This window comes from Streptomyces sp. NPDC005805, assembly GCF_040630445.1.
Taxonomy (GTDB): domain Bacteria; phylum Actinomycetota; class Actinomycetes; order Streptomycetales; family Streptomycetaceae; genus Streptomyces.
This window is the reverse complement of sequence record NZ_JBEXXN010000001.1, coordinates 283,641-340,643: the sequence shown is the minus strand read 5'-3', so window position 1 is coordinate 340,643 and position 57,003 is coordinate 283,641. Positions and strand designations below refer to the sequence as shown.

Sequence of the window (57,003 nt, the reverse complement as noted above, 5' to 3'; positions counted from 1 at the left end):
GACGCTCCCGGCGGTCTTGATGTTGCGGGAGGCGATCGGCTCGTTGTCCGCCGTCATGTACTCCGCGAGCATCCGACCCAGGCGCCGGTTGTCGAGCGGCTTGCCGTGCAGGTCCGCCCACGGAGCGTCGTCCAGAGCGTTCAGCCGGTCCAGGATCGCGACCGTGGGAAGCCGGTCGATGCCGACCATGACGTGGTCGCGCAAGTCGGTCAGCAGCCTGACTCCGAGGCTGCCTTTGTCGTTGACCTTGGACGCGGTTACCAGGGCGACGCAGGCTTCGCGCGCCCGGTCGGGCCAGTCCCCACCGGCGGCGTCCGCGATCGCGAGCAGCGGTTCCCACACGTCCGCCGGCCGGTCGGTGACCCCGTCGGGCATGTCGGGCCACGCTCCCACGACGGACGCGCGAGCCTGCTCTGCCCAGGTGGCGAGCCGGTCACGGAGCTTGTGCCCCTCGGCCTCGTGGACGCGGGCCCGGAAGGGTTCCACCTTCTCGTTGCGGGCCCGTCGGCGCATGCGGATGACGACAGCCCGGCTCATGATCGTGTCGGGCAGGGAGCCGAGACCGGCAACCGCGACCGCGCAGTACGAGGGGAACGCCTGCACGGTCTGCTGCCCGCCGTCCCCGATGCACCGGTAGGTGACCCCGGTGCGGCGGTGGCCGGCGTTGAGGAAGCCGCGCAGTTCCTCGTTGTCTCCCGCTTTGGGCCCGAAGACCGTGTCGATCTCGTCGAACAGGATGGTGGGCTTGCCGTTGCCTGCCGACACGGAGCGGAACAGGGCGGCGGCGGACGCGTTGACGGCGGTCATGGGCTGCGGGACGAGCGTTTCCACGATCTCCAGTGCCCGCGTCTTCCCGGACCCCGGTTCGGGGGACAGGAAGGCGATACGGGGGGTGGAGTCGAAGCAGTCGAGCAGGTGAGCGTGCGCGTCCCACAGTGTCACGGCGACGAACGCGGCCTCGTGGGGGAAGACGTTGAAGCGGCGGTGGAAGGCTTCCACCTCGTTGAGCAGCGTGGCGCCGTCGATGGCGGTCATGCGGCGTGCCTCCCTTCACACGGCGGGACTGGCGCCCCGGTGCAGGCGGAGCGGTGGGCGTCGTACTCGGTGACCAGTGCGGCGACGGCGGCCGGGCCGGTGGCGGTGCCGGTCAGCCCGCAGGCGCAGGCGTAGGCGGCACTGGGCAAGGCGCCGTGGCGAGTCGACCAGCGGGCGCCGTCGTAGTGGTGCCGGTAGACCGGCGGGGCGAAGATCCGGATACCGGGCGCGTCCGGGGTCGGGTCGCCCCCGGGCCGGACCTGGGACCGGTTCGAGAGAAGAGCAGTTACGACGCCCTTGCGGGCGGCGCCTGTCGGCTCGCCCACGCCCGTCGTGTCCACAGGCTGTGGAGCGGCTTTCGGACCGTTGGTGGTCGGGGTTGGGCAATCCAGGGCGGGGGGAGTGGGGGTCGTCATGCCGCCTCCCTCGGGGTGGCATGGGCGATGACCCAATCCAGTGCGCTACGGATGGTCGTGCGGCACTCGGCCGGCGGCAGGCCGGTAGCCTCCCCCGCCCCCTGGATTGCCTGCTCCGCCACATCGCGCGGGAGGTCGCCCCACGCGACGAACCGTGCGACCTTGCAGGCGCTCTTGTGCAGGGTGCTGTTGCGCCCGCCGTCGGTCGCGGCGGCGATGACCGCGCATTCGCGTTCCAGCGCCACCCGCGCGGCGCGTGTGCCGTCATGGACCCGCACGGGCACCGGGGCGGGCCGGTCCGGCTGCGTGAGCAGCTCGGCGAGCCAGCCCGGCAGTTCCGCGACAGGCGCGTCACAGGCGATCTCGTATGTGCCGTCCGAGGTGGTGCTGCCGGGGGCGACGACGTAGCCACCCCAGGCGCGGGTGTCGATGTGCGGTCCGAGACGGTCAACGCTGCACTTCAACCGTGCCCCGGTGGGGGCGGTGAAGTAGAGGTGTTCACCGCGCGCGGTCCGCACCCGGTAGGTGTCGGGGAGCACCTGTCCGGCGCGCTCGCAGAGCGCTTGCAACGAAGTGGCGCCGTCAGGCGCTCCTTTCGGCTCTTCCGCCTTGACCGGGTCCAGGTCAATGACGAGCAACCCCGCCGGGCCCGTCGCGATCCCCACGTTGTAGGGCCGGTGGGCCCACGCGGCGTGGATCAGGTCCGGGTCGGTGGTCGCTCGCTCTTCGGGGGTGCGGTGCCCGCCCGTGCACCGGCCGGTGCGGGGGCAGGCCCGTTCGGCGTGTCCAGCCGGGCGCTTACTGCCGGGGTGCAGGGGGATGACGGGCCAGCCGCGTTCGGCCGCCGTGAGCGCGGACGCGAGCAGCGGCAGACACGCCAGATCCACCGTGGCGACGCTGGTCATGCCGCCACCCCCAACGCGGGCCTGGCCGTGGTGGCACCGAGCAGCCAGCCGTAGGCGTGGTGGGCTTGGCGGGGCACGACGCCGTTGCCGAGGATCTTCAGTTGTTCCTTGCGGGGGATGCCGGGCACGGCGGTGACCCAGCCGGCGGGCAGGCCCATCATCCACTCGGTGAACAGCGGGGACAGGCGCCGGTTTCCGCGCATGCCCGGTTCGGTCGGGCACGGTGCCGGCCTGCCGGTGATGCGCTCCCAGCGGCGGATCGCGGGCCCGAAGTCGGTGCCGTCGCTCGCCACCCACCGTTCGTCGAGCGGCACGGGCCCGGTGCTGGTGTCAATGCCGGCGAGCAGGTTCACGGCCACCTCGTTGAGCGGCCGGGCGTTGCGGTCGAGCAGGTTCGACGCGCCGGACTTCCAGTCGCGGGCCGCCGGTGTGGGCAGCAGGCTCACGACTCCCGGGGCGCAGGGAGCTTGGTCACCGCTGTGCGGAGGTTCATTCCGCCCTTGCGCTTCGGCGAGGTTCCGGGGCCGCCAGTGCCGTCCGAGCTGGTGGGGGTCGGCATCAGCGGGATGGGCAAGGGCGAACCAGCGGTCGCGTTCGTGCGGGGCGCCGGTTTCGGGGTCACCAGCGCGTACGCATGTCCACCGGAGGTCATACCGGATCGCGGCCAGGTCCGCGGCGACGACGTCCAGCCCCCGCGAGCGGAGCGCCGCCACGTTTTCCAGGAAGACGAGGCGCGGTCGAAGGACGCCCACAGCCTCAGCGACGTTTTTCCAGACCCGCGACCACTGCCCATTGATCCCGTCCCTTCGTCCAGCGTTCGAGGTGTTGCGGCAGGGGAAACCGGCGCCGATCACGTCCGGCCGGAACACGTCCCGGACCTGGTCCCAGTCGACGTCGCGGATATCCCCGAGATTGGGCACCCCGGGGTGCCGGTGGGCGAACACGGTCGCGGCGTGCGGGTCGTTCTCGGCGAACGCGGCGACCTGGCCGCCGATGCGGGCACGGATCGCGGCCTCCAAGCCGCCGTAGCCGGCGCACAGGGCGACGATCGTCGGCGGCGCACCGGGCACTCGCCGGATGGTGGTGGGTTGCGTCATGCTGGGAGACCTCCACAGGTCCGTTGGATGGCAGGTGGAAGGCGGCGGCCCCGGTTCTTGGCGGAAGGGGGCCGCCTCCGTCGTTGTGCGGGTGGTCAGGCGGCGGCGGACTCGTCGCCGCGCGTGACGGTCAGGAAGCCGTCCGAGGTGCGGACGACGGTGCCGCTCGTGGTCAGCGCCTTGATGGCCTTGGACACGGCGCCCTTGGACAGGCCCGTGAGCGTCACCAGGTCCTTCTGTCGGACCGGTTCGTCGGCGGTCTCGATGGCCTTGAGTACGCGGGCGGCGGCGCCGTCCGTTGCGGGTGCCGCCTCGGGCGCGGTGTCCTTGACGAGGGTGAGCGTCGGGACGCCCGCGGCTTCCACCGTGGGAGCCGTGCTGCGGGACCACGGGGTGCGGTCGGGCAGGGCGATGACCACGGACTTGTCCATGTAGCGGACCTTGACGGGGTCGGGCTTGCGCTTGCCGTCCCGGATCAGCGCCACACCGGGCACGGGCAGCTCGTCGGCGTTCCATCCCTTGGCCTGTGCGTCCTCGCCGAGGACGACGCGGGCTTCGGCGGGGGTGCGCACGGCGAGGCAGATGGAGACGCCGATCTGTGGGGCGATCTGCTTGGGGATGCCGTCGTTGATGGTGGGCTTCTGCGTCATCCACCACAGGTCGATGCACGCCGCCCGCCCCATCCGGGCGATGGACTCCAGCGCGGGCAGCGCGGACCGCTTGACCGTGCGCGTCTTCCCCTCGCCGGTCTCGACCTCGTAGGGGACGCCGTCGGCGGCGGTCATGACTTCGGCGCCCTCGTCGACCACGACCGTGATGCGGGGCCGGTCGGCGGTGGGGGTCCAGGTGTCCTGTCCCTTGGGCAGGATGGAGAGCCGGTCCAGCATCTCCGTCTCCAGCTCGTCGGTCACGTCGATGACCTCGTGCGGGGTGGAGGCGACGCGGGCCCGGTGGTCCCACAACCGGCCTTCCACGCGCTTGAGGTCGATGATGACGAGCGCGTTCGTCGCGCCCTCGGACGCGTCGTAGAGCAGCGGCCGGGACGCCACCGACTTGCCCGCACCGGAGCGGCCGGCGATGAGCAGCCGTTCCCCGAGCGGCACGGTCACCTGCTCGCCGGTCACGGTGTCGATGCCGAGCGAGCGCCGCTCGGGCGTCCAGGTCAGGTCGTCGCCGTCGGCCGCGCTGCGGGTGCGCAGGATCAGTTCGGCCCAGCCGCCCTGCTTGCCCGCCTTGACCTGCATGCGCAGGCTCGTGCGGGCCCCGAGCAGCGCGCGGATGTGGTCCTCGGCCGTGCGGAGTTTGATTGCGGTCCATGTGCCGTCGAGCCGGACGGCGCACACGATCCCGGCCTCGGTCAGCCGGGGTCGGCCGGTCAGTGTCCCGGCGAGGCCGCGCTGTTCGGCGTGCTCTTTCCAGTGCTGCGGCTGAAGCCGCTTGAGCAGCGCCGACTCTTCAGCGGTGGGCTTGAGTCCGGTCGTGTCGCGCTCGCGCACCGCGATCCACACGGACAGGGCGGTGACGGCGGCGACCACGGCGACGGCCGACCACACCCACACGCGGGCGGAGACCTGCGGCAGCCACACGTAACCGGCCGTGCCGAGGGCGGCGGTGGTCTTGGTGGCGAACAGCCACATCGGGTCCGGGACGCGCCGCTTGGCCGTGCGCAGCTCGCGCTCGGCCCGGTGGCGCAGGGAGGTGACGCCCTCGGGGTCGACGGCGCGGGCGGTGGCCAGCGCACGGCGGGCGTCCCGGACGAGCGGCTTGCGCTCGGCCCGCAGGGCGGAACGGCGTTCGGCTTCCTTGCGCCACCGGTCGGCGGTCCAGCGGGCGGCAGTGGCGGCGTACTGGCGATGTGTACGCCAGACTTGAGACTGACTCACGAGTCCTCATTTCCGGGGTTGGTGGGTTGGTGGTGACGGGCCCTGCGACGGCCCGTCACCACACGCGCGTGTTACGCGGAGTGAGCAGGTTTCCGGTTTCCTGGTTTTCGAGGCGGCCCCTACGCGTGTGCGCGCGAGGACGGAAACTTCCGTCACCCTGCGTCGCTACGGGGCCCGTGGCGGCCGAACAGCCTTCCGGGGGTCAAACCCCACCCGGAAGGCCCCTCGAACGCCCTACGAGCCGCCTACGGCCTCGGGCTGCTTCAGCGGCTCCTTCGGCCGCGTCGGCCGGTGCTCTTGCCGCCGTCCGCGACGGAGCGGACGACGGTGACGACGGACCAACCGAGCACGAGCGCGATGAACGCGAGGATCGCCAGGTTCGCGGCGATGGCGGTCAGGGCGCCGACGAGCAAGGGGCCGAAGTAGACGCCGGCCGCGACCGCACCGGCACCGACACCGGAGCCGAGCGCGACGCGCTGCACCGTGCGGTCCGGCGGCGCCTGGTGGACGTGCACCACCTGCGGTCCGGTGGGCTGCTGTGCGGGAAGGGCGGTGGGGTCGGCGTAGACGTGGCTGCCGTCGGGGAGCTGCACGACGGTCAACGGGCGGTGTGCGGGGAGCTGTTCCATGACGCACCCTCCGGGGCGTTGTCGGGGAAAGCGCAGGTCGTGCAGGTGCCGAGCGACGGCGGGATGACGTATCCCGCGTCGCGGCGGCACTCGGGGCAGGTGCGGCGGGCGGCGTTGGCCTTGGCCAGAGCCGCCCACCGGGCCGGGGTCATCGGCCGCACCGGCTTCGCACGGTCGACGCGGTACAGGTAGGCCACCAGCGGCCCCCGCCGGCGGCGCGGCCGTTCGAGCTGCGCGGCCACCTCCTGACCACCGGGCCGAAGCCCGGCAGCGCGGAGCTGGCGGCGAGTGGCGTAGCCCTCGGGAGCGAGACGCCACCGGTAGACGGGCAGGGCACCCATCACTGACCCGCAATCGCGAGATCAGCGCGGCGGTCCGCGCCGGGGTCGCGGTGCTCGGCGTAGCGGTGGGAGACCCACCCGACCGACCAACCGCACAGCTCCGCAGCCGCCCGCACCGACATGTCCGACGCGAACGCGGCGGCCACGATCCGGCGCGCCTCATCCTCCGGAAGCTTCCCGTCGGCCGGCCCCCGGTTCAGCAGCGCGGCGCGTTCACGGGCCGCACGCTCCTCGCGCTCACGGCGTTCACGCTCCGCCTGCTCGGCCCGCTCGCGCCGCTCGACCTCAGCCCGCTCCCGGGCCTGCTGTTCACGCGCGAGCCGCTCCTGTTCACGCTGTTCACGCTCGCGTTCACGGCGTTCACGCTCGGCCCGCTCGGCAGCCTCCGCACGCTCCCGCGCGGCACGCTCCTCACGGCGCTGCCGCTCCTCCCGCTCAGCCTGCTCACGGGCGAGCGAGGCTTCGTGCTCACGCTGTTCACGGGCGAGCATGGCGGCGTGCTCACGTTCCTCCCGGGCCTCGGCACGGGCCTGTGCGGCACGCTCGCGGGCCGCCTGTTCGCGCCGCTCCCGCTCGGCCCGCTCCTGCTCCTCCTGCGCCGCTACGGCGGCGGCGATGGCGCGCCGGTAGGCAAGGCTGGTCTCTGCGGTGACCATCAGCAGGAGCGGCGCCACGGAGTGGACGGCCACGCCGACCAGGTCTTTCTTCAGCGCGGAGTCGGCGGTGTTGAGGGCGAGCGTCATGAGCCCGGTCATCCACCGCAGCACGACGGGCCAGCGTCCGCCCTGCCCGCCGAGGCGGGCCAGCACGTCATCGAGCTTGACCACGATGACCACGGCGGCGTCCACCACGAGCGGCAGGATTGGCGCCGTCCAGTCCCACGCCTCGGCCGTGTGCTTCGCCATGAGCGGCGTCACGGTCAGGATGGAATAGAGCATCGCCCCGCACACGATCAGCCACGTGCCGCCGGACAGAGCGCGCTCCGCTGAACGGGTCTGAACACTGTTCACGCCGCCTCCTCGATCGGCTTCGGGGCGGGCATGTACGCGCGGCGGAACCCGTTGCCGGCGGCGTCGTAGATGAACGCCTCACACCGCCACATGGACGCGGACGGCGGGCGTTCACCGGCGGGCACCCACACCGCATCCGGGTCGGCTCCGTGGGTGGCGGTGTCGGCGTAGGCGTCCTCGCGGGAGGCGTAGATGGTGTGGGGCTCGCCGTAGTGCAGCAGCACCGTCAGCGTCTCGCCCTCACGCGGCCCACGGCTCAGGTCCTCGCGCAGCCGGCGGATTTCGATGTCCTTGCGCAGCAGCTCCTGCTGCGCGGCGGACAGCTCCGCCAACGCCCCGGACAGCAGGGCGCCCACCTCGGTCGTGGCGGCCTCGGCTCGCTCCGCGCGGTCCGTGACCGCGTACAGCTCCCGCACGTGCCGGCCGAACGCCTCGTTCGCGGCCCCGTTGGTCTGCTGGGCCTGCTCGTTCGCGGTGCGGGCCTCGTCCTCAAGCCGCGCGAGACGGGCCCGGGTGACGATGCGGATCACGCGGCACCCCCGGGCAGGCTCGCGCTGGCCGAGCGGTTGGCCAGCTCCCGGCGGGCGGCCAGCACGCGGCGGCGGGCCCGGCGGATGCGGCGGGCGTCCAGCTCGTTCGGCATATGGTCGAGGGCGATGATCTGCGCGTCGACCAGGTCGACGCCCGCGAGGATCACGGGCATCTCCTGCTCGATCGCGTCCAGCTCCGCATCCGTCGGCTCCATGAAGTCGGCGAACGCGGTAACAGCGTCCTGAACAGTGACGATGTGGTTCATGGGTCGTGGTCTCCCTAGACGGTGAAACGGCCCGAACAGCGCCCCCGGTGTTCCAGCACCGGGGGCGCGCGCCGTTGCGGTGATCAGCCGCGCGAGCCGCGCGGCACGGCCACGTAAAGCGGCCGGAGTGCCCCGGGCGAGATTCGATCTCGCGCCCTCGCGGCTGAATGCCGGGGCAACGTGCATGTCTCCTTCAGGGGTGCCGCGCCCGTACCAGGTAGCGCGGCATGACCCCGTTGTAGGCGTATGGAGACGTGACCTTTCGGTCTAAGCCCTCCCGAATGACCAGGGTCGGGTGCGCCCTCGGCCCGCTCTGTCCCGGGCCCCTTGACCCCGAATGAGCCCTGGATCAGGGCGCATTGAGGTCCGGCACCCGCTTGCCGGGCGAACCGACCGGCGGGCACATCCCTAAGGTTCCCTAGGGTTCCCTGCGGTGTCAAGCGGTAGGCTAGGGAACCTCAGGGAAGTGACGAAAAGGAGCAAGCGACATGGCAGGCCAGGCCGACAATCGGGCCCCGTACGCGAAGATTGCCGCCCACTACATGGAGCTGATTTCGTCCGGCGAGCTACAGCCGGGGACGCTCCTGCCGAGCATCAAGAACCTGTCGGAAGAGTGGAAGGTCAGCACCGCGACAGCCGAAAAGGCGCTTCGCAAGCTCCGCAATGAGGGGCTTGTGCGCGGCATCCACGGCATCGGCACCGAAGTGCTGGACCGACCGGCCCCGATGTCTTCGGGTGCCCAACGACAGGACCGGGGGCGCCGTACCGGGTCGAGCTGGGGGGCGGGCGAACGATCCGACTCGCACCAAGCCGCCGTGGTGCCGGCGCCCGCCGAAGTGGCACAGGCACTGGACATCGAGCCCGGCTCGGACGTTGTCCGGCGTAGCCGGGTGTACAGGGACCGGCACGGCATTGTGGCTCACAGCACCTCTTGGATCCCCGCCCGGTACGGCAAGCTGATCCCGCAGCTAGCAGCGAGCGAGCGCCTGACGGGGGGCACCTCGCTTCAGCTCATCGCCCAGGCGACCGGCCACCCGATCAGCCACCGCATCGACACGGCGTCCGCCCGCACACTGACGCCGGAGTACGCACGGCTCTTGGAGCTGGACCCTGACAACCCGCCTGCGGAGCCGGTGGTCGTGATGACCGCGAAGTTCGTCGACAGCGAGGGCAACATCGTGGAGTACGGCGTCGACCTCGGAGGGCCGGGCCGTACATGGCGCACAGAATCGGAGGTCACCCCGTGACAGTCGCGGACGACACGCTCGTGAGCGTGCTCGAAGACCGACTAGATGCACTGCTTGCGGCCCGCCGGACTGGCACAATCACGCCGGAAGCCGAAGCAGAGGTGGCCACCATCTCCCGAGCCATGACGAGACCGATGTCCCCACGCCCCCCGTTCTGCGTCCTGATGGCCGGGCTCCCCGGGTCAGGCAAGACCACGCTGTCCCGCACCCTCACGGATCGCGGATTCGTACGGCTGTGCCCGGATGAGGAGATGTACCGCCGGCACGGTGTCTACGGGGTCGACTTCCCCCGGGGCACCTTCCCCACCCTTGAACGGCCGGTCTTGGAAGACGTGGCGGTCGAACTGCGGGAACACCTCATGGCCGGACACGATATCGTCGTCGACCACGGCTTTTGGACTCCCGAAGATCGGGCCAAATGGCAGGCGATCGCCACCGACGCCGGGGCCGTCCCCGTCCTCGTCTACCTTGCCGCCAGCCATGAGGAACTGTGGGCGAGGATCAGCAAGCGCAACGAATTCCACGCTGACGATCCGAACTCGATCTACTTCGCGGAGAGCGACCTCCAGCGATACCGCCGCCGGTTCATACCGCCCACCGCAGATGAGCCGCACGTGTTGTACGAGGGTGACCCCACCGCCGTGATCGCGTCCGTGGAAGGGTCCGACCGCTGACCCTTTCAGAGGTAGACGCGCAGGTCAGCCGTGCCGCCCTCCGTCTCAGTTTCCGTCTCATTCAACCCCGTTCGACACCGTCCGGAGCCGTTCACACGACGCGCGAGGAACCGGGAACGAACGGGCCTGAACGACCTTGAACAACCCCCTGACCAGCACGAACAGACCTCGAAAGCGAGTGTGGGGAAACTCACCGAGGGTTCAAATCCCTCCGCTACCGCTCTTGTCGCAGGGCCCCGGTGCATCGCACCGGGGCCCTGCGCGTTGGCCCGGCGCGTCGACCCGCGACCGGCCCCGGCAACTGCCCCGGTCCTGGCCGGAAACGGCCGCAACGGGCTCGGCTAGACTCCGCGACGCACGGACCGGGGCAGGGGCAGCAGGGGAGACAGCGGACGATGGCTCAAGCGAAGAAGATCGCCCTCTACATAGTCACCGTCTTCGTCCTGTACACGATCATCACCTCCCCCGACAAGGCCGCCGAGCTGGTCCAGGTAGGGTTCGAGGGCATTTCGGACGCCGCTCAGGGCGTCGGACAGTTCATGACGGAACTCGTCAACTAGCCCTCCGCCCAGCCCGCCCCGGGAGCGCCGCATGATCCGCCATCTGGTCCTGTTCAAGCTGAACGACGACGTCTCGCGGGACGAGCCCCGGGTCCTCGCCGGCGAGCGGGCGTTCCGGGAACTCGACGGCCTCGTGCCCGAGCTGGAGTTCTGGGAGTGCGCCTGGAACATCACCGACCGGCCGATCGCCTACGACTTCGCCATCAACTCGGCCGTGGCCGACGCCGACGCGCTGAAGCGCTACATCGAGCACCCGGCCCACCAGGCGGCGGCCGCGCAGTGGCGCGAGTTCGCCACTTGGGTGATCGCCGACTACGAGTTCTGAGCCCCGGCGCCCCGCGACCCCCCACCGGATCCGGCGGGGGGTCGTCGCGTTCCCCGTCGCGTTCCCGCCGCCCGGCCGGTCCCGCGCCCCTTCCGGACCGGGCACCACACGTCAACACCGTGCGTCAACACGGCGTTATCGGGTGCTTGCACACAGTGGACATGTCTTGTGATGCTATGACCGCTTTCGACGGATGAGTTGACTGAATCGACCCTGAATCGACCGCAAAGGGGTGGCGTGAACGTGCCTGCCAGTACTGCGCCTCAAGTGCCGCCCCAGAACGAGCGGACGGACGAGGCCCCCGCCCCCGGCGGTCCCCCGGCAGGCGCCGCAGCCACCACCGCCACCGTCCCCACCCGGCAGCAGAGCCGGGGCGCCGACACCCGGGCGCTGACCCAGGTGCTCTTCGCCCGGCTGAAGACGCTGGAGCCCGGCACCCCGGAGCACAGCCGGGTGCGCGCCGCCCTCATCGAGGCCAACCTCCCCCTCGTCCGGTACGCGGCCGCCCGCTTCCGCAGCCGCAACGAGCCCATGGAGGACGTGGTCCAGGTCGGCACCATCGGTCTGATCAACGCGATCGACCGCTTCGACCCGGACCGGGGCGTGCAGTTCCCCACCTTCGCGATGCCGACCGTCGTCGGCGAGATCAAGCGCTACTTCCGGGACAACGTGCGCACCGTGCACGTCCCGCGCCGGCTGCACGAGCTGTGGGTGCAGGTCAACGGCGCCACCGAGGACCTGACGACGGCTCACGGGCGTTCGCCGACCACGGCCGAGATCGCGGAGCGGCTGAAGATCGGCGAGGACGAGGTCCTCGCCTGCATCGAAGCCGGCCGCTCGTACCACGCCACCTCGCTGGAGGCGGCGCAGGAAGGCGACGGCATGCCCGGCCTGCTCGACCGGCTCGGCTACGAGGACCCGGCCCTCGCCGGCGTCGAACACCGCGACCTGGTGCGGCATCTGCTCGTCCAGCTGCCCGAGCGCGAGCAGCGGATCCTGATGCTGCGCTACTACAGCAACTTGACGCAGTCTCAGATCAGTCAGGAGCTCGGCGTCTCGCAGATGCATGTGTCAAGACTTCTGGCGCGCAGTTTCGCGCGACTGCGATCCGCAAACAGGATCGAAGCGTAAGCAGAACGGGTACACCACTTCTGGGTGAACCGGGGGGCGTCCAGGGGCCTCATAACCCCCTGTTTCCTGGGCATTTCCACCCGCTGGTTGTCGACATGTCTCTACAGCGTGTTGCCGACATGTGACATTCTGCCGGAAGCGCGTTTGCCGCGGCCCCACCGCCGGTATTCAGGTGGAGGCTGCGTTCCTCAGTCGGTCGCGGCCACCGCGACCGTCCGCGACCTCAAGGGGGTGGCATGTCCGCAGAACAGGGCAGCTCGAAGGTGCTCACGCGTGCGCCGGGCGTTCCCGCGCCGGCCACCGCACCCGAGTCCCCGGCGCCCGGCGCCCCGGAAGCCATCGACACCCGCACCCTCTCCCGTTCCCTGTTCCTGCGGCTGCGCGCGCTGGACGCCGAGGGCGCGGCCGACGACAGCCCGGAGCGCACCTATGTGCGCGACACCCTCATCGAGTTGAACCTCCCCCTCGTGCGGTACGCGGCGGCCCGCTTCCGCAGCCGCAACGAGCCGATGGAGGACATCGTCCAGGTCGGCACGATCGGTCTGATCAAGGCGATCGACCGCTTCGACTGCGAACGGGGCGTGGAGTTCCCGACGTTCGCGATGCCGACGGTCGTGGGCGAGATCAAGCGCTTCTTCCGGGACACCTCGTGGTCGGTGCGGGTGCCGCGCCGGCTCCAGGAGCTGCGGCTCGCCCTCACCAAGGCCAGCGACGAGCTCTCGCAGAAGCTGGACCGCTCGCCGACCGTCCCCGAACTGGCCGCCGTACTGGGGGTGTCGGAGGAGGACGTGGTCGACGGCCTCGCGGTGGGCAACGCCTACACGGCCTCGTCCCTGGACTCCCCGTCCCCCGAGGACGACGGCGGCGAGGGCTCCCTGGCCGACCGGCTGGGGTACGAGGACAGCGCCCTGGAGGGCGTGGAGTACCGCGAGTCGCTGAAGCCGCTGCTGGCCAAACTCCCGCCCAGGGAGCGGCAGATCATCATGCTGCGCTTCTTCGCGAACATGACGCAGTCCCAGATCGGCGAGGAGGTGGGCATCTCCCAGATGCATGTCTCGCGTCTGCTGACGCGCACCCTCGCCCAGCTCCGCGAGGGGCTGATCGCGGACTGACGTCCGCCTGAGGCGCGCACGCCGGGCGGCGGGCACGGACACCTGGTCCGCGCCCGCCGCCCGGCGGCATGTCAGCCGAGGGCCAGCCAGGCCACCGCGCCGAGGATCACCACGGCGGCGATCACGCCGACGATCAGGCCCGTGCGGGAGCCGGAGGACGCGGGGCCGGCCGCCGGAGTGGCGGCGCGGCCCTGCGGGGCGCCCTCGTCGACGAACGCGCGGAACATCTGCGTGCTGCCCGCGGGGTCGTAGTTGCCCTCGGGGCCCTGGCCTTGGGGAGCATGGGGGTTGTGTGCCATGGGGCAGGACCCTAGCGAACGGCGCCCCGCCGCCCAACCCCGGGCACGGGCCCGCCCGGGGCGGACCGGGCACAGCGGCCCGGGGCCGTACGCTCCGTGCCCGTCCGCACTCATGACGTCGGCATGACTGCGCATAGGCAAAGCCTTTTGCCTTCCTTTACCCGTTCCAGGCCGTTTTAGTTTGCCTGCGGCAACCAACTGCTTCTATCGTTGCCCTAAGCAACAAGCTATGGGAGGGGCGCGCCGTGGCCGAGCGGAGTCAGTACGAGGAACTGGCCCGGCAGATCAGCGCCGTCGGAGCCGTCAAGCGCAGCCTCGCGCGACTCCTGCCCGCCGAGTGCCCGCCCGGATCGGCCGCCGTCCTCTCCCTGGTCGGCCGGTACGGCGAGATGCGGCTCGGCCGCCTCGCCGAGCTGCTCGCCGTCGACATGTCGGTGACCAGCCGGCATGTGGCCCACGTCGTGGACCGCGGCTGGCTGGAGCGGCGGCCCGACCCGGACGACCGGCGCTCCCGCATCCTCCGGCTCACCCCCGCGGGCGAGGCCCTCCTCGACGACCTCGGCCGTCGCAGCGCGGACCTGTTCGCCCACCACCTCGGGGACTGGTCCGACGAGGAGGTCGGACAGCTCAACGCGCTGCTGGCCCGGCTGAGGGAGTCGCTCGGGGGCTGCCGTGCCCACGCCACCCACCTACCCGCACCACCCGCACCACCCGCACAGACCACGTACACGTAAAGGAAGCCCATGGCTACGACCACACCGTCCGGTGTGCGGGCCGGCCACGCCAGGCACGCGGGAGCCCCCGCTCCCGAGGCCGGCGCGCCGATGACCCACCGGCAGATCATGGAGGCGCTGTCCGGGCTGCTGCTCGGCATGTTCGTCGCGATCCTCTCCTCGACGATCGTGTCCAACGCCCTGCCCGAGATCATCGGCGACCTCGGCGGCGGACAGAGCGCCTACACCTGGGTGGTGACGGCCTCGCTGCTGGCGATGACCGCGACCACTCCCCTGTGGGGCAAGCTCGCGGACCTCTTCTCCAAGAAGCTGCTGGTCCAGATAGCCCTGCTGATCTATGTCCTGGGGTCGGTCGTCGCCGGTCTCTCGCAGAGCTCCGGCATGCTCATCGCCTGCCGGGTCGTCCAGGGCATCGGCGTCGGCGGGCTCTCCGCCCTCGCGCAGATCGTGATGGCCGCGATGATCTCCCCGCGGGAGCGGGGCCGTTACAGCGGCTACCTCGGCGCCACCTTCGCGGTCGCGACCGTCGGCGGTCCGCTGCTCGGCGGTGTCATCACCGACACCAGCTGGCTCGGCTGGCGCTGGTGCTTCTACGTGGGCGTGCCGTTCGCCGTCATCGCCCTGATCGTGCTCCAGAAGACCCTGAAGCTGCCGGTGGTGAAGCGGCAGGTCAAGGTCGACTGGTCGGGCGCCCTCCTGATCAGCGCCGCCGTCTCGCTGCTGCTGGTCTGGGTGACCTTCGCGGGCGACAAGTACGACTGGCTGTCCTGGCAGACCGGGACGATGGTCGGCGGCTCGGTGCTGCTCGGCCTGCTCTTCGTCCTCGTCGAGTCCCGGGCGAGCGACCCGATCATCCCGCTGCGGCTGTTCCGCAACCGGACCATCACCCTCGCCTCGCTCGCCTCCCTCTTCGTCGGCGTCGCGATGTTCGCCGGGACCGTCTTCTTCAGCCAGTACTTCCAGCTGGCGCGCGGTGAGTCGCCGACCATGTCCGGCGTGCTGACCATCCCGATGATCGCGGGCCTCTTCGTGTCCTCGACCGTCTCGGGCCAGGTCATCACGCGTACCGGGCGCTGGAAGGCGTGGCTGGTCAGCGGTGGTGTGCTCGTCACGGCGGGGCTGGGGCTGCTCGGGACCATCCGCTACGACACGGCGTACTGGCACGTGGCCGTCTACATGGCGGTCATGGGGCTCGGCATCGGCATGATGATGCAGAACCTGGTGCTCTGCACGCAGAACCAGGTCCCGCCGCAGGACCTCGGCGCGGCCAGCTCCGTCGTCACCTTCTTCCGCTCCCTGGGCGGCGCGATGGGCGTCTCGGCGCTCGGCGCGATCCTGGGCACCAAGGTCACCGACTACGTCAAGGACGGGCTCAGCAAGCTGGGCCCGGACGCGGCGGCCCTCGGGCACGGCGGCACCGGCGGCGGGGGCATCCCCGACCTGGACGCCCTGCCGGAGCCGGTCCGCCTGGTGATGGAGAACGCGTACGGGCACGGGATCGGCGACGTGTTCCTGTACTCGGCGCCGTTCGCGCTGGTGGCGCTGGTGCTGACGCTGTTCGTCAAGGAGGTCGCGCTGAAGACGCACGACGCGGGTGCGGGTGCCGGTGCCGGTGCCGGTGCCGGTGCCGGTGCCGGTGCCGGTGCGGGTGACGGTGACGGTGACGGGACCGGTGGCGGCTCGGGTTCCGGTTCGGACTCGGACTCGGTTTCCGCTGCCGCTGCCGCTTCCGGGGTGGACCGGGTGGAGGTTCCGGGTGCCGGCAACTCCGGGGCGGGACGCGGGCGGCCTTCCGGGCCACCGCCGAACTGCGGCGCGAGGGCTTCGCGATGACGTACAACCAGGTGGTGCGGGCGGGGATCGACGCGATCGGCACCACGCTGCGGGTGGAGCTGGGCATCCGGGCCGTCCAGGGGGCGGCTGCCGTGGCCGGGCGCGGCGCGCGGGGTCCCGGGCCGGGCGGCCCGGGAGGCGTAGGGTGCCGCCCATGGCACGCAGCATCGCCACCAACACCACGGTGGAACGGGACCAGTTGCTCGACTTCGTACGGCCCCGGCACCGGGCGCTCCTGATCACCCGGCGGTCCGACGGCTCCCCGCAGGCGTCCCCGCTGACCTGCGGGGTCGACGGCTCGGGGCGGATCGTGATCTCGACGTACCCGGAGCGCGCGAAGACACGGAACGCCAAGCGGGACGAGCGGGTCGGCGTGGTCGTCCTCTCGGACGACTGGAACGGCCCGTGGGTGCAGATCGACGGCACGGCCGAGGTGATCGACGCGCCGGAGTCGGTGGAGCCGCTCGTCGAGTACTTCCGTGTCATCTCGGGCGAGCACCCGGACTGGGACGAGTACCGGGCGGCCATGGCCGAGCAGGGGAAGTCGATCATCCGGATCACCCCGGTGCGGTGGGGTCCCATCGCCACCGGCGGCTTCCCGGCCCGGCTCGCCCAGGACTGAACCTCGCGGGGGGAGCGGGGCGGCTCAGCCCCGGGAGCGTCAGCTCCGGACCGAGCGGCCCGGTGCCGCTCAGCCCCGGGCGCGCGCCACCATCGCCTCGATCCCCGCCACCAGCAGATCCAGCGCGAAGCCGAAGTCCCGCTCCCGCATCTCCTCCACCGTCTGGCCCGCGCGCGCCTCCATGATCTCCGTGGCGTACCCGAAGGACTCGGCGAAGTCGGGCCGTTCGCCGATGCTGCCCATCGCCCGCCGGAAGTAGGCGTCCTGGCTGAGCCCGGCCGCCTGGCAGCGCTGCACGAAGTGGCCCTCGATCGTGCCGAAGCCGTAGACGAACTGGAAGACCGCGGAGACCCCGCCCATCTGCCCCTGGAGGGGCAGACCCGTGCTGCGCATGACGTCCTGCACGGCGTGCGAGAAGGCCATCGAGTGCGGCCCGATGTTGAGGTACGTGCCGATGAGCCCCGAGACCCAGGGGTGCCGCACCAGCAGCCCGCGGTAGGCGGTGGCCAGGGCGCGCAGCCGCTCCCGCCAGTCGGGGGCGGGGTCGGCCATGACCTCGTCCACGGGCAGCGGGAAGGTGCCGAAGACCGAGTCCAGGGCGAGTTCCAGCAGGTCGTCCTTGGTGTCGACGTACCAGTACAGGGACATCGCGGTGACGTTCAGCTCGGTCGCCAGCTTGCGCATGGAGAACCGGGCCGCGCCCTCCGCGTCCAGCAGCCGTACCGCCGCCTCGATGATCTTCTCGCGGTCGAGGCCGTCGGGCTGGCCGGACCTGCGCCCGCGCTCCGCCTTGTCGTCGAGCCACACGCTGGTCTTGACGGGGCCCGACGCACGGTCGGCGGATCGTGCCATCCCGCATCCTCCTCGTTGCTCACGGTCCTGCGGGGGTCCTTCGGGTAACTGCCGGGGCGGGGCCGGTGTGGTGGGGCGGGCCCGTCCGGGCCGATGCTATTCCGCCGGGGGCGCCGGCGGCGTAGTGGCGGCCGCCTTCGCCGGCGGGCCGGCCTGGGTGGCGACGGCGGCCGGGTCGGCGCGGCCGGCCCGGTGCAGCAGAACGGCCGCCAGCAGGCCGCCCGCGAGGACGGCCGCCGCGCCCACGAGCTGGCTGGTCGCCAGGCCGTCGGCGAAGGCGTCCGCGATCCGGGCCCGTTCACCCGGCCCGTCGGCCGCCGCGAGGGCGGCGGGCAGCGAGGCGGCACCCACGACGGCCGGGGCCAGGGCGGCGAACCGGGAGTTGAGGACCGCGCCGAGGACCGCGACGCCGAGACCGTTGCCGAACTCGGCCAGGGTGCCGTTGATCCCGGCGCCCACGCCCGCCTTCTCCGGCGGGATCGCGCTCATGATCGCGTTCGCCATCGCGGGCATCGACAGGGCCACGCCCGCGCCCATCACCACGAGCCCGGCGAACATGCCCGCGTAGCCGTCCCGGCCGAGGACCGCGATGGCGGTGAGACCGGCGGCGACCAGGGTCATGCCGGTGGCGATGGCGAGCGGGGTGCCGGCCTTCGTCACAAACCGCGCCCCGAGACCGGTGAGGTTGATCGCGACGACGGTGAGGGCCAGCGGGGCCGTGCGCAGACCGGCGTCCAGGGGCGCGTAGCCCAGCACGAACTGGAGGTGCTGGGTCAGCAGGAAGAGCGACCCGGCCATGCCGAAGGCCACCAGGATCACGCCCGCCACCGCGCCGACGAAGCGCTGGTTGCGGAAGAAGTGCATGTCCAGCATCGGGTACGGGACGCGCAGCTCCCAGAGGACGAAGAGCCCGAGGACCAGGACCCCGAGCGCGGCGGAGCCGAGCACCCGCCCGGACGTCCAGCCGTGCTCCGGGCCGGAGATGATCGCGAAGACGGCGGAGGTCATACCGATCGTGGAGAGCAGCGCGCCCAGCAGGTCGGGACGCTCGCCCTGGGGGTTCCTGGTCTCGGGGACCAGCGCCACGACGGCGAAGAGGCCGAGCGCCACCACGGGGATGTTGATCAGGAAGATCGCGCCCCACCAGAAGTGCTCCAGCATGAACCCGCCGAGCAGCGGACCGGAGGCGAAGCCGAGGGAGTTGACGGTCGACCAGATGCCGATCGCCTTGACCCGCTCGGTGTCGTCGAAGATCAGCACCACCACGGCGAGGGTCGTGGTCATCAGCAGCGCGCCGCCGACGCCCATCCCGGCGCGGGCGGCGATCAACTGGCCGGAGGTCTGCGCCAGTCCGGCCGCGAGCGAGCCGATGCCGAACAGCGCGAGGCCGGCGACCAGCATCTTCTTGCGCCCGTAGCGGTCGGCCGCGTTGCCCGCGGTGAGCAGCAGGCCCGACTGGACGAGCGCATAGGCGTTGATCATCCACTGGATGTCGGCGGTGGAGGCGTCGAGCTCCCGGGTGAGGGAGGGGATGGCGACGGACAGGACGGTGTTGTCCAGCAGCACGACGAGCTGGGCGAGGCAGATGACGCCGAGGATCAGCCAGCGCTGGGAGTGACCGGTGGGGGAGATGCGGTTCTCGGCGGGCGTCGCCGTCATCGGCGGGCTCCTTGTACGGTGTAGAAGAAATGTCTTCTACACCGCACAAGGGCTCTCTTACGCTGTACAGCTCGGCGTTCAGGAGGCGGGGCGGGTGAGGTCGTAGAAGGTGGTGCCGTCGATGGTGACCTCGGTGAACGTCTCCTGGACCCAGGCGGAGATCCGGGCGGAGGTGCCGCCGCCGCCCGGGCCCTGGGTACCGCCACCCGTGCCGCCGCCAGCGATGAACCAGTGGATCTCGCCGTCGGCGACGTACTGCTTGAACCGGGCGAGGGTGGGAGAAGGGTCGCTGCCGTTGAAGCCGCCGATCGCCATCACGGGCCGCTCGGTGGCCAGTTGGTAGCCGGCCGCGTTCTGGGAGCCGACCGCGGCCGCGACCCAGGTGAAGTCGTCGGCGTCCTCGGAGAGGCGGGCCGCGGTGCTGTCGGAGACGTCCGCGCCGTTGAGCAGGCCGCCGATGCCGCCGCCCTGGCCGCCCTGTCCCCCGCCGGGGCCGCCGCGTTCGCCGGTGGGGGCGGTGGCGGGCGGGGCCTGGCGCTGGCCCTGGCTCCGGCCGGTTCCGGTTCCGTCGCCGCCGGGAGGTGCGCCGGGGGGCTGCCCCTGGCCGCCCTGGCCCGGGGGTCGCACCCCGCCGTCGTGGCCACCCATGACCCCGGGGCCGCCGCCCGGCCCGCCGCGCCCGCCGGACACCGCCGGGCCCGCCGTCACGATGGAGCCCGAGTGCCCCTCGCCCAACGTCGTGAGGGTGTACGCGGCCGGGCCCGCCAGCGAGGCCGCGAGCCCCAGCCCGGCCGCCGCGAGCGCCACCGGACGCCCCGCCCGCCCCGCGAGCAGCAGCCCCAGCGCGGCCACCAGCCCGCCCGCCAGGACGGCGAGGCGCAGCCAGGGCAGATAGTCCGCGCCGCGCCCGAGGAGGACGTACGCCCACCAGGCCGTCAGCGCGACCGTCCCCGCGAGGACCACCGACCAGAGCGTCCGCCCCCGCTCCTCCCAGAGCATCGTCGCGCCCATACCGGTGAGGGCGGCGATGCAGGGCGCGAGCGCCACCGTGTAGTACTCGTGGAAGATCCCCGCCATGAAGCTGAAGATCCCGGCCGTGACCAGCAGGGAGCCGCCCCACACCAGGAACGCGGCCCGGGCCGTGTCCGTGCGCGCCGCCCGCCGGGTGAGCACCAGCCCCACCGCCAGCAGGACCAGCGCGGCGGGCAGCAGCCAGGCGATCTGGCCGCCGATGCTCCCGGCGAAGAGCCGGTCGAGGCCGGTCTCGCCCCAGCCGCCGCCCTGTCCGCCTCCGCCACCGGGACCGCCGCCTCCAGGGCCGCCGCCGACGCTGCCGGTCTCCTCGCCGTTGATCCGGCCGAGCCCGTTGTAGCCGAAGGTCAGCTCCAGGAAGCTGTTGTTCTGTGAGCCGCCGATGTACGGCCGGGACGCGGCCGGCCACAGCTCCACGACCGCCACCCACCAGCCGCCCGTGACCACCAGGGCCAGCCCGGCGAGAGCCAGTTGGCCGATCCGGCGCGGCAGCCGGGCCGGGGCGCACACCGCGTACACCAGCGCGAGCGGCGGCAGGATCAGGAACGCCTGAAGGGTCTTGGTGAGGAAGGCCAGACCGATCGCGGCGCCCGCCGCCACCAGCCACCCCGTCCGCGCCCGCTCCAGCGCCCGGAGCACGCAGTACACGGCGGTGGTCGTCAGCAGGGCGAGCAGCGCGTCCGGGTTGTTGAACCGGAACATCAGCGCGGCGACCGGCGTCAGCGCGAGCACCGCGCCCGCGAGCAGACCGGCGGCCGGGGAGAAGCGTCGGCGCACCGCCGCGTAGAGCACACCGACCGTGGCGACGCCCATCAGCACCTCGGGCACCAGGATCTGCCAGGAGCCGAGGCCGAAGAGCCGCACGGACAGGGCCATCGGCCAGAGCGCGGCCGGGGGCTTGTCGACGGTGATGGAGTTCGCCGCGTCGGAGGAACCGAAGAAGAACGCCTGCCAGCTCTCGCTGCCCGCCTGGACGGCCGCGGAGTAGAAGGAGTTGGCGTAGCCGGAGGCGTCGAGGTTCCAGAGGTAGAGGGCGGCGGTCGCGGCGAGGAGCGCGAGCAGGGCGGGGCGCGCCCAGCGGGGGTCCTCGGGGCGGCCGCGTGTCAGCCGGGCGAGACGGGTGGGGCGCCCGGGGCGGGCGTGGTGCGTCACCGGGTCGGGCCCCGGCGCGGTGGGGTCGGCGGTCGCGCTCATCGGGCGCTCCTCTCGGTGACCCGGGCGGGCCGGTCGTACGCGCCGGGCGTGGCCGGGTCCGGGGGCGTGGTGGCCGGGTCCGGTGCGGCGGCCCGGTCCTGGACGGCGGTCCGGTTCTGGGTGGCGGCCCCGAAGACCCAGCCGCGCAGCAGCAGGAAGCGCACCACCGTCGCCGCCAGGTTCGCCGCGACCAGGACCGCGAGTTCGGTGCCGTGCGACGGGCGGCCGCCGCTCGCCGCGTCCAGCGCCGCGAGCGAACCGCTGGTCAGGGCGAGCCCCACCCCGAACACCACCAGCCCCTGGGCCTGGTGGCGCACGACGCGGCGCCGGCCGCGCACCCCGAAGGTGAGCCTCCGGTTCGCCGCCGTATTGGCGAGCGCCGAGAGCAGCAGCGCGGCCGCGTTCGCCGTCTGCGCCCCCGTACCGGCCCGGAAGGCCGAGTACAGCAGCAGATACAGCAGCGTCGAGAAGGCGCCGACCACGCAGAATCCGAGCACCTGCCGGGCCAGCCCCCGCGGCACGCCCGGCAGGGCCCGGTCGCGCGGATCGTCGCCGAACGGGCGGGCCAGCCGGTCCAGCGGCAGCGCCCCGGCCGCGAGCGCGCGGCCCACCCGCCAGACCCCCTTGAGGTCCTCCACCGCGGTGCGCACCAGGTGGACGCTGGACTCCGGGTCGTCGATCCAGTCGACGGGCACCTCGTGGATCCGCAGCCCGGCCCGTTCCGCGAGCACCAGCAGCTCGGTGTCGAAGAACCAGCCGGTGTCCTCGACCAGCGGCAGCAGCCGCGCGGCCACATCGGCGCGGATCGCCTTGAACCCGCACTGCGCGTCGGAGAACCGGGCGGCGAGGGAGCCGCGCAGGATCAGGTTGTACGCCCGCGAGACGAACTCCCGCTTCGGGCCCCGGACCACGCGCGAGGAGCGGGCCAGCCGGGACCCGATCGCCAGGTCCGAGTGGCCCGAGATCAGCGGCGCGACCAGCGGCAGCAGCGCGTTGAGGTCGGTGGACAGGTCCACGTCCATATAGGCGAGCACGGGCGCGTCGGACGCGGACCACACCGCGCGCAGCGCCCGCCCGCGCCCCTTCTCCGCCAGCCGCACCACCCGCACCCCGGGCACGGTCGCCCGCAGGCGGGCCGCGACCTCCGGGGTGCGGTCGGTGCTGGCGTTGTCGGCGACGGTGATCCGGAAGCCGTACGGGAAGGTCCGCGCGAGGTGCTCGTGGAGGCGTCGCACACAGGGTTCGAGGTCGGTCTCCTCGTTGAACACCGGGACCACGACGTCGAGTACAGGGGGACCGGCGGCACCCGCGCGCAGATGCTCACGGGCCGGAAGGGCCCCCAGGGGGATGTCGGTTCGCATACGGGAGACCCTCGGGCGGGCGGCTGTCACGACCGTGTGCCGAGGCTGTGGCGGGGCTGTGAGCCGGGGCCGCCGCGTCCCCGGCGGCGGCCACCGGGCCCGCCCTGACCGGGCCTTGACCGACCGGGTCCGCCGCGGGCAGCGTGACCGTGAAGACCGTGCGCCCCGGCACCGAGTCGACCGCCACCCGCCCGCCGTGCGCGTCCACCACCGCCCGCACGATCGCCAGGCCGAGCCCCGTGCTGCCCGCCTTCCGCGAGCGCGAGGCGTCGCCGCGGGCGAAGCGCTCGAAGACATGCGGCAGCAGCTCGGCCGGGATGCCCGGCCCGTCGTCCTCGACCTCCAGCACCACCCGGCCGACGGTCCCCGCGCCCGGGTCCGGGTCCGGCCCGGTGCGGACCCGGGCCGTGACCGTCGTGCCGGGCGGGGTGTGCGTCCGGGCGTTGGCCAGCAGGTTGACCAGCACCTGGTGCAGCCGTTCCGGGTCCCCGTGCACCGTCGCCGGTGCCACCGGCAGATCGAGCCGCCAGCGGTGGTCCGGCCCGGCCGCCCGCGCGTCGGACACCGCGTCCACCACCAGCGACGGCAACTCGGTCGCCCGCGCCGCGACCGGACGCCCGGCGTCCAGGCGGGCGAGCAGCAGCAGATCCTCCACCAGGCCCGTCATCCGCGTCGCCTCGGCCTCGATCCGGCCCAGCGCGTGCCGGGCGACCGGGTCGGTGGCGTCCCGGTCGGCTCCCCGCCGCGTCAGCTCCGCGTACCCCCGGATCGAGGCCAGCGGCGTGCGCAGCTCATGGCCGGCGTCCGCGACGAACCGGCGGACCCGCGTCTCGCTCTCCTGACGTGCGGCCAGCGCCGAACCGACGTGCCCCAGCAGCGTGTTGAGGGCCGCGCCGACCTGACCGACCTCGGTGCGGGGGTCCGCCTCCGCGTCCGGCACCCGTTCGTGCAGCGCCACCTCCCCGCTGTGCAGCGGCAGTTCGGAGACCCGGCGGGCCGTCGCCGCGACCCGGCGCAGCGGGCGCAGCGCCACCCCCACCGTCGACGCGCCCGCGATCCCGGCAGCCAGCAGGCCCGCCCCGGTGACGCACACCTCGACCAGGACCAGGGTCCCGAGCGCGTCCCGGACATCGCTCGTGGGGACGCCGACGAGGTACACGCCGCGCGCGCCGTCCGCGTACTCCACCCGGTGGTCGCCGCGGCCCGGGAGGTCGACGGTGTGCGGGCGGCCGTCGCGCGGGACGGAGGCGAGGGCCGCGCGCTGGGCCGCGGTCAGCCGGGTCTCGGTCGGGGCCGGGCCGGAGGGCTCTTCCTGGGTGCTGGCCACCGCCTCGCCGACCCGGCCGTCCTCGTCCACCACCGCGCCCACCGTGCCGACGGGCGCGCCGCCGCCCGTGACGAAGCCCAGCGGGCCGCCGCGCAGCCCGCCGCCCGGGGGCGGCTCCTGGCCCGCAGGCCCGGGCGGCCCGGCGGCCCGCGCCGCGACCGCGCCGAGCTGGTCGTCGAGCTGCCCGTAGAGATACGTGCGGAAGGCGATCGTGGTCACCGCGCCGATCACCGTGCCCACGACGGCGATCAGCAGCACCGCGGAGACCACCAGCCGGGTGCGCAGCGACCACGGCCGACGCCCGCGCCGCGGCCGGAGACCGGCCCCGGAGCGCCCTGCCGCCTGCCCGGTCACCGGCTTCACCGACCCCCCTGTCCCCGGTCGGCCCGCCTGCCCGGAGCGCCTACTCACCGGGGCGGATCAGGTACCCGGCGCCGCGCCGGGTGTGGATCATCGGGGAGCGGCCCGCGTCGATCTTCCGCCGCAGATAGGAGATGTAGAGCTCGACGACGTTGGCCTGGCCCCCGAAGTCGTAGCTCCACACCCGGTCCAGGATCTGCGCCTTGCTGAGCACCCGGCGCGGGTTGCGCATGAGGTAGCGCAGCAGCTCGAACTCGGTCGCCGTGAGATGGATGGAGTCCCCGCCGCGGGTCACCTCGTGGCTGTCCTCGTCCAGCGTGAGATCGCCGACCACCAGCAGCGACTCGCTGCGCACGGCCGCGGCCCGGGACCGCCGGATGAGCCCGCGCAGCCGGGCCACGACCTCCTCCAGGGAGAAGGGCTTGGTCACATAGTCGTCCCCGCCGGCCGTCAGCCCCGCGATCCGGTCCTCGACCGCGTCCCGCGCGGTGAGGAAGAGCACCGGCACGTCCGGCAGGTCGCGGCGCAGCCGGGCGAGGACGGTGAGGCCGTCCATGTCGGGCAGCATCACATCGAGCACCACCGCGTCGGGCCGGAACTCGCGCGCCGAGCGCACCGCGCCCGCGCCGTCGTCGGCGCTGCGCACCTCCCACCCCTCGTAGCGCAGGGCCATCGACAGCAGTTCGCCGATCGGCGCCTCGTCGTCGACCACGAGCACCCGGACGGGGCTGCCGTCGGGCCTGAGCAGTTCGGTGCGCCCCTGGGGCGAGGTGACGGTCATACCGTCACGCTCGCGGGCGGTCCTGAGAGGGGTCTTGTCCGAACCTGTGAATTCCCTGAGAAAGCAAGGCCGGTACGGGGGGCCCGCCCGTCAGCTCGCCGCGCCCAGCAGCCTCGCCCCGTTGGCGTGGCACACCGCCCGCAGCCAGTCGTCCCCCAGCTCCAGCCGCTCCAGCGCCATGAGCTGGTGCAGGTACGGATAGGGGATGTTGGGGAAGTCCGTGCCCAGCACCACCCGGTCGCCGAGGTCCGCCAGCCGCCCGCGCTCCTCCTTCGGGAAGGGCGCCATCGCCTCGCTGAAGTCCGTGAACGCCATGGTCGTGTCCAGGTGCACGCCCGCGTACCGCTCCGCGAGGCCGAGGAAGTCGGCGTACTCGGGCATGCCCATGTGCGCGACGACCAGCCGCAGCCGGGGGTGGCGGGCCAGCAGCCGGGCGATCGGCTCCGGACCGGTGTGCCGCCCCGGCGCGGGTCCCGAGCCGCAGTGGATCACCACGGGTGTGCCGGCCTCGGCGAGCAGCCCCCACGCCGGGTCGAGCAGCGGGTCCAGGGGGTCGTAACCACCCACCTGGAGATGGGACTTGAACACGCGCGCCCCGCCCTCGACCGCCTCGCGCACATACCCGGCCACGCCCTCCTCGGGGAACAGGGTCGCCGTGCGGGCGCAGTCGGGGGTGCGGGCGGCGAACTCCTCGGCCCACCCGTTGAGCCAGACGGCCATCCCCGGCTTGTGCGGATAGAGCATCGAGGTGAACGTCCGGACCCCGAACTCCCTCAGCAGCGCGACCCGTTCGTCCTCCTCGTGCCGGTAGGTGATCGGCCACTCCATACCGGTCATCGGGCCGACGGCGTCGAAGTACGCCCACACCTTGCGCAGGACGCGCTCGGGCATGAAGTGGGTGTGGACGTCGACGAGCCCGGGGAGCCCGAGCCGCGTCCAGAACTCCCTCACCCGGGGCGCCTCTTCGGCGCCGGGCGCGCCGCCAGCGCCGTGCGCCTCCGGCTCAGTCCCACCCGACATCCGCGTCCTTCCCGTTCTGTGTCGCCTGCGCTGCCTGCCCTGTCCGCACCAGCTGCTCCTCCCCGGCCCGCCGCCGATCACGCCCCTGATCCTGACCCGGGGCGACGGTCAGAACAACCCGCCCTGCTCCCCGGGTACGGGCCGCTCGACTTCCGTGACGGGAACCCCGACACCCGCCTCCTCTCCCGGTCCGGCCGCCGCGAGGGCCCAGCCGGTCATCAGCCGGGTGTCCAGGACCACGATCCGCTCGCCCGTCCGCTCACCCGCCCCGCGCCCGGGCGTCCGCAGATGCAGGTCCGGCCCGGCCACGGCGACCAGGTGCCCGGCGACGACGCCCCCGTCCACCAGCTCGCGCACCACGGCGTCCGGCGCGGGCAGCCCGCCCAGCCCGAACAGCTCCGCGTGGTCCACGACCCGGCACTCCAGCGGCTCCAGCGCCTCCGCCCAGCCGCCGAGGGCGAGGGCCCGACCGTGCAGCCGGACCACCTCCCCAACCCGCTCACCGACGAACGGCAGCGCGGAACGCAGCACCCGCTTGCGCGCGTAGGGGATGCGGTCGGGGACACCGAGGGCCGCCCGCAGCAGTTCCTCCGTCCGGCGGGCGGCCATCAACGGGCCCCGGCCCAGCCACGCGTACGCCACGGCGCCCTGCTCACGCAGCCGGGCCCCGCCGCGCTCCTCGGCGGTGATGCCGACCTTGACCGTGCCGGGCCCGAACCAGGCCAGGTAGACCCGGTACGTCCGGGGGTCGTCGGGCACCCCGTCGGCGGCCACGGAGAACGCCCGGTCGAGCCGGGCGCACTCGCCACACCGCGCCTGCGTCGCCCGCGCCGGCACGACGGCCCGCACCGGACACGCGTGCCCCCGCGCCCCGACGCACCGCCGCTCCCCCTCGGCCCGGAACCCGATCTCCCGCCCCACGGCCAGCGAACTCGTCCGCCCGCCCTCCCACCGCAACACCGCGGGCCCCGCCGCCCCGGGCCACCCGACCCCACCGCACCGCCACACCACGGCGCCCACCTCCTCCACCGCCCCCATCCTGCCCCGCCCCCGGCACCCTCCCGAGAGCCCTGGCCGGCCGGACCCGGAGCGCAACGCAAGAGGCCCCCGGAGTCATCTCCGGGGGCCTCTCAGCTGTGTGCACTCGGCAGGATTCGAACCTGCAACCTTCTGATCCGTAGTCAGATGCTCTATCCGTTAAGCTACGAGTGCTTGTGCTTCTCGGGCTTTTCTGCCCGGTCGGCGTTGCGGGAACAACATTACATGACCTGCGCCGTCAGGCGAAATCCATTAGGCGCACCCCGACTGACCTGCACAAACACCCGAACGGTCCAGTTCTGCGCGACCCCGCCCCGCCCCCGACCCGACGCCGGAACGACCGAAGCCCCGGCCGTGGGGCCGGGGCTTCAGCAGGTGGGGCGGAGGCGGAGGGATTTGAACCCTCGATGGGCTTTAAGGCCCAAACCGCATTAGCAGTGCGGCGCCATAGACCGGACTAGGCGACGCCTCCAGCACACCCGCGCGAGCGGGTGGTGCGTGCAGATGATGACACAGCCGTGCGGCCTGCCACCAATCGCCCGTCCACGGTACTAGGCCGCCGGGTCGGAGAGCAAAGGCGTTGCGGTTGCGCAACGCCGGGGCGTGCGCAGCGTTAGAGATGCCGGGGCCCCCGGCCCCCGTCGGTCCCGTGATCTCCCAGGAGCTCCTGATGCTGCGCCGCCTCGTCCTCACCGCCGTCGTCTCCGCCGCCGCCCTGGGCGCGGCCGTGCCCACCGCCGGGGCGGTCTCGGACCCCCTGCCCCTGCCGCCGCTGCCCTCCCTCGGCCTGCCGGACCTCACCGGGCCGGCCCCCGAGGCCCCCGGCGCGCCCGGCACCCCGGCCGAGGAGGCACCCGACCGGCTCACCGTCGTCGTCTCGCAGACCGGGAACACCCGGACGGACGGCAGGTACGAGCTGGAGTGCGACCCGGCTGGCGGCACCCACCCCGCCGCCCGGTCCGCCTGCGACCGGCTGGACCGGCTCGCCGAGGAGGGCCGGGACCCGTTCGCGCCCGTCCCCGAGGGCCAGATGTGCACCCAGCAGTTCGGCGGGTCCGCGACCGCCCGCGTCACCGGCACCTGGCAGGGCCGGGCGGTCGACGCCGCGTTCGACCGGTCGAACGGCTGCGAGATCGACCGCTGGCGCGCCCTGGAGCCCGTGCTGCCCAGCACCAGGTGAGCCGAGCACCAGGTGAGGAGTACCGGTGGTACACCTTCGGCACACAACCTTGGTGAGAGCTCCCCCTCATCCACCGTCCGGCCGCGCCCCCTGCGCTTAGACTCCCTCAGTGACAGGTGGTGGCCCGAGGGGCAAGATGGGTCCGGCTGTCCGTAATACGCAGTAGGTCAGGGAGGAACCGTCGTCGTGAGCAGCAGGCCATCCCGAGGCGCTGCTCGCCTCGCCGCGATACTCGACGCGCTCCCCGACGGGCTCGTCCTCGTCAACGCCAACGGCACCGTCGTCAACGCCAACACGATCGCCCTGGAGCTCTTCGAGACGCCCGGCACCGCCCTCGTCGGCCGGGGTCTGCTGGACCTGGTCCCCGGCTTCGACTCCCGGCTGATCCCCGGCTCGATGCGCCGCCCGGACACGGCCGACGCCCGTGGCCGGACCAAGCCGACCCGGATGATCGCGCGCCGCACGGACGGCAGCGAGTTCCCCGTCGAGGTGACGAGCGCGAGCCTGGACGGCCGCGAGGCGTACGACTCGGCCGGCGGCTACACCGGCGACGAGCTGCTGATGCTCGTCGTGCGGGACCTGACCGGTACCGTGGACACCGAGGCCGAGCTGGCGCGTTCGCAGCGCCAGACCGAGATGATCCTCCGGGCCGCGGCGGAGGGCGTCGTCGGCACCGACACCAACGGCCGGGTGGTGCTGGTCAACCCGGCCGCCGCGCAGATCCTCGGCTTCCGCGCCAGCGACCTCGGCGGCCAGGAGCTGCACCCCCTGATCCTGCACTCCCGCGCGGACGGCGAGCCGTTCCCGTACGAGGAGTCGCCGCTGGCCGACACCCTCAAGTCCGGCCGCAAGCACCGGGTGCGCGGCCAGGTGCTGTGGTCGAAGAGCGGGGACAAGGTCGCCGTCGACCTGACCACCGCCCCCGTCCGCGACGGGGACCAGCTCGTCGGCGCGGTGATGACCTTCACCGACCGCCGCCCCTTCCAGGAGCTGGCGGACAAGCACACCGCGGAGCTGACCGAGGCCACCGAGCGCCTGGAGAAGGAGCTCGCCGAGACGACCGAACGGCTGGAGGGCGAGCTCGCCCGGACCACCGAGCGGCTCACCGGCGAACTCACCGCGGCGGCCGAGAAGCACGAGGCCGAACTGGCCGACCGGTCCGACCGCTACACCGCCGAGCTGGAGGCCGGCGCCGAGCGGTACGCCGAACTCGCCGCCCGCCACGCGCAGCTCGCCGCCGTCCTCGGCGGGTCCCTGCGCGGCCCGCTGGAGGAGCTCCGCGCCGAGCTGAGCACCCTCGCCGCCGACCCGGCCGGACAGCTCTGGCCCGAGGCCAACCAGATCCTGCACCACCTCGCCGCCGGGTACGCGCGGATGACGACCCTCGTCGACAACGTCCTCGGCTACCAGCGCCTCGACGCGGGCGCCGAGCACCTGGCGAAGTCCAAGGTCCTGCTCGACGGGGTGGTGGCGGCCGGTGTCGAGGGCGCGATCGAGCTGATCGGCCCGGGCCGGGTGCAGTTCGCGGTGCACGCGCCGCCGATCGAGGCCGAGGTCGACGGCGTCCGGCTGGCGACCGCGCTGGCCCACCTCGTCGCGGACGTGGCCGGGGTCGACTCCACGGGCAAGACCCGGGTGGTGCCCGGGGGCGGTTATGTGGACTCCACGATCGTGGTCGCGGCCGCGCAGCGCGGGGACGTGGTCCGGATCGAGGTGCGCGGGCCGTTCACGGGCGGCGACCCGGTGCACGAGCCGATCGTGCGCGGGATCGTCCGGGCGCACGGCGGGGTGCTGCAGACGCACGAGGTGCCGGGCGCGGGCGGCAGCGCGTATGTGCTGGAGGTGCCGCTCGGTGAGGGCGCGGGAACGGTCGTCCCCGCTCCGGGGGCAGGCGTTCCGGCCCTGCCCGCGCAGCAGTCGGCCACACCGGCGGGCCCGGGGCCGGTCCCGGGTGCCGGTGGGACGTCCGGTGGCGGGCGCCGGCGGGCGCGGCGCGCTTCGACGGACGCGTTCCTGGAGAGCCCGGTCGCGGCCGAGGACCCGGTGGCCGCGGTGCCGACCGGGCGGCGGCGCGCGACGGCGCAGGACATGATCCCGGCCCAGGAGGCCCCGGCCGGCCAGGTCCCCGGCGCTGGTACCGGTGCCGCCGCTGTTCCCGGTCCTGTTCCCGGTCCTGTTCCTGGTCACGGTGACGGCGGTACGGGGCGGCGGCGCGGGCGGCCCAGTCCGGCCGAGGCCGCCGTCGTCGAACAGCCCGCGGAGGGCTCGGTCGTGACGGCCGCCGAGGGCGCCAACGGACGCGCCGCGTTCGGCGAGACCGTGCCGCCGCAGGGCGTCCCGGTGGACGCGCGCGGACTGGCCCCCGCTCCCACGGGCCGGCGGGCGCGGCGTGCGGTCGAACCCGCGCGCGCCGGGCTGCCGGAACTCGCCGCGGCGCCCGCGCCCGGCGGTCCGGACGCGATGGCCGCGGCGCAGGCCCAGCAGCCGAGCGGTCGCCGGGCGCGGCGCGCGCTGGCCGCCGCGCCGCCCGCGGAGGCGGAGGCTGCCGCCGTGCGGACGCCGTTCGCCCTGCCGCCGGCCGAGGCGGACCGGGGCACGCCGGCGGTGGCCGGGCCCGGGGCCGTGGAGCAGGGTGTTCCGGCGCCGACGGGTCGGCGCCGGGCCGTGTCCCTGCCACCGGACCGCGCGGCCGAGGCCGGTGGGGTTCCGGCGGACGGGGTCGTGGGCACGGGCGTGGTCCCAGCGGACCAGTCGGGCACCGGGACCCCGGATGCGTACGGGGACGCGGGCACGGCCGGGCCGGTGGCTGCCGCCCCGCACGGCGGCGGCGCGGTCGACGGTACGTACGGCGGGCGGCTGGGTCAGGGCCTGGCGGAGGGCGCGCCGGGGGCCGGCCCCGAGGACCCGAGCGGGGTTCCGGGTGCGGGTCCGGGCACGCTTCCGGGTGCCGTTCCGGCCGGTGGGCAGGGCGCGGTGGCACCCGCCACGGGCCGGGCCCAGGGTCAGGACACGTCCGCCGGGCAGCCCGTCGCGGACGAGGCCGCTGCGGCGAACGGGCCGGACACCGGCTCGCTGTCCCTGCCACTGCCGCCGCAGCAGCCCGCGCGCGTCGCCCAGCCGCTCCCCGCCGAGGAGCCCGTCGCGGCGGACTCGACGCAGGGGAGGGCGTTCAGCGTGCGCACGCTCGGACAGGGCGTGCCGTTCGCGCAGCACCTCACCCAGCAGCAGAACCAGTCCCTCGGCTCGGGCCGCCGCCGGAAGCTGTCCACCCGGCCGGACAGCGAACTGCCCCCGGGCGCGGCCGCTCCCCGGCCGCAGCCGCAGGCCGCGCCGGCCCCGGCGCCCGCGGCACCGCAGGGTCCCCTGCCCGGTCAGGGTCCCGCCACCGGGCAGACACCCGTCCCCGGGCAGACTCCCGGTCAGGCCCCCGTCCCGGGCCAGGCACCGGCGACCGGTCAGACTCCGGTGCCCGGTCAGGGCAACGGCACGGCGGGCGGTTCCCTGCTGCCCGCCGACCGCTCCGAGGGGCGGGCCTATGCGATAGGAGCGCCCGACGAGGGCGCGGAGGGGCCCGAGCCGCTGGACGGCCCCGGGGGCGCGGTGGAGGTGGCCAACCGTCCGCAGCCCCAGCCCGTGGACGACGAACTCCCGCCCGAGCCGCTCGACAACCCGCGCCGGCTGCTGGTGTGGCCCGCGCCGGACGTGTCGACGCAGCAGGCGCTGAGCGACCGGGGCTACCGTCCGGTCGTGGTGCACTCCCGCGAGGAGGTCGACGCGCAGATCGCGGCCTTCCCGGCGGCCCTGTTCGTGGACCCGCTGACCGGGCCGATCACCCGGACCGCGCTCCAGTCGCTGCGGCAGGCCGCCGTGGCGGCCGAGGTCCCGGTGCTGGTCACGGCGGGTCTCGGGCAGGCGACGCGGGAGGCCGCGTACGGCGCGGACCCGGCCGTGCTGCTCAAGGCGCTGGCGCCGCGCGACAGCGAGCAGCACCCGTCGCGGGTGCTGCTGATCGAGGAGCACGAGGAGATCGCGCTCGCGCTGACGGAGACCCTGGAGCGGCGCGGGATGCAGGTCGCGCGGGCGGCGGCCGACGCGGACGCGGTCACCCTGGCCGGTCAGATGCGCCCCAACCTGGTGGTCATGGACCTGATGCAGGTGCGCCGCCGACGGGCCGGGATCATCGACTGGCTGCGGGCGAACGGGCAGTTGAACCGGACGCCGCTGGTCGTCTACACCTCCGCCGGTCTCGACCGCTCCGAACTGCCGCGGCTCGCCTCGGGGGAGACGGTCCTCTTCCTCGCGGAACGGTCCACGAGCAACGAGGTCCAGGCCCGCATCGTCGACCTGCTCGCGAAGATCGGCACCAACTGACGTTCCGGGCGCGGGCGTTCCGGGGGGCGGGCGGTGGGCCCGGCCGGGCGCGCACGACGCGGGGCCGGCGGTACGGACACCGCCGGCCCCGCGCCCTCGCCGCCCGTCGGAGCCGGGCGACGCCATCCGTCAGAGCTGGGTGACGTCCAGCTCGTCGTCCGCGTACTGGCGGCGGATGACCTTCTTGTCGAACTTGCCGACGCTCGTCTTGGGCACCGCCTGGACGAGCGACCAGCGCTCCGGCAGCTGCCACTTGGCGATCTTCCCGGCCAGGAACTCGCGCAGCGTCTCGTAGTCCGCCGTCGCCCCCTCCTTCAGGACGACCGTGGCCAGCGGGCGCTCGCCCCACTTCTCGTCGGGGACGGCGACGACCGCCGCCTCGGCGACCTCGGGGTGCGCCATCAGCGCGTTCTCCAGCTCGACGCTGGAGATCCACTCGCCGCCGGACTTGATGACGTCCTTCGCCCGGTCCGTGAGGGTCAGATACCCGTCGGGGCTGATGACGCCGACGTCACCGGTCTTGAGCCAGCCGTCCGCGCTGAACTTGTCCTCCGGGCGGAAGTCCTCGCCGCCCGCGCCGCCGTAGTAGGCGCCGGCGATCCAGGCACCGCGGACCTCCAGCTCGCCCGCGGACTCGCCGTCCCAGGAGAGGATCTCGCCGGCGGGGCCGATCAGCCGGGCCTCGACGCCGGTGGGGAAGCGGCCCTGGGTGAGCCGGTACGGCCACTCGTCCTCGGCGGAGAGGCCGGCGGGCGGGTGGGCCATGGTGCCGAGCGGGGAGGTCTCGGTCATGCCCCAGGCGTGACAGAGGCGCACACCGAGCTTGTCGTACGCTTCCATGAGCGACGGGGGACAGGCCGCGCCGCCGATGGTGACCTGCTTCATCGAGGTCAGGTCGCGCGGGTTGGCGGTCACCTCGGCGAGCAGGCCCTGCCAGATGGTGGGGACGGCCGCGGCGTGCGTGGGCCGCTCCCGCTCGATCATGTCGGCGAGCGGCGCCGGCTGGAGGAAGCGGTCCGGCATCAGCATGTTGATGCCCGTCATGAAGGTGGCGTGCGGCAGGCCCCAGGCGTTGACGTGGAACTGCGGGACGACGACCAGCGAGGTGTCCGCGTCGGTGAGGCCCATCGACTCGGCCATGTTGACCTGCATCGAGTGCAGATAGATCGAACGGTGCGAGTAGACGACGCCCTTGGGGTCGCCGGTTGTGCCGGAGGTGTAGCACATGGCGGCCGCGGAGCGCTCGTCCAGCTCGGGCCAGTCGTACGTGGTGGGGCGGCCCGCGATCAGTTCCTCGTAGTCGTGGACCTGGGCCTCGGTGTCCGCGAGCAGGGAGCGGTCGCCGGGGCCGGCGACCACGATGTGCTCGATCGTCGGCAGATGGGGCAGGAGCGGGCCGAGCAGGGGGAGCAGGGAGCCGTTGACGATCACGGCGCGGTCGGCGGCGTGGTTGACGATCCAGACCAACTGCTCTGCGGGCAGGCGCAGGTTGAGGGTGTGGAGCACGGCGCCCATGGACGGGATCGCGAAGTACGCCTCGACGTGCTCGGCGTTGTTCCACATGAGGGTTGCGACCCTCTGGTCGGCGTCGATACCGAGCTCGTCGCGCAGGGCGTTGGCCAGCTGGGTGGCCCGCAGGCCCACCTCGGCGAAGCTTCGGCGCTGCGGCTCGGGCTCGCCGGTCCAGGTGGTGATCTGCGACTTCCCGTGGATCGTCATCCCGTGGTGAAGGATGCGGGTCACAGTCAGCGGTACGTCCTGCATGGTGCTCAGCACGGCGTCCTCCCGGTGGGCGCTGGCGCTACGTTGCGACAAGGTGGGAAGATTCTGCGCACATACCGAGCGGTATGTCACTACCCGGGGGTAATGAATCGACGCACACCACCGCCCAGCAGCGCTCAGCACCGCACGCCACCCGAGCGGCGGGGCGCGCCGGGAGGCCGCGACCCGCAGCGGACCGCGCCGGTCAGCGGCGAGGCGCACCGGATGAACGAGCGGGTCAGCGCGCAGGTCGACGTGGGGGATGCCGACGGACAGGCCGGCGGGCATGCCGGTGAACGCGCGGGTCAGCGCACCGGTGTCAGTTCCGGGTCCTCGCGGAGCTTGCCGAGCGCCCGGGACACCGCGCTCTTGACCGTGCCGACGGACACCCCGAGGACCTCGGCCGTCTGGGCCTCGCTCAGATCCTCGTAGTACCGCAGCACGACCATCGCCCGCTGCCGGTCGGGCAGCTTCATGACCGCACGCCACATTGCGTCGTGCAGCACCTGCCGCTCGGCCGGGTCGGCCGCCGGCTGGGCCTCCGGCTCCGGGATCTCGTCGCAGACGAACTCGTCCACCTTGCGCTTGCGCCACTGCGAGGTGCGGGTGTTCACCAGGGCGCGGCGGACGTACCCGTCCAGGGCCCGGTGGTCTTCGATCCGCTCCCAGGCCACATACGTCTTGGTGAGGGCGGTCTGCAGCAGATCCTCGGCATCGCACGGGTTCGCGGTGAGCGAGCGCGCGGTGCGCAGCAGCACGGGCCCCCGCGCCCGTACATACGACGAGAAGGAGGTGTAGCGCGTGTACGACGGCACCGGTGCGGCGACCTGGGAGGCACTCGTACAGACTGGCGTGGTCATGCCTCAACGCTAGGAGCGCCCCCGCCCTCGCGGATCGGCCCCAGGGACCGAAGCCGTGTCCCCCTCAGGTTGTAGGGCCGGACAGGGCCGCACCTCCTGAAGGTGGAGGGCCCTCTCAGGGACCTCCACCGACAAGCCGCGGACGCGCGGCCTCCGGATCTCTCCCCGCACCCCCTCTCCCGTGCCCCTTCTCCTGCCGCGCCTCCCACCCCCGTCCGGACGCCCCGCCCGGGTACTGCGCCGGTCCGGCGGTGCCCCAACACCGCCGGACCGGCGACCACTCCTTCCTTCTCCCCCGCGGTCCGCCCCTCTTCCCTCAGCTCCCCTCAGCCCGTTTCCCCTCCCGTCCCCTCCCGGTGCACCGCGCTCCCCGCGCATCCCCTCGGCCCCCTCGGGCCGGCCGCCCCGACGGCTCCCCGGGCAGCGATGGACGGCGACCTGTTCCGGGGACGCGGGCCCCGCACCGCACGGCTCCGGACATCACAGCTGCTGTTCATGCTCTCGACTCTCCTTCTCACGTCTCGATCGAAACGGAACAAGCGCCTTCACTTTCCGGGCGGTTGGCCGACCACTCCGGATCACTTCACCGACGTCGCACGATCAGAGCTGCCCACGCCGAACCCGGCGAATCCCTCACGAGAGCCGATTCGCTCGCAAGCGTGATGACTTGTCGATAAACCCCCTGCACGCACTTTTCGCACCTCTTTTCGCATTCGTTTCCACGTGAACCACCACCACGACCACCCCGCCACCCCTTCCCTTCTTCGAACGCATGTACGAAAATAGAGCCATGGCCATCTCCGACCGGCAGTCCGCCACCCTGGCCCTCGCCCACGCCCTCACCGCCGCCGAGCGCGGGCTCCCCGTCATCCCCCTCACCCCGGCCAAGCTCCCCGCCCTCCGCTCACCCCACCGCGACGACCCGGAACCCTCCCTCTGCCGGGGCGAGTGCGGCCGCTACGGCCACGGTGTGCACGACGCCACCGCCGACCCGGCCGGCGTGCGCGCCCTCTTCGCCGCCGCACCCTGGGCCACCGGCTACGGAATCGCCTGCGGCCGGCCGCCGTACCACCTCATCGGCGTCGACCTGGACACCACCTCGCAGCAGACCGACGCGGCCGCCGAACTGCGCCTTCTCGCCCTGCGGCACCTGTTCACCATCCCCGACACCGTCACCGTGCTGACCCCGAGCGGCGGACGGCACCTCTGGCTGACCGGCCCGCCGGGGGTGACGGTCCCCAACTCCGCGAGCAGGCTCGCCCCCGGCATCGACATCCGCGGGGCGGGCGGCTACCTCGTCGGGCCCGGGTCCGTCACCGCCCACGGCGCCTACCGCCCGGCTCCCGGCAGCGCGGACCTGCCTCCCGCGCCGTGCCCCGAAGCCCTCCTCCGCCTGATCGCGCCACCGCACCGTCCCCGGCCGGCACCGCCCACCGACGGGCCCCGGCCCGCGGACTCCACCGTTCCGACCGCCGCCCAGGGCCAGGGGCTGGTGCAGTTCGTCCTCGCGGCCCGCACCGGGCAGCGCAACACCCGCCTGTTCTGGGCCGCTTGCCGCGCCTACGAGCACGGCTTCGGGGACGCCCTCTCCGACGCGCTCACCGACGCGGCCGTGCGGGCAGGGCTCCCCGAGCGCGAGGCACGGGCGACGATCGCCTCGGCGGCCCGGCTGACCGGGCGGCCCCGCCCATGACGCCCACCCGGGCAGGGCGACACCGAACCCCCGCCGATGAGACATGGATCACAGAAAAATCGCCACATCAGAGGCAACTGTGCTTCCTCGTCCGCTTTGTTCACCGCCACCCGCTCCAAGGCGCCCGTACCCCCCCCCCCCCCCCCGGTAATCACCTTCGGCCCCTCTGACACCTGGTCATACGATCAGCGGACGGCCGCGCGTGAGGACCTGCCGCGACGGCCGCCTTCCCGGGGGCCGGACCAGCTCCCGAGTCCGTTCGACCCTGTTGACCTGTGCTCCGGACCACTTGGAGCCGGACCCGTGGAGAGGGCTCTCTTGAACATCCGCCGCATGCTGGCGACGGCCGTCGTGGCCGCCGTGACCGCTCCCGTCGCGCTCACCGTCACCCCCGCCTTCGCCGACACCCCGGCCGCCGAACCGCCCGTCGCCGAGCGCTCGGCGGCGCAGGCCGAGGCCGCCGCGCAGAACACCGGCACCGGCGAGGCGGACGGCGGCAAGACCGAGGCCGGGGCCGGGGACAAGGCCGACAAGCCGACCGCCGCGGAGCTGGAGAAGGCGGTCGAGGAGGCGCGCAAGGCGCACGAGGCCGCGAAGGAGGAGAAGGCGGCGGCCATCGCCGCCATCGAGACCCTGGAGGCGGCCGACGCCCCGCTCAAGGTCGCCGCCAAGGCCGCCAGGGAGAAGGCGGCCGCGGCCGAGACCGCCCGGGACACCGCCGGGAAGGCGCTCGCCGAGGCCAAGGACGAGCTCGCCGCCCTCCCGGACACCGCCACCGACCCGGAGAAGGCCGCCGCGGAGAAGAAGGTCACCGACGCCGAACAGGCCCTCGCCACCGCCGAGCTGGCGCTCACCGCCGCGAACGAGGAGTCGGAGAAGGCCGGCGACGCGTACGACGACGCGATGGTCGCCGCGTTCAAGACGCTGCACCGCGCCCAGACCGCTCTGGACGAGGCCAAGAAGGCCCTGGACGCCGCCGAGAAGGCGCTCGCCGACGCGAAGGCCGACGACGGCGAGGACCCGGAGGACCCCGAGGACCCCTCGTGCGTCGCGGAACCCGAGCTGGTCTCGGTCGCGAAGGGCCTGCCCGCGAAGATCAAGGCCGGTGCCACGGTCGACTTCACGGTCGAGGTCACCAACGGCACGGACCGGACCCTCGACGAGGTCAAGCCCTTCGTCTTCGTGCACGCCACGGACAAGAAGAGCCACGAGGTCCTGGACGACGCGCTCACGCTGCAGTGGTCCTCGAAGGACTCCCCGAAGTGGGCCGTCGTCGAGGACGGCACCTTCGCGGGCGGGTTCACGGCGCTCAAGCCCGGTGACACGGGCGAGGTCAAGATCCGCCTGAAGGTCGACAAGGGCACCCCCGCGGCCGAGGGCGCGGCCTTCGTCGCGGCCGACTACTTCAACGACGACAACTCCTGCGGCGGGAACGACCTCACCGAGTACGAGTTCGACCTGCTGACGGCCGGCACCGCCACCCCGAAGCCCGCGACCACGGTCCCGGCCACCGCGACGGGCACCAACACAACGGCCCAGGGCGGCTCCGGCACCCTCGCCGCCACCGGCTCCTCGGGCACCACCCAGCTCGCCGCGGCGGCCGCCGCGGCCCTGGCCCTCGGCGCCGTCACGGTCGTCGCGGCCCGCCGCCGCACCTCCGCCTGACCCGGCCCCGCACGACCCAACGGCCCCCGACCTGGAGCAGGTCGGGGGCCGCTGTGTGCTGCGGTGGGTGTGGGATTTGAACCCACGGTGACTTGCGCCACGACGGTTTTCAAGACCGTTCCCTTAGGCCGCTCGGGCAACCCACCCTCGCCCCGGGTGTCCGTGCCGGAGCGGGCTACAGACTACCCGCAGCGGCGTGCCGTCGTGCAGCGTCAGCTGTCGCCCTTGCGTTCGCCGAGGGTCACTTCGGCGGTGCGCTCCTTGCCGTCGCGTTCGTAGGTGAGAGTGACCCGGTCGCCGGGCTTGTGGGTCCAGATCTCGCTGATCAGGGTCGGGCCGCTGTCGATCGGCTTGTCGTCGAAGGCGGTGATCACGTCGCCGGAGCGCAGGCCGGCCTTCGCCGCCGGGCCGCCCGGGGTGACCGCGTCGGTGCCGCCCGCGCCGTCGCGGGCGATGCGGGCGCCCTCGCTCTGGCCGGCCATGTCGACCGTGGCGCCGATGACCGGGTAGACCGGGGTGCCCGTCTTGATCAGCTGCTGGGCCACGGTCTTCGCCTGGTTGATCGGGATCGCGAAGCCGAGGCCGATGGAGCCCGCCTGGGACTGGCCGAGGCCGCCGCTTCCCGCCGACTGGATCGCCGAGTTGATGCCGATGACCGCGCCGCCCGAGTCGAGCAGCGGGCCGCCCGAGTTGCCGGGGTTGATGGACGCGTCGGTCTGGAGCGCGCTCATGTAGGAGTTCTTGCCGCCCGCGCCGTCGCCGGAGGCCACCGGGCGGTTCTTGGCGCTGACGATGCCGGTGGTGACCGTGTTGGACAGCCCGAACGGGGCGCCGATGGCGATGGTGGAGTCGCCCACCACGACCTTGTCGGAGTCGCCGAGGGGCAGCGGGGCGAGGCCGTCGGGCGCGTTCTTCAGCTTGAGGACGGCGACGTCGTAGCCCTGGGCGCGGCCCACGACCTCGGCCTCGTAGGACTTGCCGTCGGAGAAGACCACCGAGAGGGTGCCGCCCTCGGCCGCGGACTCCACGACATGGTTGTTGGTGAGGATGTGGCCCTGCTTGTCGTAGACGAAGCCGGTGCCCGTGCCGCCGCCCTCGCCCTCGCCACCGGAGCCGTCCAGTCCGCCGCCGCCGGACTTGGCCTCGATGGTGACGACGCTCGGCAGCGCCTTGTTCGCGACCGCGGCCACCGTGCCCGCCTCGCGCTTGACGTCCTGCGGGGAGACCGCGGAGACCGTCGTCGAGTCGACGCCGTCGTCCCCGCGCTCGGCGGCCCAGTAGCCGATGCCGCCGCCGACGCCGCCCGCGACCAGGGCGGCGACGAGCACGGCGGCGACCAGCCCGCCGGACCGCTTGGGCCGGGGGGCGGGCGCCGGGGCGGGCGCGCCCCACACGGGACCGCCGCCCCCGTACGAGCCGCCTCCGCCCCCGTAGGCGCCGCCGCCCTGAGAGCCGTCGCCGTAGGAACCGTGCGGGCCGGGGGCCCCGGCCGCCCCCTGGGAACCGCCCCCGTAGGAGGGGAGCGCGGGCGGAGGCGGCGGCCACGCCGCGCCGGGGTCCGGCTGCCCGCCCGGCGCGGGAGCGGTCGGCGCGGGACCGGCCGGGGCCGACGGCTCGTGGCCGGACGGCCCGGCCGCCGGGGCGGCGGCGGCCGGGCCCTCGGGAGCGGTGCCCGGCCGAGGAGGTACGGACGGCGCGTCCGGGACCGCGTTGCCCTCGTTCTCGGTGCTCACAGCTCTGTCTCCTCAGGTTCCACGTCGGTCTTCGGCCCGGACCGCGCCGCGGCGGGTCCGGTGCGCGGGACGGCATCCGCTGTGCACGTTTCTGCGGGCAAGCCTTTCCCACAGCACGTCAGGCCACTGTAAGCAGGACCTGTGTGTATTCACGCAATCCTTTACTTAGGACAAAACGACCGCATCCGCAGCGAGCCGTAAGGGAGCGCGGAACGGATCGCTCCGGCGCCCTCCCGGCTCTCCTGCCCCGTACCGGTGACACCATGACGCGGTGACCACCCCAGCACCCCGCCCCAGCCGGACCGCGATCCAGGTCGTCGCCCACCGGGGCGCTTCCGAGGACGCTCCCGAGCACACCCTCGCCGCCTACCGCAGAGCCATCGAGGACGGCGCCGACGCCCTCGAATGCGATGTGCGCCTGACGGCGGACGGACACCTCGTCTGCGTCCACGACCGGCGGGTCGACCGCACCTCCAACGGCCGGGGCGCGGTCTCCGCCCTGGAGCTCGCGGACCTCGCCGCCCTCGACTTCGGCTCCTGGAAGGACGCGGCCGAGAGCCCGGACTGGAAGGACCCCTCCCTCACCTCGGTGCTCACCCTGGAACGCCTGCTGGAACTCGTCGCCGACTCCGGCCGCCGTATCGAGCTGGCGATCGAGACCAAGCACCCCACCCGGTGGGCGGGCCAGGTGGAGGAGCGGCTGCTGACGCTACTGGACCGCTTCGGGCTGGCCTCGCCCGCGACACCCGCCGAGTCCCGGGTGCGGATCATGAGCTTCTCGGCGCGCTCCCTGCACCGGGTGGCCGCCGCGGCCCCGGGCATCCCCACCGTGTATCTGATGCAGTTCATGACCCCGCGGGTGCGGGACGGGCGGCTGCCCGCGGGCGCGACCATCGCCGGCCCGGGCATCCGGATCGTCCGGTCCCACCCCGGTTTCGTGGAACGGCTGCACCGGGCGGGCCACCGCGTCCATGTGTGGACGGTGAACGAGCCGGAGGACGTGGAGCTGTGCGCGCGCCTCGGCGTGGAGGCGATCATCACCAACCGGCCGCGGCGGGTCCTGTCCCAGCTGGGCCGCGAGTGACCGCCGCCCCCGGGAGTGCTCCGGCGCGTTCGCCGCGTACGCGGTCGTGTCGAGTGCGTCACTGACGTGTGCCTGGCCGGTTTCCGGTCCAGTCCAGGGGGGCATTCACACCGTGGCGTGGGGCAAAGGAGGTCTCGGGGGTGGCGTTGGTGGTGGCACAGGAGGTGCCCGCGTCGTCGAGCATGGCCGTTCCCCATGGCCCTGCGGGCGTGGGTGAGGCACGGCACCGGATGCGTGCGGAGCTGAGGCTCAACGGTGTGCCGGACACGGTCGTCGACGACGCGGTACTGATCCTGTCCGAGCTGCTGAGCAATGCGTGCCGGCACGGCAGGCCGCTCGGCCGCGCGGAGGTGGGTGACGGCGACGTCCGGGCCGCCTGGCGCGTCGACCCGGCGGGCCGGCTCACGGTGGAGGTGACGGACGGCGGCGGGCCCACCCGCCCGGTCCCGTCCACCCCGTCGGTGACGGCGCGCGGCGGGCGCGGGCTGAACATCATCTCGGCGCTCGCCCAGGAATGGGGTGTGCGGGACGGGGTCTCGGGCGAGGTGACGGTCTGGGTGACCGTCACCTCCGGTCACCGGCGCGAGGACTTCGCGGCCCGGGTCGCGGGGCCGTCCTTCGACTTCGCCGACGCCTTCGACGACCTGGACTGAGACGGCGGGGGGCCGCGCGGGCCCGCCCGGGACCGTGGCCTTCCCCTCCGTGGGACCCGCCCGCCGACGGGGCCGTCCCGGACCCGCCCGGTGTCACCCGTGGAGCGGGTCGCGGGGCTGCGCCGCCCCGGCAGCGGCGGCATACGGCTAGGCTCGCGGCCGACACAGCACCGCCGCACTCGGGAGATAGCCACACCATGGCCAAGAAGCGCCCCCAGACGAAGGCGACGAAGCCTCAGACCAAGGCCGGCGCCCGTGCCGCAGGCGCGAACGAGCCCGTGCCGGTCGTGGGCGCCCGCGAACCCTGCCCCTGCGGTTCGGGCCGCCGCTACAAGGCGTGTCACGGCCGGGCCGCCGCGCACGCCGTGACCGAGCTGGTCCAGCGCCCCTTCGAGGGGCTGGCCGGTGAGTGCGACTGGGTGGCGCTGCGCGAGCTGGTGCCCGCCGCGACCGTCGAACTGACCCTGCGGGACGGCCTCCCCGAGGGGGTGCCGTCGGTGACCCTGGCCACCGTCCTGCCCATGGCGTGGCCCGCGCTGCGCCGCGAGGACGGCTCCGTCCTCCTCGGTCTGCAGAACGACACCCCCTCCGGCGACCTCAGCCGGGACCTCGCGACGACGCTGCGCAAGGCGCTGGCCGCCGAGCCCGGCACCCCGGTCACCGCGGGCGGGCAGACCGACGGCGCCGAGCGCCTCCAGGACCTGCTCGACCCGGACGCCCCGTTCGCGCCCGTGGTCCACTCCGGCTTCGAGTTCTGGGTGCCCGGCTCCGCCGAGCAGGCCGCCCCCGATGTCGCCGCCTCCCTGGAGCGCGCGAACGCCGCCGCGATCCCGACGGTGAAGCTGACCGGCGTGGACGCCGCCTACTGGTGCGAGACGCCGGAGAAGAACCACCTGCGCTGGGTCATGCCGCACGCCGAGGAGCAGTTGCTCGACGCGCTCGCCCGTCTGCACGCGGCGGGAACCTCCTCGCTGGGCGAGGGGACCCGCCTCGTCGGCTCCTTCCGCGCGCACGGTCTGATGGTCCCGGTCTGGGACCTGCCGACCACCATGGGCGCCGAGGAGTGCGAGAAGCCGGCCGCCGAGTTCGCCGAGCGTCTGGCGGCCGCGCTGGCCGACGACAGCCCGCTCTCCCCGGAGGAGCGCCGGGCCCGGGGCGGTCTCACCAACCGCCAGGTCACCCTGAGCTGAGAGTGACGAATGCCCCCGGAGCGTGGGTGACCCCAGTCACAACTCGCTCTACCGGTAGGTAAATTCCTGTCCGAATACGGGAGATCGAATTTGCGGAACGCAGATCTCTTGTTACCGTTCTAGAAGCCCGGTCGCTGGTGCATCCCCCGTCGCCAGCGACCGGGCGCTTCCATTTCCTGAGTGCCATGTGCACATCAACCTGCCCGGGACGTACGGGAGTTGGCCCCGGCCCCCCTGGCCACCGGTACACCGCCGGGAGAGGCCCGGTGAATGCCCCCGGCACTCTTTCCGAGGCGTTCGGCGGGTACGGGCCGGGGATCCGCAGTTCGTCGGCCGGTACGGCCCGCAGGCGATAGGTCTCCCGCCCACGACCGCCGTCAATTCCGCGCACCGGACCATTGCCGTATTGACTCGTGCCGCAGCACGCGGAGGCCGTCGGAGAGCGCCGCCGGTTCGTTCCCGGGCACTTTCCGGAGAGGCGACTTCCGGCCCACATCGCCCGATCGCGCACGGTGGGGCCGGGACCCGGCCTCCGGTATCATCCGCCGGCCCGGCCCCGGCGGAGTACGCGAGGGCGCGGACGGCGGGCGCGCGAGGGCGCGGGAGTCGGCGGGTGAGGGCAGGACAGCGCCGGACGAACGTCCGTGTGGGCGCGCGAGAGTGTCAGTACGCGAGCCGGCTGCCGCCGCCGGAGTCCGGCGGGGAGAGCCCGGGCTCGGGCGCGCAGTTCGCGCTCGCCTCGACGAGCGCGTCGACGACCGCCTCCACATCCGGCAGCCACGGCGCCGCGGACCCGGGCAGCGGCGCCCGCTCCCACCGCACCTGCCCCGACCCGGTCTGCGAGGGCGGCAGCACCAGGTAGCCGCCCTCGCCGTGGAACCGCAGCGAACTGGGCACGCAGTCCTGCGCGAAGAGGAGTTCGCCGAGCTGCTCCAAGCCGTACGGCGCGACCAGCAGCGACCACCGGGTGGGCGTCGCGACGACCGGCCCGATCCGCAGGTCCCGTTCGTCGAGCACGGCGAGCGCCCGCGCCGCGGCCACCGCGGGCAGGCTCACGGCACACGGGGCGCACCCGCCCGTGGCCAGGACGACGGGGGCCGTCGGGCGGTTCGACCACCACCAGCGGATCATCCGCTCGTCGGTGGTGGCCGCCAGCAGCCCCGGATCGAAGGGGTGTGCGCCGGGGACCACGCACTCGGGGTCGGGGCAGGCGCAGTCGCCGCCACCGCTTCTTCCGGTGGCGGCCCGAGAGCCGGGGCCGAACGGCCCGTCCACCGCCGCCGTGCTCCGTCCCACACCGGGCAGCACGGGCCATCCCCACTCGACGGCGCTGGTGAGCGCCGCGCGGAGCTGGTCAGGCCCCTTCTTCCGCCGGTTACGAAGCCTGCGTCGCCTTCCGAGGATCTCGCGCATGAGCGCTCGTTCCTTTCCGTTGAACGCCGGGGTCCACATCACAACGCGTGCGTGAAACTGAACTTCTCGTACACATGCGTACTGGTCGGCGCGTCATCGCCCGTGCCACTGGCATGGGCGCCCCCGTCGTGCCGGCGGCTGGATCTCCGCCCAGGGGCCGAACATCGGCTGTGGTCCATTAAACGCGTGGCGAGGGGTGGCGTGCGCGTGGCGCTTGCGGTGCGCCCACCGTTTCCGCGGAACTTTCCCCGCCGCTTCGAGGACGGGAGCGCGGTCCCCGGACATTGAGACGTCCGTTGCCGCCGCCAGGTTCCGAGGTGCTCAACTGCCCCTCGCCGTCACCGTCTCCGTACACGTACCCAGCACGCAGGCCATGACGCTTTCCCCGGGGTGCGAACCCCTGGGTCCCCCTGCCGAACGCCCTCAGTCGACCGCAGCCACCCTCCATCGGGTGCTTTTTTCGGCCAAGTTAACCGGACCCCGGACGGCATCAATAGCACCGGGACAATGCTGGACATCACCTCTCGTCTGCGTGTAGATGTGGATGCATGGGTAGCGGCGCAGATGGACATGGGGGTTTGCGATGCTATTGAGCGAAACGCACCCGCTGGAAAGCAGGCGGCCGTGAACGCCCCGCACCTGCCGAAAGTGGCCGGAATCGATTCAACGAACTCCGTCGCCTCGCAGACTTCCGCGGCCTCCGCACCGCTGCCGCCCGCCCCCGCGGCCCCGCCGCCGGGCGCGGTGATCCAGGACCGCCTGGCCGGCTGGGTCTCCGACCTCACCACCCTCCATGAACTCACCGAGCGCCTGGTCCGCACCTCCACCGTGACCGCCGCCCTCGACGAACTGCTGACCGCCGGCGCCGCCCTCGTCGGCGCCCCGCGCGGCATGGTCGTCCTCGAACCCCCGGCCCGTCTCGCCCGCGACCGCGCCCTCCCCTTCCCCGACGACCGGTCCGTCACCCGGGGCCTCGGTCTCAGCCGCGCCGACCTCGGCCACATCGAGACCGTGCCGCGCGAGGCGACCGCGTACGGCGCGATGCTGGAGGGCCGCGGCGCCGGCGCCCCCGCCCCCGAGCCGGTCGCCCACCCGGACCTGCTCGCCGAGGACCTGCACCCCCTGCACCGCGAGGTCGCCCACCGCCTCGGGTACGCCGCGAGCTGGACCGCCCCGCTGGCCACCGAGGACGCGACCGTGCTCGGCGCGGCGGTCTGGCTGTACGACGAGCCCGCCGCCCCCGACGAGCGCCAGGTCCACCTCATCGGCCTCTACACGCGCTACGCCGCCGAACACCTCGCCCGTCTGCTGGAACTGGAGCGCGCCCGCGCGACGGTGGCCACGGTCGGGGACGAACTCCTGCCCCGCCGGCTGCCCCGGGTACCCGGTGTCCGCCTCGCGGTCCGCCACCACGCCGGTGCGCACGGCGGCGGCGACTGGTACGACGCGCTGCCGCTGCCCGAAGGGGCCCTCGGCCTCGCGGTCGGCTCGGTCAGCGGGTCGGGCCCGAGCGCCCTCGCCGCGATGGGCCGGCTCCGCGCCTCGCTGCGGGCGTACGCGGTGATGGAGGGCGAGGACCCGGTCGCCGTCCTCTCCGACCTGGAACTGCTGCTCCGCCTGACCGAGCCCGCGCGTACCGCCACCGCCCTGTTCGCGTACGCCGAGCCGGCCGCCCGCAGGATCGTTCTGGCAGGGGCCGGGCACACCCCGCCGCTGCTGGTCGGCGAGCGGCGGACCGAGTTCGTCGAGACCTCTCTCTCCGCCCCGCTCGGGATGCTCGCCTGCTGGGAGGCACCCAGCGTGGAGCTGTCCCCGGAGCCCGGAGAAACGGTGCTTCTCTACACCGACGGGCTGCTCCGGCGGACCGGTGAGGCCATGGACCGGGCGTTCACCCGGCTGCACAAGGCGGCCGCGAGTGTGCCGAGGGCCGCCCGCAGCGACCCGTCGGCGATCGTCGACCATGTGCTGCGGGCGCTGCTGCCGGACGGCCCGGCGGGCCGGGGCGCGGGGACCGGGGGCGCCGCGGCGGGCGGCGAGCGGGGAGAGGACATCGTGCTTCTCGCCGCGCGATTCGACTGATTCCACCGATTCGCTCTGTTCATCTCCTTCATCTCCTTCATCACATTCATCCGGACCGTCCGAGGCCGTCTTCCGCTCGCACATACGATGGAGGGCGTCCCCCGCACGAGCAGACCTGCACCCGGTGGGGACCCGAGTCGTATCGCGAGCGGCCGAAGGGCCAGGAGGCAGACGTGGCGGAGGAGCTCACCCCGGAGACCCCGGAAGAAGAGCAGCCGATCAAGCAGCGCAAGAACGGCCTGTACCCGGGCGTGTCCGACGAGCTGGCCGAGAACATGACCCAGGGCTGGGCCGACACCGAACTGCACGGCCTGGAGCCCATCCCGCAGGCGGAGCAGACCGCGGCCCGCCGCGCCGCCCTCTCCGCCCGGTTCCCGGGCGAGCGCCTCGTGATCCCGGCGGGCAACCTCAGGACCCGCTCCAACGACACCGAGTACAGCTTCCGCGCGTCCACCGAGTACGCGTACCTGACCGGCGACCAGACCGAGGACGGCGTCCTCGTGCTGGAGCCCGAGGGCGAGGGCCACCGCGCCACCATCCATCTGCTGCCCCGCTCCGACCGGGAGAACGGCGAGTTCTGGCTGTCCGGCCAGGGCGAGCTGTGGGTCGGGCGCCGGCACTCCCTCGCGGAGGCGGAGCAGCTCCTCGGCGTGCCCGCGAAGGACGTACGCGAGCTGGCGGACTTCCTGCGCGAGGCGACCGGGCCGGTGCGGGTCGTACGCGGCCACGACGCGGGCGTCGAGTCCGCGCTGACCGACAAGGTCACCGCCGAGCGCGACGAGGAACTGCGGGTGTACCTCTCCGAGGCGCGCGTGGTGAAGGACGCGTTCGAGATCGGCGAGCTGCAGAAGGCGTGCGACTCCACCGCGCGCGGCTTCGAGGACGTCGTCAAGGTCCTGGACAAGGCGCAGGCGACCAGCGAGCGCTGGATCGAGGGCACGTTCTTCCTGCGCGCCCGGGTCGAGGGCAACGACGTCGGCTACGGCTCGATCTGCGCGGCCGGGCCGCACGCGACCACGCTGCACTGGGTCCGCAACGACGGACCGGTCCGCGCGGGCGACCTGCTGCTGCTCGACGCGGGCGTGGAGACCACCACGCTGTACACCGCGGACGTCACCCGCACCCTGCCGATCAGCGGCCGCTACACGGAGATCCAGCGGAAGATCTACGACGCGGTGTACGACGCGCAGGAGGCGGGCATCGCGGCGGTCAAGCCGGGGGCGAAGTACCGCGACTTCCACGACGCGGCGCAGCGGGTGCTGGCGGAGCGGCTCGTGGAGTGGGGCCTGGTCGAGGGCCCGGTCGAGCGGGTCCTGGAGCTGGGCCTCCAGCGCCGCTGGACGCTGCACGGGACCGGGCACATGCTCGGCATGGACGTGCACGACTGCGCGGCCGCGCGCACCGAGGCGTATGTCGACGGCACGCTGGAGCCGGGGATGTGCCTGACGGTGGAGCCGGGCCTGTACTTCCAGGCGGACGACCTGACGGTGCCGGAGGATTACCGGGGGATCGGCGTCCGGATCGAGGACGACATCCTCGTGACGGAGGACGGCAACCGGAATCTGTCGGCCGCGCTGCCGCGGCAGGCGGACGAGGTCGAGGCGTGGATGGCGTCGCTGCGGGGCTGAGGCGTTGCCTTCAGGTCGGGGGGGCGTTCCCCCGCGACCCGGTCGACGTTCGTAGGGCGTCTTCTTGCAGGCCGGGGGCGTTGTCTTTCAGCCCGTCCGGCGTTTGAGGACACGGCCGCAGGCCGTGCGGTGACCACCGAGGGTCGGCCGGGTTCGAGGGCCCGGCCTGCTCCGCGCCTCTAGCGCCCGCGGGGCTGGGTGGGTCCGGGCTCGGGTAGAGGCGGAAAGCTGAGCCCGGTACGCCAGGGCTCCGCCCCGGACCCCGCGCCTCTAACGCCGGCGGGGCTGGGTGGTCGGGGCCGGGCGGTGCCGGAAAGCCGGGGCCCGGTCAGGGCTGAGTGGGCCGGGGCCGGGAGGTGGGCCCGGTCAGACGACGGCGAGGGGCGCGTCGTCGCGCCACTTCAGCATTTTGTCGAAGCTGACCACCGCCCCGACCCCCGGTCGGCTCCGCACATGCACATGGTCCGCGAGCTGCTCGATCAGGCACAGGCCCCGGCCGCTCTCCGCCGACGCGGACGGCCGGCGTTCATGCGGGGACTCCGGGCGCGGGCTGAAACCGGGCCCGGAGTCCGAGACCTCGATACGGCACTTCTCGCCGTCCAGGTACGCCGTGACCCGGTACTCCTCCGCGCCACCGCTCCCCGCACCCGTCGGCCCGCCGTGCTCGACCGCGTTGGCGCACGCCTCGGTGAGGGCGACCGACAGGTCGAAGGAGATGTCCGGGTCGACGCCCGCGGTCTCCATGGCGCCCAGCAGCAGTCGCCGGGCCAGGGGCACGCTGGCAGCGTCGCGCCGCAGACGGAGTGACCACCAGATGCTCATGCTCCAGCCTCCTGGTCGCGGCTCGACATACCGATACGTATTGCCCGAGTCACCCGGGGGTAAGCCCGCGAAGACCGACAGCGCTCGTTCGGCGGATGCGCGGCCGGGGAGGTGCGTGTATGCCCCCCGGACGTTCCCCCGGCGGGCCCGAAACCACCGCCCACCACCCCGACCTGCGCACGACCCGCACCCGGGCGGCAAACCGGATCTTCCGGACCTGCCGCACGGGCCCCGAGGGGGCAGTGCGATGATGACCCGGCCATGTCGTCCACGCGCCACGTACGCACCGGAGCCGGGCTGCGGCTCCTGAGGGCCGCGGTGTTCACCGCGGTCTGTGTCGTGCTGTCCGGGACCGGGCATGTGCTCGCCGCCTGCGAGGCGGTGCCGCTGTGGACCCTCGCCGCCGCCTTCGCCGGGGTGTTCGCGCTGGTCGTGCCGTTCACGGGACGACAGCGCTCACTGCCCGCCATCGCCCTGGTGCTCACCGCCGGACAGCTCGGTCTGCACACCCTGTTCGGGCTCTCGCAGACCCGGCTCCAGCTCGCGCGGACGGCGGACGAGGCACTCATCGCGATCGCCGCGAAGCTGATGTGCGGGGCGGGCCCCGCCACCATCACGGCGACCGACGCCCGCCGCATCGTCACCACCGCCGGGATCGACCCGGCCACCGCGGTGCACGGCGCCCACGCGCACGGCGCGGAGGCCGCCGCGGCCGCCACCGGCGCCCCCTCGCTCGCGATGCTGCTCGCGCACCTGCTGGCCGCGATCGCGACCGGCCTGCTGCTGCGCCGTGGCGACACCGCCCTGCTGCGCCTGATGGCGCTCTCCACCGGCTCGGCCCACGGGCTGGTCGCCACCGCACGGCTGCGCGCCCTGCGGACCGCCCTCGCCCTCGTCCGCGCGCTGCGCGGCGGGCCGCTCACCGGGCCCGTCGCGGCCCGGGTGCCGGCCGGCGGGGACGGGCCCCCGGCCCCGCGGCGGCGCGAGGCACTCCTGCACACGGTGATCAGGCGCGGCCCGCCGCACGTATACACGCTCGTCGCCTGACGCGGCCCGCTCGACGGGAGCGGAGCCGCCGTACCCGTGCACATCCGTGCCCGGGTGCCGTGTCCGCGTGTGCCCGCGCGCGGCACGTCCTCGCTTCTCTCCTCACCGTGGAGTGTGTTCCCGCATGAACGTTTCCCGCGTCGCCGCCGCTGCCGCTGTCGCCGCCGTCTCCGTCGTGGCCCTGTCCGGCACCGCCTTCGCCCATGTCAGCGTCCAGCCGCAGGGCGAGGCCGCCAAGGGCGGCTACGCCACCGTCAACTTCAAGGTCCCGAACGAGCGCGACAACGCCTCGACCGTGAAGGTCGAGGTCACGCTGCCCGCCGAGCACCCGATCGCCTCCGTCTCGCCGCAGGCCGTGCCGGGCTGGAAGGCCGAGGTCACCAAGAGCAAGCTGGAGAAGCCGCTGAAGGTGCACGGCCGGGAGATCACCGAGGCCGCCACCAAGATCACCTGGACCTCGGACGGTTCGAAGATCGAGCCCGGCTTCTTCCAGCAGTTCCCGGTCTCCCTCGGCGCACTGCCCGAGGACGCCGACCGGCTCGTCTTCAAGGCCCTCCAGACGTACGACAACAAGGAGGTCGTGCGCTGGATCGAGGAGCCGGTCGAGGGCGGCGAGGAGCCCGAGTCCCCCGCCCCCGTGCTGGCCCTGTCCGCCGCCTCCGACGACCACCACGGCGGCGGCGCGGCCGGCAAGGACGCCGAGGCCGACGACAAGAACGCCGGGCACACCGAGGACGGCGAGCACACCGAGAAGGCCGCCGCCTCCTCCGGCAGCGACTCGACCGCCCGTGTCCTCGCCGTGGTCGGCATCGTCGTCGGCGCCGCCGGTGTGGCCTTCGGTGTGCTGGCCGGCCGCCGCCGCGCCTCCTGAGCCCCGTACCCCACGTCTGGAACTGCACTGATGCGCAAGAAGAACCTGCTCGCGGCCGCGCTCCTCGCGGCCGCGGGCCTGACCCTCTCCGCCTGCTCCACCGGCGCGGAGGACAAGAAGTCCGAGTCCGGCTTCGAGATCTCGGCCGAGCCGAAGACCAAGGCCGCGACCGTGCTGGACGACCCGTTCACCAAGCCGGACCTGGTCCTCACCGACACCCGCGGGAAGAGCTTCGACCTGCGGAAGGAGACCAAGGGGAAGCCGACCCTGGTCTACTTCGGCTACACCCACTGCCCGGACGTCTGCCCGCTGACGATGAGCAACCTGGCGACCGCCCGGAAGGCCCTGCCCAAGGCCGACCAGGAGCGCCTCCAGGTCGTCTTCGTCACCACCGACCCCGAGCGCGACACCTCCGCCGAACTCGCCAAGTGGCTGCCGAGCGCGGGCGACGCCTCGTTCATCGGCCTGACCGGCGACTTCGCCGACATCCAGGCGGGCGCCCGCTCGATGGGCATCGGCATCGAGGCGCCGACGAAGGACAAGAACGGCGACGTCGTGTCCATGCACGGCGCGCAGGTCGTCGCCTTCTCCCCCGAGACGGACGAGGGGTACGCGCTCTACGGCGAGGACACCTCGGTCGACGAGTGGACCAAGGACCTGCCGAAGCTCGTGAAGGGGGCGAAGCCGTGACCCGCCCGCGCCTCCCCCGGCTCCGCCTCGCCCTGGCCGCCGCCGTCGCCGCGCCCCTGGTCCTCGCGGGCTGCTCCAACTCCGGCTCTGGCGAACCGGAACTCAAGGTCAGCGGCGCGTTCATGCCGCAGCCCGTGAGCGACATGGCGGCCGGCTTCCTCACCGTCGAGAACACCGGCGGTGCGGGCGACAAGCTGACCTCCGTCACCAGCGAGCTCTCGGACGACGTCCAGATCCACGAGACGAAGGACCAGAAGATGCGGCAGGTGACGTCGTTCGACGTGCCCGCCGACGGCTCCCTGGACCTCGAACGCGGCGGCAACCACATCATGTTCATGGCCCTGAAGGAGCGGCCGAAGGAAGGCGACACGGTCTCCGTGGAGCTGCACTTCGAGACGTCGGACCCGATCACCGTGGACGTCCCCGTCAAGGCGGCGACCTACAACCCGCAGCACTGAGCAGTGAGGGACTGATCGCATGACGACCACCACCACCGTCCCGCGCTCCGGACCGGCGGCGGCGATACGGCTGCTGCTGGCCGCGGCCCTGCTGCTGGGCTCGGTCATCGGCGCCCTGCTGGCGGGCGCGGGCCCCGCGTCCGCGCACGCCGCGCTGCTGTCGACCGACCCGGCGGACGGGGCGGTGGTGGCCACCGCGCCGAAGGAGATCACGCTCACCTTCTCCGAGCAGATCGCCGTCGGGGACGACGCGATCCGGGTCCTCGAACCGAGCGGCAAGCGGGCCGACAAGAGGGACGTGCGCGACCTCGGCACCGGCGGCACCGTCAAGTACGGGGTGAGCCTGCTCGCCGGGCTGCCCGACGGCACCTACACGGTGGCCTGGCGGGCCGTCTCCGCCGACAGCCACCCCATCGCGGGCGCCTTCACCTTCTCCATCGGCGCCCCGTCGAAGACCACGGTCGCCGTGCCGCAGCAGGAGGCCGGCGGCGGCGCCGTCGGCGTGCTGTACGGCATCGCCCGGTACGCGGCCTACGCGGGCTTCACCGTCCTCGCGGGCGGCGCGGCCTTCATCCTGCTGTGCTGGCCGCGCGGCGCCTCGGTGCGCCCGGTGCAGCGGCTGGTCGTGCAGGGGTGGGTGACGCTGACCGCCGCCACGCTGGCGATGCTGCTGCTGCGCGGCCCGTACACCACATCCGGCGGGCTCGGGGGCATCACCGACCTGGGGGCGCTCGGGGAGGTGCTGGAGACCAAGACCGGGGCGGCGCTGATGTCCCGGCTGCTGCTGCTCGGGGCGGCGGCGCTGTTCGTGGCCGTGCTCTTCGGGGCGTACGCGCGGCGCGAGGACCCGGCGGAGAAGCGAGACCTGGGCTTCGGGCTCGCGACGGGCGGCACGGTGGTGGCCGCGGGCATCGCGGCGACCTGGGCGCTCTCCGAGCACGCGTCCACGGGCATCCAGTCCGGGCTGGCGATGCCGGTGGATGTGCTGCATCTGCTGGCGGTGGCCGTCTGGTTCGGCGGCCTCGCGACCCTGCTGACCGCGCTGTACCGCTCGGACGCGGTGGAGCGGTCGGCGGTGGAGCGGTTCTCGGCGGCCGCGTTCTGGAGTGTCGCCGTGCTGGCCGCGACCGGGGTGTACCAGTCCTGGCGGCAGGTCGGCTCCTGGTCTGCGCTGACCGGGACCCGCTACGGGCAACTGCTGCTCATCAAGATCGCGCTGGTGGCGGTGCTGGTGGGCGTCGCCTGGCTGTCGCGGCGGTGGACCCGGCGGCTGTCCGAGGTGCCGGTGGCGGCGGTGAAGCAGACGGCGGCGGCGGTGGCCGTGGGGGCGGGCGCCCCGGGGTCGGGCGGGACGGGTGCGGACCGGGCTGACCTGGGGGACCGGGCCTCGGAGGCGGACGAGGCCGACGCGGGCGACGCGGGCGCGGCGAAGGCTTCGGTGGCAGAGGGCGAGGCGGACGCGATGGCCGGCCCGGACGCGGCCCCCGACTCGGACGCGGCCGCGGACGCGGGGAACGACGGGGCCGACCCGAAGCGGGCCGCCCAACTGGCCCGTCAGCGGGCCGCCGTGGCGACCGCCGAGCGACGGCGGACCCGGGACGCCGACACCGAACGGTCCGGGCTGCGCCGCACCGTCCTCGCCGAGGCGGGCATCGCGGTCGTGATCCTCGCGGTGACCACCGTGCTCACCTCGACCGAACCGGGCCGCACCGAGGAGGAGGCCGGTCTCGCCGGCACCGGCCGGGCGGCCCCCGCCGCGCCCACCGGCCCCGCCGAGTTCAAGCTGCCCTTCGACACCGGCGGTGTGGGCGGCAAGGGCACCATCCGGCTCACTCTCGACCCCGCCCAGCCGGGCTCCAACGAGATGCACGTCTGGACCGAGGCGTCCGGCGGCAAACCGCTCGACGCCGAGGAGCTGAAGGTGTCGTTCACGCTGAAGGCGGAGCAGATCGGCCCGCTGCCGATCACCCCCGACCGCGTGACCGCGGGACACTGGAGCGCGAACTCCGTCCAGATCCCGATGCCCGGCACCTGGCAGGTGAAGGTCACCGTGCGGACCTCCGACATCGACCAGGCCACCGTCGACAAGAACATCAAGATCGGCTGAACCACCCGTGAAAGACCGCGCCAAGGCCCCGAAGAGCACCCGGGGCACCACGGACACCACCGTGACCGACTCCGCCGCCGCCCCCGACCCGGGGCCCGCGGCGGAGACCGGCGTCTCCCGCCGGCGGCTGCTCGGCACCGCGGGGGCCGCCGGTGCGACCGGGCTCGTCCTGGGCGCGGCCGGCGGCGCGGCGGCCTGGGCGGGTACGCGGACCGACCCGGCCGCGCTCACCACGGTCGGCTCCACCGCCGTCCCCTTCCACCGGGGCGACGGGGGCCGGCACCAGGCGGGGATCACCGACCCCCAGCAGGCGCACGGGCATCTGGTCGCCTTCGACCTGGCCCCGGGCGCCGGACGGCGGGAGGCCGCGGCGCTGATGCGGCGCTGGTCCGCGCTGGCCGGGGAGCTGATGGCGGGCCGGCCCGCGGCGGACGGCGACACCGGGATCGCCCTCGACGCGGGGCCGTCCTCGCTGACCGTCACCTTCGGCTTCGGCCGCACCTTCTTCGACCGCACCTCCCTGGTCACGGCCCGGCCCGTACAGCTCGACCCGCTGCCGGCCTTCTCGGCGGACGCCCTGGACACGAAGCGGTCCGAGGGCGATCTGTGGGTGCAGATCGGCGCGGACGACGCGCTGGTCGCCTTCCACGCGCTGCGCGCCCTCCAGAAGGCGGCGGGCGAAGCGGCCCGGGTGCGCTGGCAGATGACCGGCTTCAACCGCTCCCCGGGGGCCACCGCCAAGCCCATGACGGCCCGCAACCTGATGGGCCAGGTCGACGGCACCGGCAACCCGAAGCCCTCCGAACCGGACTTCGCCCAGCGGGTGTTCGTGCCGTCCTCGGCCGACCCGGCCTGGATGGCGGGGGGTTCGTACGCGGTGTTCCGGCGGATCCGGATGCTGCTGGACGACTGGGAGAAGCTCTCCCTCGGCGAGCAGGAGAAGGTGATCGGACGGCGCAAGTCCGACGGCGCGCCGCTGACCGGCGGTACCGAGACCACCGAGCCCGACCTCGACGCGACGGGAGCGGACGGCAAGCCGGTGGTCCCGGCGAACGCCCACGCCCGGATCTCGGCGCCCGAGCAGAACGGCGGCGCGGCGATGCTGCGGCGGCCGTTCTCCTTCCACGACGGGATCGCGGCGGACGGGACGCCGGACGCGGGGCTCCTCTTCGTCTGCTGGCAGGCCGACCCGCTGCGCGGCTTCGTGCCGGTGCAGCGCAAGCTCGACCGCGGGGACGCGCTCTCGCCGTTCATCCGGCACGAGGCGAGCGGGCTCTTCGCGGTGCCGGGCGCCCCGGCGGCGGGCGAGTACGTGGGCCAGCGGCTGCTGGAGGGCTGAGCCGGGGCCGGGGGCCCTCAGCGCTGGGCCTGTCCGGGCAGCGGTCCGAACGCCGGGCCTGTCCGGGCGCCGGACGGCACGGCGGAATCCCCGGGACAGGCCCTAGGGTGACGGGTATGTCCGCCACGCGCTTCACGTATCTGGGTCCCGAGGGCACTTTCACCGAGGCCGCCCTGCGCACGCTCCCCGAGGCCGCCACCCGGGAACTCGTCCCGATGGTCTCCGTCCCCGCGGCGCTGGACGCCGTGCGGGCCGGTGAGGCCGCGGCGGCCCTGGTGCCGATCGAGAACTCGGTGGAGGGCGGTGTCACCGCCACCCTCGACGAACTCGCGGCGGGCGAGCCCCTGATGATCTACCGCGAGGTGCTGCTGCCGATCTCCTTCGCCCTGCTGGTGCGGCCCGGCACCGAGCTGGCCGGGATCAAGACCGTCACCGGTCACCCGGTCGCCCAGCCCCAGGTGCGCAACTGGCTGCGGGCCCATCTGCCGGACGCCCTCTGGGAGTCGGCGGCGTCCAACGCGGACGGGGCCCGCCTGGTGCAGGAGAGCCGGTACGACGCGGCCTTCGCGGGCGAGTTCGCCGCGGCGACGTACGGTCTTGAGCCCCTGGTCACGGAGATCCACGACGCGCAGAACGCGGAGACCCGCTTCGTGCTGGTGGGCCGGCCCGCCCGGCCGGCCGCGCCCACCGGCGCGGACAAGACCTCCGTGGTGATCTGGCTCGGCGACGACCACCCGGGTGCGCTGCTGGAACTCCTCCAGGAGTTCGCGGTGCGCGGGGTCAACCTGATGCTGATCCAGTCCCGGCCGACGGGCGCGGGGATCGGCAACTACTGCTTCGCGGTGGACGCGGAGGGGCACATCTCCGACCGGCGGGTGGGGGAGGCCCTGATGGGGCTCAAGCGGATCTGCCCCAAGGTGCGTTTTCTCGGCTCGTACCCGCGGGCGGGAGTGGCGCGGCAGGATGTGCGGCCTCTGCGCGCGGGGACCTCGGACGCGGAGTTCACCGAGGCGTCGGACTGGCTGGCGCGCTGCCAGGACGGGCGCGCGGAGGGCTGAGCCGGGTTCCGGCGGGACCGGGCGCAGG

48 protein-coding genes, 3 tRNA genes and 2 pseudogenes (1 of these 53 cut by a window edge) are annotated in these 57,003 nt (G+C 73.5%); 26 read left to right on the top strand and 27 right to left on the bottom strand.

Features of this window, described 5'->3' with window-relative positions; all coding sequences use genetic code 11:
• From ABZ457_RS01560 to ABZ457_RS01515, 10 genes are all read right to left on the bottom strand, one after another.
• Positions 1-1,035, bottom strand: partial view of a DUF3631 domain-containing protein gene (locus ABZ457_RS01560; RefSeq protein WP_359152631.1) — the 5' portion only. It extends 108 nt beyond the left edge of the window; 1,035 of the gene's 1,143 nt are visible here — the first part of the coding sequence; the start codon lies at positions 1,033-1,035; the stop codon falls past the left edge of the window.
• Entirely contained in the window at positions 1,032-1,361 is a 330-nt protein-coding gene (locus ABZ457_RS01555; protein WP_359152629.1) for a hypothetical protein, read from the bottom strand. The genes ABZ457_RS01560 and ABZ457_RS01555 overlap by 4 nt, the downstream gene beginning before the upstream one ends.
• Before the next feature lie 86 nt (positions 1,362-1,447).
• A complete protein-coding gene (locus ABZ457_RS01550) occupies positions 1,448-2,356 on the bottom strand; it encodes a bifunctional DNA primase/polymerase (RefSeq protein ID WP_359152627.1) in 909 nt (302 codons plus the stop codon).
• Positions 2,353-3,453, bottom strand: a complete 1,101-nt coding sequence (locus tag ABZ457_RS01545; RefSeq protein WP_359152625.1) for a DNA cytosine methyltransferase — start codon at positions 3,451-3,453, stop codon at positions 2,353-2,355. The genes ABZ457_RS01550 and ABZ457_RS01545 overlap by 4 nt, the downstream gene beginning before the upstream one ends.
• A gap of 95 nt (positions 3,454-3,548) precedes the next feature.
• The gene (locus tag ABZ457_RS01540; RefSeq protein ID WP_359152623.1) at positions 3,549-5,336 is read right to left on the bottom strand and encodes a MarR family transcriptional regulator; all 1,788 of its coding nucleotides are present in this window, start codon (positions 5,334-5,336) and stop codon (positions 3,549-3,551) included.
• Between the two features lie 263 nt (positions 5,337-5,599).
• Positions 5,600-5,965: a DUF6251 family protein gene (locus tag ABZ457_RS01535; protein WP_359152621.1), complete on the bottom strand. Its 366-nt coding sequence runs from the start codon at positions 5,963-5,965 to the stop codon at positions 5,600-5,602.
• A complete protein-coding gene (locus ABZ457_RS01530) occupies positions 5,935-6,306 on the bottom strand; it encodes an RRQRL motif-containing zinc-binding protein (protein ID WP_359152619.1) in 372 nt (123 codons plus the stop codon). Before ABZ457_RS01530 ends, ABZ457_RS01535 begins: the two co-directional genes overlap by 31 nt.
• A complete protein-coding gene (locus ABZ457_RS01525; RefSeq protein WP_359152617.1) occupies positions 6,306-7,316 on the bottom strand; it encodes a DUF2637 domain-containing protein in 1,011 nt (336 codons plus the stop codon). The genes ABZ457_RS01530 and ABZ457_RS01525 overlap by 1 nt, the downstream gene beginning before the upstream one ends.
• The gene (locus tag ABZ457_RS01520) at positions 7,313-7,846 is read right to left on the bottom strand and encodes a hypothetical protein (RefSeq protein ID WP_359152615.1); all 534 of its coding nucleotides are present in this window, start codon (positions 7,844-7,846) and stop codon (positions 7,313-7,315) included. The genes ABZ457_RS01525 and ABZ457_RS01520 overlap by 4 nt, the downstream gene beginning before the upstream one ends.
• Positions 7,843-8,112 carry a DUF6284 family protein gene (locus ABZ457_RS01515; RefSeq protein ID WP_359152613.1) on the bottom strand — a complete coding sequence of 90 codons (270 nt, stop codon included), beginning with the start codon at positions 8,110-8,112 and terminating at the stop codon, positions 7,843-7,845. The genes ABZ457_RS01520 and ABZ457_RS01515 overlap by 4 nt, the downstream gene beginning before the upstream one ends.
• Before the next feature lie 488 nt (positions 8,113-8,600).
• Between ABZ457_RS01515 and ABZ457_RS01510 the strand changes: the two genes are divergently transcribed.
• The 6 genes from ABZ457_RS01510 to ABZ457_RS01485 all read left to right on the top strand — a co-directional run bounded on the left by ABZ457_RS01510 (position 8,601) and on the right by ABZ457_RS01485 (position 13,161).
• The gene (locus ABZ457_RS01510) at positions 8,601-9,359 is read left to right on the top strand and encodes a GntR family transcriptional regulator (RefSeq protein ID WP_359152611.1); all 759 of its coding nucleotides are present in this window, start codon (positions 8,601-8,603) and stop codon (positions 9,357-9,359) included.
• A complete protein-coding gene (locus ABZ457_RS01505; protein WP_359152609.1) occupies positions 9,356-10,033 on the top strand; it encodes an AAA family ATPase in 678 nt (225 codons plus the stop codon). The genes ABZ457_RS01510 and ABZ457_RS01505 overlap by 4 nt, the downstream gene beginning before the upstream one ends.
• A gap of 395 nt (positions 10,034-10,428) precedes the next feature.
• Positions 10,429-10,593 carry a hypothetical protein gene (locus tag ABZ457_RS01500; protein ID WP_018846210.1) on the top strand — a complete coding sequence of 55 codons (165 nt, stop codon included), beginning with the start codon at positions 10,429-10,431 and terminating at the stop codon, positions 10,591-10,593.
• A gap of 31 nt (positions 10,594-10,624) precedes the next feature.
• On the top strand, positions 10,625-10,918 hold the full coding sequence (locus ABZ457_RS01495) for a Dabb family protein (protein WP_359152607.1): 294 nt from the start codon (positions 10,625-10,627) through the stop codon (positions 10,916-10,918).
• Positions 10,919-11,161: 243 nt separating this feature from the next.
• A complete protein-coding gene (locus tag ABZ457_RS01490; RefSeq protein ID WP_359152605.1) occupies positions 11,162-12,049 on the top strand; it encodes an RNA polymerase sigma factor SigF in 888 nt (295 codons plus the stop codon).
• Positions 12,050-12,285: 236 nt separating this feature from the next.
• Entirely contained in the window at positions 12,286-13,161 is an 876-nt protein-coding gene (locus ABZ457_RS01485) for an RNA polymerase sigma factor SigF (protein WP_359152603.1), read from the top strand.
• Positions 13,162-13,232: 71 nt separating this feature from the next.
• On the opposite strand, the gene ABZ457_RS01480 is transcribed toward ABZ457_RS01485, so the two are convergent.
• Positions 13,233-13,460: a hypothetical protein gene (locus ABZ457_RS01480; RefSeq protein ID WP_359152601.1), complete on the bottom strand. Its 228-nt coding sequence runs from the start codon at positions 13,458-13,460 to the stop codon at positions 13,233-13,235.
• A 245-nt stretch (positions 13,461-13,705) separates the two neighbouring features.
• Here ABZ457_RS01480 and ABZ457_RS01475 point away from each other — a divergent pair, with 245 nt between their 5' ends.
• The 4 genes and pseudogenes from ABZ457_RS01475 to ABZ457_RS01460 all read left to right on the top strand — a co-directional run bounded on the left by ABZ457_RS01475 (position 13,706) and on the right by ABZ457_RS01460 (position 16,649).
• Entirely contained in the window at positions 13,706-14,194 is a 489-nt protein-coding gene (locus ABZ457_RS01475) for a MarR family winged helix-turn-helix transcriptional regulator (protein WP_359152599.1), read from the top strand.
• 9 nt (positions 14,195-14,203) lie between these two features.
• Positions 14,204-15,778 (top strand): annotated as a pseudogene (locus ABZ457_RS01470) (MDR family MFS transporter); the annotation flags it as partial.
• Between the two features lie 188 nt (positions 15,779-15,966).
• A pseudogene (locus ABZ457_RS01465) lies at positions 15,967-16,113 on the top strand (YceI family protein); the annotation flags it as partial.
• A 68-nt stretch (positions 16,114-16,181) separates the two neighbouring features.
• Positions 16,182-16,649, top strand: coding sequence for a PPOX class F420-dependent oxidoreductase (locus ABZ457_RS01460; RefSeq protein WP_359152597.1), 468 nt, complete (start codon positions 16,182-16,184; stop codon positions 16,647-16,649).
• A 69-nt stretch (positions 16,650-16,718) separates the two neighbouring features.
• On the opposite strand, the gene ABZ457_RS01455 is transcribed toward ABZ457_RS01460, so the two are convergent.
• The 10 genes from ABZ457_RS01455 to ABZ457_RS01410 all read right to left on the bottom strand — a co-directional run bounded on the left by ABZ457_RS01455 (position 16,719) and on the right by ABZ457_RS01410 (position 27,745).
• Complete coding sequence (locus ABZ457_RS01455; RefSeq protein WP_359152595.1) at positions 16,719-17,501, bottom strand: TetR/AcrR family transcriptional regulator; 783 nt, start codon at positions 17,499-17,501, stop codon at positions 16,719-16,721.
• Positions 17,502-17,597: 96 nt separating this feature from the next.
• Entirely contained in the window at positions 17,598-19,160 is a 1,563-nt protein-coding gene (locus ABZ457_RS01450) for an MFS transporter (RefSeq protein ID WP_359152593.1), read from the bottom strand.
• 78 nt (positions 19,161-19,238) lie between these two features.
• Positions 19,239-21,386: a glycosyltransferase family 39 protein gene (locus ABZ457_RS01445; RefSeq protein WP_359152591.1), complete on the bottom strand. Its 2,148-nt coding sequence runs from the start codon at positions 21,384-21,386 to the stop codon at positions 19,239-19,241.
• Positions 21,383-22,747 carry a dolichyl-phosphate beta-glucosyltransferase gene (locus ABZ457_RS01440; RefSeq protein ID WP_359152589.1) on the bottom strand — a complete coding sequence of 455 codons (1,365 nt, stop codon included), beginning with the start codon at positions 22,745-22,747 and terminating at the stop codon, positions 21,383-21,385. The genes ABZ457_RS01445 and ABZ457_RS01440 overlap by 4 nt, the downstream gene beginning before the upstream one ends.
• Positions 22,707-24,428 carry a HAMP domain-containing sensor histidine kinase gene (locus ABZ457_RS01435; RefSeq protein ID WP_359152698.1) on the bottom strand — a complete coding sequence of 574 codons (1,722 nt, stop codon included), beginning with the start codon at positions 24,426-24,428 and terminating at the stop codon, positions 22,707-22,709. The genes ABZ457_RS01440 and ABZ457_RS01435 overlap by 41 nt, the downstream gene beginning before the upstream one ends.
• A gap of 49 nt (positions 24,429-24,477) precedes the next feature.
• Positions 24,478-25,215, bottom strand: coding sequence for a response regulator transcription factor (locus tag ABZ457_RS01430; RefSeq protein ID WP_359152587.1), 738 nt, complete (start codon positions 25,213-25,215; stop codon positions 24,478-24,480).
• A gap of 90 nt (positions 25,216-25,305) precedes the next feature.
• Entirely contained in the window at positions 25,306-26,235 is a 930-nt protein-coding gene (locus ABZ457_RS01425) for an amidohydrolase family protein (RefSeq protein WP_359152585.1), read from the bottom strand.
• 108 nt (positions 26,236-26,343) lie between these two features.
• Positions 26,344-27,246, bottom strand: coding sequence for a DUF2797 domain-containing protein (locus ABZ457_RS01420; protein ID WP_359152696.1), 903 nt, complete (start codon positions 27,244-27,246; stop codon positions 26,344-26,346).
• Positions 27,247-27,374: 128 nt separating this feature from the next.
• Positions 27,375-27,447: transfer RNA gene (locus ABZ457_RS01415), tRNA-Arg, on the bottom strand.
• 207 nt (positions 27,448-27,654) lie between these two features.
• Positions 27,655-27,745, bottom strand: a tRNA-Ser gene (locus ABZ457_RS01410).
• 198 nt (positions 27,746-27,943) lie between these two features.
• Here ABZ457_RS01410 and ABZ457_RS01405 point away from each other — a divergent pair.
• Positions 27,944-28,453 carry an SSI family serine proteinase inhibitor gene (locus ABZ457_RS01405; protein ID WP_359152694.1) on the top strand — a complete coding sequence of 170 codons (510 nt, stop codon included), beginning with the start codon at positions 27,944-27,946 and terminating at the stop codon, positions 28,451-28,453.
• 186 nt (positions 28,454-28,639) lie between these two features.
• Entirely contained in the window at positions 28,640-32,824 is a 4,185-nt protein-coding gene (locus tag ABZ457_RS01400; protein WP_359152583.1) for a PAS domain-containing protein, read from the top strand.
• A gap of 129 nt (positions 32,825-32,953) precedes the next feature.
• Here ABZ457_RS01400 and ABZ457_RS01395 read toward each other — a convergent pair whose 3' ends face one another.
• Positions 32,954-34,600, bottom strand: a complete 1,647-nt coding sequence (locus tag ABZ457_RS01395) for a long-chain fatty acid--CoA ligase (RefSeq protein ID WP_359152692.1) — start codon at positions 34,598-34,600, stop codon at positions 32,954-32,956.
• A gap of 290 nt (positions 34,601-34,890) precedes the next feature.
• Positions 34,891-35,445, bottom strand: a complete 555-nt coding sequence (locus ABZ457_RS01390) for a SigE family RNA polymerase sigma factor (RefSeq protein WP_359152581.1) — start codon at positions 35,443-35,445, stop codon at positions 34,891-34,893.
• A gap of 790 nt (positions 35,446-36,235) precedes the next feature.
• On the opposite strand from ABZ457_RS01390, the gene ABZ457_RS01385 reads away from it, so the two are divergent.
• Complete coding sequence (locus tag ABZ457_RS01385) at positions 36,236-37,138, top strand: bifunctional DNA primase/polymerase (protein ID WP_359152579.1); 903 nt, start codon at positions 36,236-36,238, stop codon at positions 37,136-37,138.
• A 333-nt stretch (positions 37,139-37,471) separates the two neighbouring features.
• Positions 37,472-38,803 (top strand): peptidase, encoded by a 1,332-nt coding sequence (locus tag ABZ457_RS01380; RefSeq protein WP_359152577.1) that lies wholly within the window; start codon positions 37,472-37,474, stop codon positions 38,801-38,803.
• 61 nt (positions 38,804-38,864) lie between these two features.
• Here ABZ457_RS01380 and ABZ457_RS01375 read toward each other — a convergent pair.
• Together ABZ457_RS01375 and ABZ457_RS01370 are read right to left on the bottom strand one after the other, a co-directional pair.
• Positions 38,865-38,949, bottom strand: a tRNA-Ser gene (locus tag ABZ457_RS01375).
• Between the two features lie 66 nt (positions 38,950-39,015).
• The gene (locus ABZ457_RS01370; protein ID WP_359152575.1) at positions 39,016-40,536 is read right to left on the bottom strand and encodes a trypsin-like peptidase domain-containing protein; all 1,521 of its coding nucleotides are present in this window, start codon (positions 40,534-40,536) and stop codon (positions 39,016-39,018) included.
• A gap of 271 nt (positions 40,537-40,807) precedes the next feature.
• Between ABZ457_RS01370 and ABZ457_RS01365 the strand changes: the two genes are divergently transcribed.
• The 3 genes from ABZ457_RS01365 (at position 40,808) to ABZ457_RS01355 (ending at position 43,463) form a co-directional block, all read left to right on the top strand.
• Positions 40,808-41,620, top strand: coding sequence for a glycerophosphodiester phosphodiesterase (locus ABZ457_RS01365; RefSeq protein ID WP_359152573.1), 813 nt, complete (start codon positions 40,808-40,810; stop codon positions 41,618-41,620).
• Between the two features lie 68 nt (positions 41,621-41,688).
• The gene (locus ABZ457_RS01360) at positions 41,689-42,273 is read left to right on the top strand and encodes an ATP-binding protein (RefSeq protein WP_359152571.1); all 585 of its coding nucleotides are present in this window, start codon (positions 41,689-41,691) and stop codon (positions 42,271-42,273) included.
• A gap of 197 nt (positions 42,274-42,470) precedes the next feature.
• Positions 42,471-43,463 (top strand): DUF5926 family protein, encoded by a 993-nt coding sequence (locus ABZ457_RS01355; protein WP_359152569.1) that lies wholly within the window; start codon positions 42,471-42,473, stop codon positions 43,461-43,463.
• A gap of 663 nt (positions 43,464-44,126) precedes the next feature.
• On the opposite strand, the gene ABZ457_RS01350 is transcribed toward ABZ457_RS01355, so the two are convergent.
• Positions 44,127-44,876 (bottom strand): bifunctional DNA primase/polymerase, encoded by a 750-nt coding sequence (locus tag ABZ457_RS01350; protein ID WP_359152567.1) that lies wholly within the window; start codon positions 44,874-44,876, stop codon positions 44,127-44,129.
• Positions 44,877-45,383: 507 nt separating this feature from the next.
• Here ABZ457_RS01350 and ABZ457_RS01345 point away from each other — a divergent pair.
• Both ABZ457_RS01345 and ABZ457_RS01340 read left to right on the top strand, forming a co-directional pair.
• Positions 45,384-46,955 carry a PP2C family protein-serine/threonine phosphatase gene (locus tag ABZ457_RS01345; protein ID WP_359152565.1) on the top strand — a complete coding sequence of 524 codons (1,572 nt, stop codon included), beginning with the start codon at positions 45,384-45,386 and terminating at the stop codon, positions 46,953-46,955.
• 173 nt (positions 46,956-47,128) lie between these two features.
• Positions 47,129-48,583, top strand: coding sequence for an aminopeptidase P family protein (locus ABZ457_RS01340; protein ID WP_359152563.1), 1,455 nt, complete (start codon positions 47,129-47,131; stop codon positions 48,581-48,583).
• A 366-nt stretch (positions 48,584-48,949) separates the two neighbouring features.
• Here ABZ457_RS01340 and ABZ457_RS01335 read toward each other — a convergent pair whose 3' ends face one another.
• Positions 48,950-49,405: an ATP-binding protein gene (locus ABZ457_RS01335; RefSeq protein WP_359152561.1), complete on the bottom strand. Its 456-nt coding sequence runs from the start codon at positions 49,403-49,405 to the stop codon at positions 48,950-48,952.
• 261 nt (positions 49,406-49,666) lie between these two features.
• Between ABZ457_RS01335 and ABZ457_RS01330 the strand changes: the two genes are divergently transcribed.
• From ABZ457_RS01330 to pheA, 7 genes are all read left to right on the top strand, one after another.
• Positions 49,667-50,452, top strand: a complete 786-nt coding sequence (locus ABZ457_RS01330; RefSeq protein WP_359152560.1) for a hypothetical protein — start codon at positions 49,667-49,669, stop codon at positions 50,450-50,452.
• Between the two features lie 124 nt (positions 50,453-50,576).
• Positions 50,577-51,323, top strand: a complete 747-nt coding sequence (locus ABZ457_RS01325; RefSeq protein ID WP_359152558.1) for a YcnI family protein — start codon at positions 50,577-50,579, stop codon at positions 51,321-51,323.
• Positions 51,324-51,353: 30 nt separating this feature from the next.
• Complete coding sequence (locus tag ABZ457_RS01320; RefSeq protein WP_359152556.1) at positions 51,354-52,013, top strand: SCO family protein; 660 nt, start codon at positions 51,354-51,356, stop codon at positions 52,011-52,013.
• Positions 52,014-52,045: 32 nt separating this feature from the next.
• Entirely contained in the window at positions 52,046-52,471 is a 426-nt protein-coding gene (locus ABZ457_RS01315) for a copper chaperone PCu(A)C (protein ID WP_359152690.1), read from the top strand.
• A 19-nt stretch (positions 52,472-52,490) separates the two neighbouring features.
• The gene (locus tag ABZ457_RS01310; RefSeq protein WP_359152554.1) at positions 52,491-54,578 is read left to right on the top strand and encodes a copper resistance protein CopC; all 2,088 of its coding nucleotides are present in this window, start codon (positions 52,491-52,493) and stop codon (positions 54,576-54,578) included.
• A 61-nt stretch (positions 54,579-54,639) separates the two neighbouring features.
• Positions 54,640-55,917: an iron uptake transporter deferrochelatase/peroxidase subunit gene (efeB, locus tag ABZ457_RS01305; protein WP_359152688.1), complete on the top strand. Its 1,278-nt coding sequence runs from the start codon at positions 54,640-54,642 to the stop codon at positions 55,915-55,917.
• 116 nt (positions 55,918-56,033) lie between these two features.
• Complete coding sequence (gene pheA / locus ABZ457_RS01300) at positions 56,034-56,975, top strand: prephenate dehydratase (RefSeq protein ID WP_359152552.1); 942 nt, start codon at positions 56,034-56,036, stop codon at positions 56,973-56,975.
• The last annotated feature ends 28 nt before the right edge of the window (positions 56,976-57,003 follow it).

Bases quoted from the DNA above. Each gene is read 5' to 3' on its own strand.
- ABZ457_RS01550 (WP_359152627.1), bottom strand. From the start codon at position 2,356: ATGACCAGCGTCGCCACGGTGGATCTGGCGTGTCTGCCGCTGCTCGCG.
- ABZ457_RS01545 (WP_359152625.1), bottom strand. From the start codon at position 3,453: ATGACGCAACCCACCACCATCCGGCGAGTGCCCGGTGCGCCGCCGACG.
- ABZ457_RS01535 (WP_359152621.1), bottom strand. From the start codon at position 5,965: ATGGAACAGCTCCCCGCACACCGCCCGTTGACCGTCGTGCAGCTCCCC.
- ABZ457_RS01530 (WP_359152619.1), bottom strand. From the start codon at position 6,306: ATGGGTGCCCTGCCCGTCTACCGGTGGCGTCTCGCTCCCGAGGGCTAC.
- ABZ457_RS01515 (WP_359152613.1), bottom strand. From the start codon at position 8,112: ATGAACCACATCGTCACTGTTCAGGACGCTGTTACCGCGTTCGCCGAC.
- ABZ457_RS01510 (WP_359152611.1), top strand. From the start codon at position 8,601: ATGGCAGGCCAGGCCGACAATCGGGCCCCGTACGCGAAGATTGCCGCC.
- ABZ457_RS01500 (WP_018846210.1), top strand. From the start codon at position 10,429: ATGGCTCAAGCGAAGAAGATCGCCCTCTACATAGTCACCGTCTTCGTC.
- ABZ457_RS01495 (WP_359152607.1), top strand. From the start codon at position 10,625: ATGATCCGCCATCTGGTCCTGTTCAAGCTGAACGACGACGTCTCGCGG.
- ABZ457_RS01485 (WP_359152603.1), top strand. From the start codon at position 12,286: ATGTCCGCAGAACAGGGCAGCTCGAAGGTGCTCACGCGTGCGCCGGGC.
- ABZ457_RS01480 (WP_359152601.1), bottom strand. From the start codon at position 13,460: ATGGCACACAACCCCCATGCTCCCCAAGGCCAGGGCCCCGAGGGCAAC.
- ABZ457_RS01460 (WP_359152597.1), top strand. From the start codon at position 16,182: ATGGCACGCAGCATCGCCACCAACACCACGGTGGAACGGGACCAGTTG.
- ABZ457_RS01455 (WP_359152595.1), bottom strand. From the start codon at position 17,501: ATGGCACGATCCGCCGACCGTGCGTCGGGCCCCGTCAAGACCAGCGTG.
- ABZ457_RS01450 (WP_359152593.1), bottom strand. From the start codon at position 19,160: ATGACGGCGACGCCCGCCGAGAACCGCATCTCCCCCACCGGTCACTCC.
- ABZ457_RS01445 (WP_359152591.1), bottom strand. From the start codon at position 21,386: ATGAGCGCGACCGCCGACCCCACCGCGCCGGGGCCCGACCCGGTGACG.
- ABZ457_RS01440 (WP_359152589.1), bottom strand. From the start codon at position 22,747: ATGCGAACCGACATCCCCCTGGGGGCCCTTCCGGCCCGTGAGCATCTG.
- ABZ457_RS01430 (WP_359152587.1), bottom strand. From the start codon at position 25,215: ATGACCGTCACCTCGCCCCAGGGGCGCACCGAACTGCTCAGGCCCGAC.
- ABZ457_RS01425 (WP_359152585.1), bottom strand. From the start codon at position 26,235: ATGTCGGGTGGGACTGAGCCGGAGGCGCACGGCGCTGGCGGCGCGCCC.
- ABZ457_RS01405 (WP_359152694.1), top strand. From the start codon at position 27,944: ATGCTGCGCCGCCTCGTCCTCACCGCCGTCGTCTCCGCCGCCGCCCTG.
- ABZ457_RS01390 (WP_359152581.1), bottom strand. From the start codon at position 35,445: ATGACCACGCCAGTCTGTACGAGTGCCTCCCAGGTCGCCGCACCGGTG.
- ABZ457_RS01385 (WP_359152579.1), top strand. From the start codon at position 36,236: ATGGCCATCTCCGACCGGCAGTCCGCCACCCTGGCCCTCGCCCACGCC.
- ABZ457_RS01380 (WP_359152577.1), top strand. From the start codon at position 37,472: ATGCTGGCGACGGCCGTCGTGGCCGCCGTGACCGCTCCCGTCGCGCTC.
- ABZ457_RS01355 (WP_359152569.1), top strand. From the start codon at position 42,471: ATGGCCAAGAAGCGCCCCCAGACGAAGGCGACGAAGCCTCAGACCAAG.
- ABZ457_RS01350 (WP_359152567.1), bottom strand. From the start codon at position 44,876: ATGCGCGAGATCCTCGGAAGGCGACGCAGGCTTCGTAACCGGCGGAAG.
- ABZ457_RS01345 (WP_359152565.1), top strand. From the start codon at position 45,384: ATGCTGGACATCACCTCTCGTCTGCGTGTAGATGTGGATGCATGGGTA.
- ABZ457_RS01335 (WP_359152561.1), bottom strand. From the start codon at position 49,405: ATGAGCATCTGGTGGTCACTCCGTCTGCGGCGCGACGCTGCCAGCGTG.
- ABZ457_RS01330 (WP_359152560.1), top strand. From the start codon at position 49,667: ATGTCGTCCACGCGCCACGTACGCACCGGAGCCGGGCTGCGGCTCCTG.
- ABZ457_RS01325 (WP_359152558.1), top strand. From the start codon at position 50,577: ATGAACGTTTCCCGCGTCGCCGCCGCTGCCGCTGTCGCCGCCGTCTCC.
- ABZ457_RS01320 (WP_359152556.1), top strand. From the start codon at position 51,354: ATGCGCAAGAAGAACCTGCTCGCGGCCGCGCTCCTCGCGGCCGCGGGC.
- ABZ457_RS01310 (WP_359152554.1), top strand. From the start codon at position 52,491: ATGACGACCACCACCACCGTCCCGCGCTCCGGACCGGCGGCGGCGATA.
- pheA (WP_359152552.1), top strand. From the start codon at position 56,034: ATGTCCGCCACGCGCTTCACGTATCTGGGTCCCGAGGGCACTTTCACC.